Source organism: Streptomyces sp. NPDC055140, from assembly GCF_053607285.1.
On sequence record NZ_JBSGTG010000012.1, the window covers coordinates 86,731 to 141,638 of the forward strand.

Annotated in this window: 54 protein-coding genes, 2 tRNA genes, 1 pseudogene and 1 riboswitch (2 of these 58 only partly in view); of the genes and pseudogenes, 21 read left to right on the top strand and 36 right to left on the bottom strand. The window is 68.1% G+C overall.

The genetic code is table 11. From position 1 onward, the window contains the following. A protein-coding gene (locus ACWFR4_RS23180; RefSeq protein WP_453654279.1) for a transglycosylase domain-containing protein crosses the window boundary here: on the top strand, positions 1–274 show its final stretch. It extends 2,003 nt beyond the left edge of the window; the window shows 274 of its 2,277 coding nt (coding positions 2,004–2,277); its start codon lies off the left edge, out of view; the stop codon is at positions 272–274. An 18-nt stretch (positions 275–292) separates the two neighbouring features. Here the strand turns inward: ACWFR4_RS23180 and ACWFR4_RS23185 are convergent, their stop codons facing one another. The 3 genes from ACWFR4_RS23185 to ACWFR4_RS23195 all read right to left on the bottom strand — a co-directional run bounded on the left by ACWFR4_RS23185 (position 293) and on the right by ACWFR4_RS23195 (position 1,515). Further along, on the bottom strand, positions 293–613 hold the full coding sequence (locus ACWFR4_RS23185; RefSeq protein ID WP_227294972.1) for a DMT family transporter: 321 nt from the start codon (positions 611–613) through the stop codon (positions 293–295). A gap of 31 nt (positions 614–644) precedes the next feature. Further along, positions 645–705, bottom strand: a riboswitch (guanidine-III (ykkC-III) riboswitch). A 70-nt stretch (positions 706–775) separates the two neighbouring features. Continuing rightward, positions 776–1,078, bottom strand: a complete 303-nt coding sequence (locus ACWFR4_RS23190; protein WP_199841797.1) for a GroES family chaperonin — start codon at positions 1,076–1,078, stop codon at positions 776–778. A gap of 98 nt (positions 1,079–1,176) precedes the next feature. Continuing rightward, positions 1,177–1,515 (bottom strand): DUF3618 domain-containing protein, encoded by a 339-nt coding sequence (locus tag ACWFR4_RS23195; protein ID WP_453457203.1) that lies wholly within the window; start codon positions 1,513–1,515, stop codon positions 1,177–1,179. 129 nt (positions 1,516–1,644) lie between these two features. On the opposite strand from ACWFR4_RS23195, the gene bcp reads away from it, so the two are divergent. The 3 genes from bcp (at position 1,645) to ACWFR4_RS23210 (ending at position 4,038) form a co-directional block, all read left to right on the top strand. After that, positions 1,645–2,112, top strand: a complete 468-nt coding sequence (gene bcp, locus ACWFR4_RS23200; protein WP_266563771.1) for a thioredoxin-dependent thiol peroxidase — start codon at positions 1,645–1,647, stop codon at positions 2,110–2,112. 143 nt (positions 2,113–2,255) lie between these two features. Then, positions 2,256–3,767 (top strand): glycine betaine/L-proline transporter ProP, encoded by a 1,512-nt coding sequence (gene proP, locus ACWFR4_RS23205; RefSeq protein WP_453457206.1) that lies wholly within the window; start codon positions 2,256–2,258, stop codon positions 3,765–3,767. A 188-nt stretch (positions 3,768–3,955) separates the two neighbouring features. Then, positions 3,956–4,038 (top strand) — tRNA-Leu (locus tag ACWFR4_RS23210). Positions 4,039–4,083: 45 nt separating this feature from the next. Here ACWFR4_RS23210 and rdgB read toward each other — a convergent pair. From rdgB to ACWFR4_RS23230, 4 genes are all read right to left on the bottom strand, one after another. Continuing rightward, on the bottom strand, positions 4,084–4,689 hold the full coding sequence (gene rdgB, locus ACWFR4_RS23215; RefSeq protein WP_453654281.1) for an RdgB/HAM1 family non-canonical purine NTP pyrophosphatase: 606 nt from the start codon (positions 4,687–4,689) through the stop codon (positions 4,084–4,086). A 34-nt stretch (positions 4,690–4,723) separates the two neighbouring features. Then, positions 4,724–5,122, bottom strand: coding sequence for a hypothetical protein (locus tag ACWFR4_RS23220; RefSeq protein ID WP_453457211.1), 399 nt, complete (start codon positions 5,120–5,122; stop codon positions 4,724–4,726). Positions 5,123–5,232: 110 nt separating this feature from the next. After that, complete coding sequence (gene rph, locus ACWFR4_RS23225; RefSeq protein ID WP_453457213.1) at positions 5,233–5,970, bottom strand: ribonuclease PH; 738 nt, start codon at positions 5,968–5,970, stop codon at positions 5,233–5,235. Between the two features lie 92 nt (positions 5,971–6,062). Beyond that, positions 6,063–6,383, bottom strand: coding sequence for a PTS glucose/sucrose transporter subunit IIB (locus ACWFR4_RS23230; RefSeq protein WP_276314680.1), 321 nt, complete (start codon positions 6,381–6,383; stop codon positions 6,063–6,065). A 141-nt stretch (positions 6,384–6,524) separates the two neighbouring features. Between ACWFR4_RS23230 and ACWFR4_RS23235 the strand changes: the two genes are divergently transcribed. Together ACWFR4_RS23235 and ACWFR4_RS23240 are read left to right on the top strand one after the other, a co-directional pair. Continuing rightward, positions 6,525–7,814 carry a PTS transporter subunit EIIC gene (locus ACWFR4_RS23235; RefSeq protein WP_453457216.1) on the top strand — a complete coding sequence of 430 codons (1,290 nt, stop codon included), beginning with the start codon at positions 6,525–6,527 and terminating at the stop codon, positions 7,812–7,814. A 241-nt stretch (positions 7,815–8,055) separates the two neighbouring features. Beyond that, positions 8,056–9,321 (top strand): PTS transporter subunit EIIC, encoded by a 1,266-nt coding sequence (locus ACWFR4_RS23240; protein ID WP_453457219.1) that lies wholly within the window; start codon positions 8,056–8,058, stop codon positions 9,319–9,321. A gap of 71 nt (positions 9,322–9,392) precedes the next feature. On the opposite strand, the gene ACWFR4_RS23245 is transcribed toward ACWFR4_RS23240, so the two are convergent. Next, positions 9,393–10,145 (bottom strand): MBL fold metallo-hydrolase, encoded by a 753-nt coding sequence (locus ACWFR4_RS23245; RefSeq protein WP_453457222.1) that lies wholly within the window; start codon positions 10,143–10,145, stop codon positions 9,393–9,395. 208 nt (positions 10,146–10,353) lie between these two features. Between ACWFR4_RS23245 and ACWFR4_RS23250 the strand changes: the two genes are divergently transcribed. Beyond that, complete coding sequence (locus ACWFR4_RS23250; protein ID WP_453457225.1) at positions 10,354–10,803, top strand: type II toxin-antitoxin system PemK/MazF family toxin; 450 nt, start codon at positions 10,354–10,356, stop codon at positions 10,801–10,803. 217 nt (positions 10,804–11,020) lie between these two features. Here ACWFR4_RS23250 and ACWFR4_RS23255 read toward each other — a convergent pair whose 3' ends face one another. The 7 genes from ACWFR4_RS23255 to clpS all read right to left on the bottom strand — a co-directional run bounded on the left by ACWFR4_RS23255 (position 11,021) and on the right by clpS (position 15,922). After that, positions 11,021–11,971, bottom strand: coding sequence for a PLP-dependent cysteine synthase family protein (locus ACWFR4_RS23255; protein WP_453654283.1), 951 nt, complete (start codon positions 11,969–11,971; stop codon positions 11,021–11,023). Between the two features lie 5 nt (positions 11,972–11,976). After that, complete coding sequence (locus tag ACWFR4_RS23260) at positions 11,977–12,255, bottom strand: MoaD/ThiS family protein (RefSeq protein WP_389526984.1); 279 nt, start codon at positions 12,253–12,255, stop codon at positions 11,977–11,979. A 127-nt stretch (positions 12,256–12,382) separates the two neighbouring features. After that, positions 12,383–12,487, bottom strand: a complete 105-nt coding sequence (locus tag ACWFR4_RS23265) for a putative leader peptide (RefSeq protein ID WP_323136349.1) — start codon at positions 12,485–12,487, stop codon at positions 12,383–12,385. A gap of 102 nt (positions 12,488–12,589) precedes the next feature. Beyond that, on the bottom strand, positions 12,590–13,006 hold the full coding sequence (locus tag ACWFR4_RS23270; RefSeq protein WP_227294987.1) for a Mov34/MPN/PAD-1 family protein: 417 nt from the start codon (positions 13,004–13,006) through the stop codon (positions 12,590–12,592). Positions 13,007–13,121: 115 nt separating this feature from the next. Beyond that, positions 13,122–14,606 (bottom strand): amino acid permease, encoded by a 1,485-nt coding sequence (locus ACWFR4_RS23275; protein ID WP_453654285.1) that lies wholly within the window; start codon positions 14,604–14,606, stop codon positions 13,122–13,124. A 357-nt stretch (positions 14,607–14,963) separates the two neighbouring features. Next, the gene (locus ACWFR4_RS23280) at positions 14,964–15,569 is read right to left on the bottom strand and encodes a DUF2017 domain-containing protein (RefSeq protein WP_453654287.1); all 606 of its coding nucleotides are present in this window, start codon (positions 15,567–15,569) and stop codon (positions 14,964–14,966) included. Positions 15,570–15,604: 35 nt separating this feature from the next. Continuing rightward, positions 15,605–15,922, bottom strand: coding sequence for an ATP-dependent Clp protease adapter ClpS (gene clpS / locus ACWFR4_RS23285; RefSeq protein WP_453468098.1), 318 nt, complete (start codon positions 15,920–15,922; stop codon positions 15,605–15,607). 81 nt (positions 15,923–16,003) lie between these two features. Here clpS and ACWFR4_RS23290 point away from each other — a divergent pair, with 81 nt between their 5' ends. Continuing rightward, positions 16,004–17,347, top strand: a complete 1,344-nt coding sequence (locus ACWFR4_RS23290; RefSeq protein WP_453468099.1) for a nicotinate phosphoribosyltransferase — start codon at positions 16,004–16,006, stop codon at positions 17,345–17,347. A 73-nt stretch (positions 17,348–17,420) separates the two neighbouring features. Further along, positions 17,421–18,005 (top strand): isochorismatase family protein, encoded by a 585-nt coding sequence (locus tag ACWFR4_RS23295; RefSeq protein WP_453654289.1) that lies wholly within the window; start codon positions 17,421–17,423, stop codon positions 18,003–18,005. Between the two features lie 212 nt (positions 18,006–18,217). On the opposite strand, the pseudogene ACWFR4_RS23300 reads toward ACWFR4_RS23295, so the two are convergent. Beyond that, positions 18,218–18,517, bottom strand: a pseudogene (locus ACWFR4_RS23300) (hypothetical protein); the annotation flags it as partial. Between the two features lie 122 nt (positions 18,518–18,639). Beyond that, a complete protein-coding gene (locus tag ACWFR4_RS23305) occupies positions 18,640–21,036 on the bottom strand; it encodes an immune inhibitor A domain-containing protein (protein WP_453468101.1) in 2,397 nt (798 codons plus the stop codon). A gap of 396 nt (positions 21,037–21,432) precedes the next feature. On the opposite strand from ACWFR4_RS23305, the gene ACWFR4_RS23310 reads away from it, so the two are divergent. Next, complete coding sequence (locus ACWFR4_RS23310; protein WP_453654291.1) at positions 21,433–21,759, top strand: hypothetical protein; 327 nt, start codon at positions 21,433–21,435, stop codon at positions 21,757–21,759. Between the two features lie 36 nt (positions 21,760–21,795). Here ACWFR4_RS23310 and ACWFR4_RS23315 read toward each other — a convergent pair whose 3' ends face one another. Together ACWFR4_RS23315 and ACWFR4_RS23320 are read right to left on the bottom strand one after the other, a co-directional pair. Continuing rightward, positions 21,796–22,554 carry an RDD family protein gene (locus ACWFR4_RS23315; RefSeq protein WP_453654293.1) on the bottom strand — a complete coding sequence of 253 codons (759 nt, stop codon included), beginning with the start codon at positions 22,552–22,554 and terminating at the stop codon, positions 21,796–21,798. A 99-nt stretch (positions 22,555–22,653) separates the two neighbouring features. Next, the gene (locus tag ACWFR4_RS23320; protein WP_453654295.1) at positions 22,654–24,342 is read right to left on the bottom strand and encodes an RDD family protein; all 1,689 of its coding nucleotides are present in this window, start codon (positions 24,340–24,342) and stop codon (positions 22,654–22,656) included. Positions 24,343–24,560: 218 nt separating this feature from the next. On the opposite strand from ACWFR4_RS23320, the gene ACWFR4_RS23325 reads away from it, so the two are divergent. Beyond that, entirely contained in the window at positions 24,561–25,040 is a 480-nt protein-coding gene (locus ACWFR4_RS23325; protein WP_453464029.1) for an SsgA family sporulation/cell division regulator, read from the top strand. A 52-nt stretch (positions 25,041–25,092) separates the two neighbouring features. Here ACWFR4_RS23325 and ACWFR4_RS23330 read toward each other — a convergent pair whose 3' ends face one another. Next, positions 25,093–26,463, bottom strand: coding sequence for an FAD-binding oxidoreductase (locus ACWFR4_RS23330; protein ID WP_453464026.1), 1,371 nt, complete (start codon positions 26,461–26,463; stop codon positions 25,093–25,095). Positions 26,464–26,571: 108 nt separating this feature from the next. On the opposite strand from ACWFR4_RS23330, the gene ACWFR4_RS23335 reads away from it, so the two are divergent. Next, a complete protein-coding gene (locus ACWFR4_RS23335) occupies positions 26,572–28,239 on the top strand; it encodes a tetratricopeptide repeat protein (RefSeq protein ID WP_453654297.1) in 1,668 nt (555 codons plus the stop codon). A gap of 26 nt (positions 28,240–28,265) precedes the next feature. Here the strand turns inward: ACWFR4_RS23335 and nthA are convergent, their stop codons facing one another. From nthA to hppD, 4 genes are read right to left on the bottom strand one after another with little or no spacing between them, the layout of a single operon-like run. Then, positions 28,266–28,853, bottom strand: coding sequence for a nitrile hydratase subunit alpha (gene nthA / locus ACWFR4_RS23340; protein WP_453464020.1), 588 nt, complete (start codon positions 28,851–28,853; stop codon positions 28,266–28,268). Then, positions 28,853–29,128 carry an SH3-like domain-containing protein gene (locus tag ACWFR4_RS23345; RefSeq protein WP_100593959.1) on the bottom strand — a complete coding sequence of 92 codons (276 nt, stop codon included), beginning with the start codon at positions 29,126–29,128 and terminating at the stop codon, positions 28,853–28,855. The genes nthA and ACWFR4_RS23345 overlap by 1 nt, the downstream gene beginning before the upstream one ends. Continuing rightward, on the bottom strand, positions 29,121–29,405 hold the full coding sequence (locus tag ACWFR4_RS23350; protein ID WP_116512741.1) for an SH3-like domain-containing protein: 285 nt from the start codon (positions 29,403–29,405) through the stop codon (positions 29,121–29,123). Before ACWFR4_RS23350 ends, ACWFR4_RS23345 begins: the two co-directional genes overlap by 8 nt. A gap of 22 nt (positions 29,406–29,427) precedes the next feature. Beyond that, positions 29,428–30,582 (bottom strand): 4-hydroxyphenylpyruvate dioxygenase, encoded by a 1,155-nt coding sequence (hppD, locus tag ACWFR4_RS23355; protein WP_453464018.1) that lies wholly within the window; start codon positions 30,580–30,582, stop codon positions 29,428–29,430. A 122-nt stretch (positions 30,583–30,704) separates the two neighbouring features. Here hppD and ACWFR4_RS23360 point away from each other — a divergent pair, with 122 nt between their 5' ends. The 5 genes from ACWFR4_RS23360 to ACWFR4_RS23380 all read left to right on the top strand — a co-directional run bounded on the left by ACWFR4_RS23360 (position 30,705) and on the right by ACWFR4_RS23380 (position 35,076). Continuing rightward, positions 30,705–31,175, top strand: coding sequence for an Lrp/AsnC family transcriptional regulator (locus ACWFR4_RS23360; protein ID WP_453464015.1), 471 nt, complete (start codon positions 30,705–30,707; stop codon positions 31,173–31,175). A gap of 131 nt (positions 31,176–31,306) precedes the next feature. Beyond that, a complete protein-coding gene (locus ACWFR4_RS23365) occupies positions 31,307–31,954 on the top strand; it encodes an ABC transporter permease (RefSeq protein ID WP_453464012.1) in 648 nt (215 codons plus the stop codon). Between the two features lie 79 nt (positions 31,955–32,033). Beyond that, positions 32,034–33,251, top strand: coding sequence for a betaine/proline/choline family ABC transporter ATP-binding protein (locus ACWFR4_RS23370; RefSeq protein ID WP_453464038.1), 1,218 nt, complete (start codon positions 32,034–32,036; stop codon positions 33,249–33,251). After that, on the top strand, positions 33,248–34,111 hold the full coding sequence (locus ACWFR4_RS23375; RefSeq protein ID WP_453464009.1) for an ABC transporter permease: 864 nt from the start codon (positions 33,248–33,250) through the stop codon (positions 34,109–34,111). The genes ACWFR4_RS23370 and ACWFR4_RS23375 overlap by 4 nt, the downstream gene beginning before the upstream one ends. Continuing rightward, positions 34,108–35,076, top strand: coding sequence for a glycine betaine ABC transporter substrate-binding protein (locus ACWFR4_RS23380; protein ID WP_453654299.1), 969 nt, complete (start codon positions 34,108–34,110; stop codon positions 35,074–35,076). Before ACWFR4_RS23375 ends, ACWFR4_RS23380 begins: the two co-directional genes overlap by 4 nt. Before the next feature lie 13 nt (positions 35,077–35,089). Here ACWFR4_RS23380 and ACWFR4_RS23385 read toward each other — a convergent pair whose 3' ends face one another. From ACWFR4_RS23385 to ACWFR4_RS23400, 4 genes are all read right to left on the bottom strand, one after another. Then, positions 35,090–35,887, bottom strand: a complete 798-nt coding sequence (locus tag ACWFR4_RS23385) for a S16 family serine protease (protein ID WP_453464003.1) — start codon at positions 35,885–35,887, stop codon at positions 35,090–35,092. Between the two features lie 219 nt (positions 35,888–36,106). After that, positions 36,107–36,748 (bottom strand): IclR family transcriptional regulator, encoded by a 642-nt coding sequence (locus ACWFR4_RS23390; RefSeq protein WP_266671017.1) that lies wholly within the window; start codon positions 36,746–36,748, stop codon positions 36,107–36,109. 363 nt (positions 36,749–37,111) lie between these two features. Then, a complete protein-coding gene (locus ACWFR4_RS23395) occupies positions 37,112–38,917 on the bottom strand; it encodes a DEAD/DEAH box helicase (RefSeq protein ID WP_453464000.1) in 1,806 nt (601 codons plus the stop codon). Positions 38,918–39,224: 307 nt separating this feature from the next. Next, positions 39,225–40,742: an MFS transporter gene (locus ACWFR4_RS23400; RefSeq protein ID WP_453463997.1), complete on the bottom strand. Its 1,518-nt coding sequence runs from the start codon at positions 40,740–40,742 to the stop codon at positions 39,225–39,227. Between the two features lie 192 nt (positions 40,743–40,934). On the opposite strand from ACWFR4_RS23400, the gene ACWFR4_RS23405 reads away from it, so the two are divergent. Then, a tRNA-Cys gene (locus ACWFR4_RS23405) sits at positions 40,935–41,006 on the top strand. Positions 41,007–41,153: 147 nt separating this feature from the next. Here the strand turns inward: ACWFR4_RS23405 and ACWFR4_RS23410 are convergent. From ACWFR4_RS23410 to ACWFR4_RS23420, 3 genes are read right to left on the bottom strand one after another with little or no spacing between them, the layout of a single operon-like run. Next, positions 41,154–41,795: a hypothetical protein gene (locus ACWFR4_RS23410; protein ID WP_453463994.1), complete on the bottom strand. Its 642-nt coding sequence runs from the start codon at positions 41,793–41,795 to the stop codon at positions 41,154–41,156. A 17-nt stretch (positions 41,796–41,812) separates the two neighbouring features. Then, positions 41,813–43,972, bottom strand: coding sequence for a hypothetical protein (locus ACWFR4_RS23415; RefSeq protein WP_453654301.1), 2,160 nt, complete (start codon positions 43,970–43,972; stop codon positions 41,813–41,815). A gap of 46 nt (positions 43,973–44,018) precedes the next feature. After that, the gene (locus tag ACWFR4_RS23420; RefSeq protein WP_453464035.1) at positions 44,019–44,474 is read right to left on the bottom strand and encodes a hypothetical protein; all 456 of its coding nucleotides are present in this window, start codon (positions 44,472–44,474) and stop codon (positions 44,019–44,021) included. A gap of 476 nt (positions 44,475–44,950) precedes the next feature. Between ACWFR4_RS23420 and ACWFR4_RS23425 the strand changes: the two genes are divergently transcribed. The 3 genes from ACWFR4_RS23425 to ACWFR4_RS23435 all read left to right on the top strand — a co-directional run bounded on the left by ACWFR4_RS23425 (position 44,951) and on the right by ACWFR4_RS23435 (position 47,977). Continuing rightward, entirely contained in the window at positions 44,951–45,307 is a 357-nt protein-coding gene (locus ACWFR4_RS23425) for a hypothetical protein (RefSeq protein WP_453463989.1), read from the top strand. A gap of 64 nt (positions 45,308–45,371) precedes the next feature. Continuing rightward, on the top strand, positions 45,372–47,444 hold the full coding sequence (locus ACWFR4_RS23430; RefSeq protein WP_453654303.1) for a hypothetical protein: 2,073 nt from the start codon (positions 45,372–45,374) through the stop codon (positions 47,442–47,444). Beyond that, positions 47,441–47,977 (top strand): hypothetical protein, encoded by a 537-nt coding sequence (locus ACWFR4_RS23435; protein ID WP_453654305.1) that lies wholly within the window; start codon positions 47,441–47,443, stop codon positions 47,975–47,977. Before ACWFR4_RS23430 ends, ACWFR4_RS23435 begins: the two co-directional genes overlap by 4 nt. Before the next feature lie 813 nt (positions 47,978–48,790). On the opposite strand, the gene ACWFR4_RS23440 is transcribed toward ACWFR4_RS23435, so the two are convergent. The 5 genes from ACWFR4_RS23440 to ACWFR4_RS23460 form a co-directional block, all read right to left on the bottom strand. Beyond that, positions 48,791–50,248 carry an FG-GAP-like repeat-containing protein gene (locus ACWFR4_RS23440; RefSeq protein ID WP_453654307.1) on the bottom strand — a complete coding sequence of 486 codons (1,458 nt, stop codon included), beginning with the start codon at positions 50,246–50,248 and terminating at the stop codon, positions 48,791–48,793. 416 nt (positions 50,249–50,664) lie between these two features. After that, positions 50,665–51,312: a TetR/AcrR family transcriptional regulator C-terminal ligand-binding domain-containing protein gene (locus tag ACWFR4_RS23445; protein ID WP_453464778.1), complete on the bottom strand. Its 648-nt coding sequence runs from the start codon at positions 51,310–51,312 to the stop codon at positions 50,665–50,667. Between the two features lie 615 nt (positions 51,313–51,927). Next, on the bottom strand, positions 51,928–52,554 hold the full coding sequence (locus ACWFR4_RS23450) for a hypothetical protein (protein WP_453654309.1): 627 nt from the start codon (positions 52,552–52,554) through the stop codon (positions 51,928–51,930). Positions 52,555–52,577: 23 nt separating this feature from the next. Continuing rightward, positions 52,578–54,794, bottom strand: a complete 2,217-nt coding sequence (locus tag ACWFR4_RS23455) for a hypothetical protein (RefSeq protein WP_453654311.1) — start codon at positions 54,792–54,794, stop codon at positions 52,578–52,580. After that, positions 54,794–54,908, bottom strand: partial view of a hypothetical protein gene (locus ACWFR4_RS23460; protein WP_453464786.1) — the 3' portion only. The gene runs 338 nt beyond the window's last position; the window shows 115 of its 453 coding nt (coding positions 339–453); its start codon lies beyond the right edge, outside the window — the gene reads right to left on this strand; it ends in the stop codon at positions 54,794–54,796. The genes ACWFR4_RS23455 and ACWFR4_RS23460 overlap by 1 nt, the downstream gene beginning before the upstream one ends.

Below are 54,908 nucleotides of genomic sequence, written 5' to 3' on the forward strand. Positions count from 1 at the left end.
CGAACAGCCCGAGATCCCCTCGGCCCTACCCGACGAACCGTCCATCGAACCGACCACCGGCGAGCCCTCCGGCGAGCCCCCGTCCGAACCGGCGTCGTCCGGCCCCCCGACCGCACCGTCCACCACGGCGGAGCCCACCCTCGCGAGTCCGTCGGAGGAATCGAACCCACCGTCAGGACCGGTGAACGAACTGTTCGGCGACTCGGACTCCACCCGCGACTCCGACTCCCACTCCTACCCCGACTCCTACCCCGACTCCGACTCCGACGAGTGACAGCGCCGCTCAGAGGCCCTAGTGACCCGATGTCGCCTTGAGACCCACGATCGCGACGATCAGCAGCACGATGAAGAAGATCCGCGCGGCCGTCGCCGGCTCCCCGAGCGCCAGCATGCCGACGACGGCCGCACCGGCCGCGCCGATGCCCACCCATACGCCGTAGGCCGTACCGATCGGCAGGGTCTTGGCGGCGTAGGAGAGCATCACCATGCTGGCGACGATGCCCGCGCCGGTGAACACGCTCGGCCACAACCGGGTGAACCCGTCCGTGAACTTCATGCCGATCGACCAGCCGACCTCGAGAAATCCGGCGATCACGATAAGAACCCAGGCCATGACAGGCACCTCCGTCATTTGGATCAACAGGGGTGCGTCGTCTTTGCGATACCCGGTACGGCGCGTCTCGTCGGGGTCCCCCAAAGGTAGCAAAGAACGCGCAAAAGGGCTGGTGACAACGGTCACCAGCCCTTTCGCGAAGCAACTACGAGCCGTACTGCTCTACAGGTACAGGCCCGTCGAATCCTGGGAGCCCTCGAACCGGTCGGCGGCCACCGCGTGCAGATCGCGCTCACGCATCAGCACGTACGCGACACCCCGCACCTCGACCTCGGCCAGGTCCTCCGGGTCGTACAGCACCCGGTCCCCCGGCTCCACCGTCCGCACGTTCTGCCCGACGGCCACCACGACGGCCCAGGCCAGACGCCGCCCGACCGCCGCCGTCGCCGGAATCAGGATCCCGCCGCCACTGCGCCGCTCGCCCTCGGCGGTGTCCTGCCGCACGAGCACACGGTCGTGCAGCATACGGATGGGCAACTTGTCGTGCTGGGTGCTGTGCTTCTCGCTGTTGGCGCTCACGCCCCGAACCTACCTGCCGCGGCCACGCCCGTACGCAGGAAGGGTCAGCGCTTGCGGCGCCGCGCGGTCACCGTGAGCAGCCCCACGAGACCGACCACGGCGAGAGCCACGGGCACGATGCGCTCCACACGCGGCGCACCCTCCTCGGAGACGAACTGCGCCTTCACGTCCGACACCAGCCGGTTCGCGCTCACATAGGCCCGCCCGACGGAGTGGTCGACACTCGAGACGAACTTGGCCTTCGCGTCACCGACGATCGTCTTCGGGTGCACCCGCACCCCGATCTCGTCGAGAGTCTCGGCCAGCGCCTCGCGACGGCGCTTTATGTCCGCCTCGATCTGCGCCGGGGTCCGCGCATCCGACGCTTTCGACGTGTCCGACACCGCGCTGCCTCCGTGGTCGCTGTTATGGCACTGGTCGTGGACAGTCTGTCAGCTCGGCGGCCGCCGCACCCCACGGCACCCCCATTACGCTCGGGTCCCGTACCCGTATCCCGTACGAGGAGTCCCACCATGAGCGAGCGACTGACGACCGGCGACACCGCCCCCGCCTTCACGCTGCCCGACGCGGACGGCAACGAGGTCTCCCTCGCCGACCACAAGGGCCGCAAGACGATCGTCTACTTCTACCCGGCCGCCCTCACCCCCGGCTGCACCAAGCAGGCCTGCGACTTCACGGACAACCTCGACGTCCTCGCGGGCGCGGGCTACGACGTGATCGGCATTTCCCCGGACAAGCCGGAGAAGCTCGCGAAGTTCCGCGAGAAGGAAAACCTCAAGGTCACGCTCCTCGGCGACCCCTCGAAGGAAACCCTCGAGGCCTACGGCGCGTACGGCGAGAAGAAGCTCTACGGCAAAACGGTGACGGGCGTGATCCGCTCCACGATCGTCGTGGACGAGGACGGCAAGGTCGAGCGAGCCCTCTACAACGTGAAGGCCACGGGCCACGTAGCGAAGATCATCAAGGATCTCGGAATCTGACCCGCCGGGCCGCGGATCACCGCCGGCCTTCCGGGTACGCGCAGATGTGACGGAAGTCCCCTTCACAGGGGACTTCCGTTTGCGATCGCCACCTTCGAGCAAGCGATCCCCTGGAACTTCGTGTCCAGAGAAGGGATCACTCCATGTCGGGCGTACTCGACCCAGAGCAGACCGGGGCCGCCGCCGACCCAGCGGCGGTCAAACGCCACCGCACCCTCTTCCGCGCGGTGAAGCGCAGGAAGAATCCGCCTCTCCGCCGCACGGACATCACCGTCACGGACGAGGCCGCGGTGAAGCGGGCCGTCAAGGCCGCCTCGCTCGGCAATGCCATGGAGTGGTTCGACTTCGGCATCTACAGCTACCTCGCCGTCACCATCGGCCACGTCTTCTTCCCCTCCGGGAACGCCACGGTCCAGCTGATCTCCTCCTTCGCGACCTTCGCCGTCTCGTTCCTGGTCCGCCCCGTCGGCGGCATGGTGTTCGGCCCCATGGGTGACAAGATCGGCCGCAAAAAGGTCCTCGCGATGACGATGATCCTGATGGCGATCGGCACCTTCGCCATCGGACTGATCCCGTCGTACGCCGTCATCGGCTTCTGGGCACCCGTCCTGCTGATCTTCTTCCGCCTCGTCCAGGGCTTCTCCACGGGCGGCGAATACGGCGGCGCCTCGACGTTCATCGCCGAATACGCGCCCGACAAGCGCCGCGGCTTCTTCGGCAGCTTCCTCGAGTTCGGCACCCTCGCCGGCTACGTCGGCGCGGCAGGCCTGGTCACCGTCCTGACCACCCTCCTCGACACCGGGAGCATGGAGTCCTGGGGCTGGCGCGTCCCGTTCCTCGTCGCGGGCCCCATCGGCCTCGTCGGCCTCTACCTGCGGCTGCGCCTCGACGAGACACCCGCCTTCCAGAAACTGGAGGACGAGTCCTCGCACCGGGCGACGGACGCGGCGTCGAACATCGAGACCACCGCGAAGGGCGACCTGGCGAAGATCTTCCGCGGCTACTGGCCGACCCTGATCCTGTGCATCTGCCTGGTCGGTGCCTACAACATCACCGACTACATGCTCCTGTCGTACATGCCGACGTATCTGTCCGACGAAATGGGCTACAAGGAGTCCCACGGGCTGCTCATCCTCATCGCCACGATGATCGTCCTCATGCTGGTCATCACCCAGGTCGGCAAACTCTCCGACCGCTTCGGCCGCAAGCCGCTCCTCATGGCAGGGATGCTGGGCTTCTTCTTCCTCTCCATCCCCTCGTTCCTGCTGGTCAAGAACGGCGCCCTGTGGGCGGTCTCGCTCGGCATGCTGCTGCTCGGCCTGTCCCTGGTCTGCATGCTCGGCACGATGTCGGCGGCGCTCCCGGCCCTCTTCCCCACCCAGGTCCGCTACGGCTCGCTCTCCGTGGGCTACAACCTCTCGGCGTCCCTCTTCGGCGGCACGACACCGCTGGTCGTCACCGCCCTGATCAGCATCACGGGCACGGACATGATGCCCGCGTACTACGCCATGGCGGCGGCCCTGGTCGGCGTCATCGCGGTGGCCTGCATGAAGGAAACGGCCCAACGGCCCCTGGCGGGCTCCCCGCCGTCGGTGGAGACACAGGAGGAGGCGGCGGAACTGGTGGAGTCCCAGGCGCGGTCACCGAAGTTCTGACCCTCCGACTTCCCGAACGGCCCGCCCCGCCGCCTTCCCGGCACGGAGCGGGCCGTTCTGCGCTGCCCGAACTGTCATGGGCCGACCAGAACTTGATGCCGTGGCAGTGGGCACGCCACCCTGCCGGACAGCGCCGCCGTACACTGACGAGGCGGAACGCGCCGGGAAGGCGCGATGTCCGCTTTTCCGCGGTCGTGATGGAATGGCAGACATGTCGGGTTTAGGTCCCGGTGGGAGAAATCCCGTGAGGGTTCGAATCCCTCCGACCGCACGCACGAGGGGCCGTCCGACTGGACGGCCCCTCGGCATTTTCGCGTCAGCCCAACAACTCCCGCACCACCGGCACCAGCGCCCGAAATGCCTTGCCCCGGTGGGAGATTGCGTTCTTCTCGTCCGGGGTCAGCTCGGCGCAGGTCCGGATGTCGCCCTCCACCTGGAGGATCGGGTCGTAGCCGAAGCCGTTCGAGCCAGACGGAGCGTGCCGCAGCACCCCCCGCAGCTGGCCCTCGACCACCCGCTCCGTGCCGTCCGGCAGGGCGAGCGCGGCAGCACACGCGAAGTGGGCCCCCCGGTGGACGTCGTCGTCGATGTCGCCGAGCTGGGCGAGGAGCAGGTCGAGGTTGGCCTTGTCGTCGCCGTGGCGGCCGGCCCAGCGGGCGGAGAAGATGCCGGGCGCTCCGCCGAGTACGTCGACGCACAGGCCCGAGTCGTCGGCGACGGCGGGCAGGCCGGTGGCCTGGGCGAGGGCGTGGGCCTTGAGGAGGGCGTTCTCGGCGAAGGTGACGCCGGTTTCCCTGACGTCGGGGATGTCGGGGTAGGCGTCCGCGCCGACGAGGTCGTGGGGCAGGCCTGCGTCGGCGAGGATCGCCCTGAGCTCGGTGATCTTGCCGGCGTTGCGGGTGGCGAGGATGAGGCGGGTCATGGAGACCAGTATCGCGCCGGCGTTCGTGCCGGTGTTACGGCGTGCAGACCTTGGTCAGTTCGCCGGCGGCGTCGGTGACGGGGGTGATGTCGGGGGTTCCGTCGCCGTTCTTGATGGCCGTACGGACGTTGCCCACGGCCGTGTTGAGGTCGTCGACGGCCTTGGAGACGTCGGCGTTGTCGGTCTTGTCGCCTATCTTGTCGAGGTTCTTGTCGATGGAGTCGAGCGCCTTGTCGGCCTGCGCGGGGTCGTTCGTCGCGTTCTCGACGGCCTGCTTGAGGTCGCTGACGCTGTCGGCGATGGAGTCGGCGGTCTGGACGCAGTCGAGCGCCTTGTCGACCGCGCTGCAGCCGGCGGCGGCCGGTACGGCGATGAGTGCCGCGGTGGCGGCTATGACGGCGATGCGGCGACGGTTGCGTGGGCGCGCGGCCATGGAACGGTCCTCCCCTGTGTGCGGAAACGGGCGTACGGCGAGATGCCGTACGCCCGTCCGTAGTGACGCGGTTGGCGTCTTTCGGGTTGCCACCCTACTTGGTGTGCTCTTTACCTTTGGAGGGTGGCCTCGAGTGCCGCGCGCTGGGCGATGGCGAGGTCGGCGCAGCCCGAAACGGCAAGGTCGAGAAGGGAGTTGAGTTCGTCGCGGGCGAACGGCTCGGCCTCGGCGGTGCCCTGGACCTCGACGAAGCGGCCGTCGCCGGTGCAGACGACGTTCATGTCGGTGTCGGCGCGTACGTCTTCCTCGTAGCAGAGGTCGAGGAGGGGGATGCCGCCGACGATGCCGACGGAGACGGCGGAGACGGTGCCGGTGAGGGGCTGGCGGCCGGCCTTGATGAGCTTCTTGCCCTGGGCCCAGGTGATGGCGTCGGCGAGGGCGACGTAGGCGCCGGTGATGGCGGCGGTGCGGGTGCCGCCGTCGGCCTGGAGGACGTCGCAGTCGAGGACGATGGTGTTCTCGCCGAGGGCCTTGTAGTCGATGACGGCGCGCAGCGAGCGGCCGATGAGGCGGCTGATTTCGTGGGTGCGGCCGCCGATCTTGCCGCGGACGGATTCGCGGTCGCCGCGGGTGTTGGTGGCGCGGGGGAGCATCGAGTACTCGGCGGTGACCCAGCCTTCGCCGCTGCCCTTGCGCCAGCGGGGGACGCCTTCGGTGACGGAGGCGGTGCAGAAGACCTTGGTGTCGCCGAAGGAGACGAGGACGGAGCCTTCTGCGTGCTTGCTCCACCCTCGTTCGATGGTGATGGGGCGGAGCTGTTCGGGGGTGCGGCCGTCGATGCGAGACATGAGAGGGAGCCTAGCGAAAACGTCGAAGGCCCCGTTCCGGGTGTCCGGTGAGGGGCCTTCTTCGTGTGGCGCCTAGGCGGGTTGCCGGGTGCTCACATCATGTCTTCGATGTCGGCGGCGATGGGGTCGGCGTCGGTGCCGATGACGACCTGGATGGCGGTGCCCATCTTGACGACACCGTGGGCGCCGGCGGCCTTCAGGGCGACCTCGTCGACCTTGCTGGGGTCGATGACCTCGGTGCGCAGGCGGGTGATGCAGCCCTCGACCTCTTCGATGTTGTCGAGCCCGCCGAGCCCGGCGACGATCTTCTCAGCCTTGGTGGCCATGTGGTTCTCCCTGACTTCTCTCTTGGCCCGCCATGGGCCCGCTTTGTCACGGTAACCCACGGTTGGCCCATCTTCACGAGCGGTCATGCAACCCGTGACGAATGATGACGATCACGGCGTCACGCCCTCACAGGCCGGCGCCGACCGACCCGTCCCTCAACTGGTCTACACCAGTTTCCCACGACCGCCAAACGTACCGCCCCAGCGCCTTGTTCCGGGAGGACGCCCATGAGCGCCGACAGCGCGGCCGTCTACAGACCCAGCCCTTGGAACAACCTCTTCCAGGGCCTGCAGAAGATGGGTCGCAGTCTCCAACTCCCCATCGCCGTACTGCCGGCGGCCGGCATCCTCAACCGTCTCGGTCAGCCGGACGTCTTCGGCGACCAGGGCCTGGGCTGGACCGATGTCTCCAGGGTGATGGTCGGCGCCGGTGGCGCCCTGCTCGACGGCGCGCTCGGCCTTCCGCTGCTGTTCTGCATCGGTGTGGCGATCGGCATGGCCAAGAAGTCGGACGGTTCGACGGCGCTCGCGGCGGTCGTCGGCTTCCTCGTCTACTACAACGTCCTGCGCCAGTTTCCCGAGGGCTGCCCGGGCGGCTCCAAGGCGGTCGCCACCGGGTGCCAGGTGACGGTGGATCACACGGTGGCGGCGTTCACCTACCAGAACCCGGGCGTCTTCGGCGGCATCGTCATGGGCCTGCTCGCCGCGTTCTTCTGGCAGCGCTTCCACCGCACGAAGCTGGTCGACTGGCTCGGCTTCTTCAACGGCCGCCGTCTCGTCCCGATCATCATGGCCTTCGTCGCCATCGCCGTCGCCGCGGTCTGTCTGTGGATCTGGCCGCCGATCGGTGACGCCCTGGAGAGCTTCAGCGACTGGCTCGTGGGCCTGGACTGGCTCGGCTCCGGCATCTTCGGTGTCGCCAACCGCGCGCTGCTGGTGATCGGCCTGCACCAGTTCCTGAACGTGCCCATCTGGTTCCAGTTCGGCACGTACACGAAGCCGGACGGCACCGAGGTGCACGGTGACATCAACATGTTCCTGGCGGGCGACCCGAACGCGGGCCAGTTCACCTCGGGCTTCTTCCCGATCATGATGTTCGCGCTGCCGGCCGCGTGCCTGGCGATGACGCACTGCGCCCGCCCGGAGCGCCGCAAGGTGGTCGGCGGCCTGATGCTGTCGGTGGCCCTGACCTCGTTCGTCACGGGCATCACCGAGCCGATCGAGTACTCGTTCCTCTTCGTGGCGCCGGTGCTCTACGCGATCCACGCGGTCCTCACCGGCGTATCGATGGCAGTGACGTGGGCGCTCGGTGTGCACGACGGCTTCAGTTTCTCGGCGGGTCTGATCGACTACGTCATCAACTGGAGCCTGGCGACCAAGCCTTGGCTGATCATCCCGATCGGGCTGGCCTTCGCGGCGGTCTACTACGCGATCTTCAGATTCGCGATCACCAAGTTCGATCTGAAGACACCCGGGCGTGAGCCCGAGGACCAGGTCGAGGACGTCACGAAGGCCTGACGCCCACTCCCGAGCCGCAAGCCCCCGGACCCTCTGGTCCGGGGGCTTTGTTCCGCGCTGTCGCATATGACTGAGCGCACAAGGATCCCGGGAAGGAGCGGGTTCCTTATACGACCTTCACCGTGCTACAACAGGTCTACACCACTGAGTGGTGTAGACCACGCGGCCGCAGAGCCGGGTTTCCGAGACGCCGCCGTCCCCACCTGTCCCCCGGGCGGCGCCTTGCCTACTGGAGGAAGTTGTGACCACGGCCAGTGCCGCCCCCGCGGCCGCCAAGAAGAAGGGCGCGGGCGCGATGGCTGTCATGCAGCGCATCGGCCGCAGCCTCATGCTGCCGGTCGCGGTGCTGCCCGCCGCCGCGCTCCTGGTCCGGTTCGGGCAGCCCGACATGCTCGGCAGGGACTCGTTCCCCACCTTCATCACCAAGCTGGCGTCGTACATGTCGGCGGGCGGCGGTGCGCTGCTCGACAACATGCCGCTGCTGTTCTGCGTCGGTATCGCCATCGGCTTCGCCAAGAAGTCCGACGGCTCCACCGCGCTCGCGGCCGTCGTCGGCTACCTGGTCTTCCAGAAGGTGCTCGCCACCTTCACGGACAGCAGCCTGCCGAAGGTCGCCGCCGTCGCCGACGGCAAGATCGTCATGAACGCGGCGCCGGTCAACGCCGGTGTGCTCGGCGGTGTCGTCATGGGCGTCGTCGTGGCCCTGCTCTACCAGAAGTTCTACCGGACCAAGCTGCCCGACTGGGCGGGCTTCTTCGGCGGCCGCCGCCTCGTCCCGATCCTCTCCGCCTTCGCGGGCCTGGTCATCGGCATCGTCTTCGGTCTCATCTGGCCCGTGCTCGGCACCGGCCTGCACAACTTCGGTGAGTGGCTGGTCGGCTCGGGCGCGGTCGGCGCCGGCATCTTCGGTGTCGCCAACCGTGCGCTGATCCCGATCGGCATGCACCACCTGCTCAACTCGTTCCCGTGGTTCCAGGCCGGTTCGTACGAGGGCAAGAGCGGCGACATCGCGCGCTTCCTCCAGGGCGACCCGAGCGCCGGCCAGTTCATGACCGGCTTCTTCCCGATCATGATGTTCGCCCTCCCGGCGGCCTGCCTCGCGATCGTCCACTGCGCCCGTCCCGAGCGCCGCAAGGTCGTCGGCGGCATGATGTTCTCGCTCGCGGCCACCGCGTTCGTCACCGGCGTGACCGAGCCGATCGAGTTCACGTTCATGTTCATCGCCCCGGCCCTGTACGCGATCCACGCGGTGCTCACCGGTGTCTCGATGGCGCTGACCTGGGCGCTCGGCATGAAGGACGGCTTCGGCTTCTCCGCCGGCGCGGTCGACTACTTCCTCAACCTCGGTATCGCGACCAACCCGTGGGGTCTCGCGCTGGTCGGCCTCTGCTTCGCGGTGGTCTACTACGTGATCTTCCGGTTCGCGATCACCAAGTTCAACATTCCTACGCCGGGCCGTGAGTCCGACGAGGAACTGGCTGAACTCCTCAAGGCCGAGAGCAAGTAGGCCCCGGCCCCCGCACGACGACGAAGGCCCCCGGAACCGATGCGGTTCCGGGGGCCTTCGTCATGCCGGGCTCAGATCTCGTACACCCGCCCGGGCGTGGCCAGTTCGGCCGGTCCGGCGTACACGGCGCGGGCGTCCGCGAGGTTGACCTGGGGGTCCGTCCACGGCGGGATGTGGGTGAGGACGAGGCGGCGGGCACCGGCCCGGGTCGCGGTCGCGCCCGCCTCGCGGCCGTTGAGGTGGAGGTCGGGGATGTTCTCCTTGCCGTGCGTGAACGCCGCCTCGCACAGGAACAGGTCGCTGTCCGCGGCGAGTTCGTCGAGCGCGGCACACGCGCCCGTGTCCCCGGAGTACGTGAGTGACCTGCCGCCGTGCTCGACGCGGATGCCGTATGCCTCGACGGGGTGGCACACCTTCTCCGTGCGCACGGAGAACGGGCCGATCTCGTGCCAGCCCGGCTTCACGGTGTGGAAGTCGAAGACCTCGCTCATCGAGGAGGCGGAGGGCGTGTCCGCGTACGCCGTGGTGAGGCGCTGTTCCGTGCCCTCGGGGCCGTAGACCGGGATCGGGGCGCAGCGGCCGCCGTCGTGGCGGTAGTAGCGCGCCACGAAGTAGCCGCACATGTCGATGCAGTGGTCGGCGTGCAGATGGCTGAGGAAGATCGCGTCGAGGTCGTAGAGACCGCAGTGGCGCTGCAGCTCGCCCAGGGCGCCGTTGCCCATGTCGAGTAGCAGCCGGAAGCCGTCGGCCTCGACGAGGTAGCTCGAGCAGGCCGAATCCGCGGACGGGAACGACCCCGAGCAGCCGACGACGGTGAGCTTCATAAGAGCCGGAACCTCCGCGCTGGCAGTCAGAGAGCGGGATGGGAGCAGAAGAAAAAGGGGGCGAGCGGTCCGTCGAGCGTAAGGCGCAAAAGGGCCCGTCGCTCCTCCGTCGTGGACCGTTGTGGGAGAACTCACCTGTGCTGTCACCGGTTCGGGGGGCGTGCGTCCGGTGCGGCGTCGCGCCGGTGCCACCGGTACCGTCTCCCGTATGGACACGTCATGGTGGCTCGCGCTCGCCGCGGTGCTGCTGCTCGCGCTCGTCGCGACGCTCGTCGACGGGTGGGGGCGCGGGCACCGTCGGCCCGGCGGCCGGACCCGCCCGCCGCGGGGGCCGCGCGGACCGGGTGCGCGGCCGCAGCCGGGCGAGATCTGGTGGGCGCTGGTGCCCTACGAGGACGGGCCGGGCGGCAAGGACCGGCCGTGCCTCGTGCTGACGGTGCGCCGGCGGCGGGCGCGCGTTGCGAAGATCACCAGCAAGTACCACGACGAGCGGGCCGGGGTGATCGCGCTGCCGCCCGGCTCCGTGGGCAACGCGCAGGGCAGGCCGAGCTTCCTGGAGACGGATGAGCTCCGCGAGGTTCCCGTGGGTGACTTCCGGCGCAGGGCCGGGGTGCTGGACCCGGTGGTGTGGGACCAGGTCCGGCATCTGTCGGGGTGACGTGGGAGCCGGCTTACGTGACAGCGGCTTACGCAGGAGCGGGCCTACGTGACAGCGGCTTACGCAGGAGCGGGCCTACGTGACAGCGGCTTACGCAGGAGCGGGCCTACGTGACAGCGGCTTACGTAGAAGCGGGCCTACGGAGAAACGGGCTTACGTGAGAGCGGGGGCCGGGCCGTACTGCTGCCGGCCCGGCCCCCGCTTCGACGATTCGTGCTCACGCCCAGAGCTGGCCGTGCAGCGTCTCGATCGCTTCTTCCGTCGTGGCCGCCGTGTAGACGCCGGTCGACAGGTACTTCCAGCCGCCGTCGGCGACCACGAAGACGATGTCGGCGGGCTCCCCGGCCGCGACCGCCTTGCGGCCGACGCCGATCGCCGCGTGGAGGGCCGCTCCGGTGGAGACGCCCGCGAAGATGCCCTCCTGCTGGAGGAGTTCACGTGTGCGGGTCACCGCGTCGGCGGAGCCGACCGAGAAACGGGTGGTCAGGACGGAGGCGTCGTACAGCTCGGGGACGAAGCCCTCGTCGAGGTTGCGCAGGCCGTAGACCAGGTCGTCGTAGCGCGGCTCCGCGGCGACGATCTTGACATCCGGCTTCTGTTCGCGCAGGTAGCGGCCGACGCCCATGAGGGTGCCGGTCGTGCCGAGGCCCGCCACGAAGTGGGTGACGGACGGCAGGTCGGCGAGGATCTCGGGGCCGGTCGTCGCGTAGTGGGCGCCCGCGTTGTCCGGGTTGCCGTACTGGTAGAGCATCACCCAGGCCGGGTGTTGCGCGCTCAGTTCCTTGGCCATGCGGACGGCGGTGTTGGAGCCGCCCGCCGCGGGCGACGGGATGATCTCGGCGCCCCACATCGCGAGCAGGTCCCTGCGCTCCTGCGAGGTGTTCTCCGGCATGACGCACACCATGCGGTAGCCCTTGAGGCGGGCCGCCATGGCGAGCGAGATGCCGGTGTTGCCCGAGGTCGGCTCGAGGATGGTGCAGCCGGGGGTGAGCCGGCCGTCCTTCTCGGCCTGCTCGATCATGTGGAGCGCGGGGCGGTCCTTGACCGAGCCCGTCGGGTTGCGGTCCTCGAGCTTCGCCCAGATCCGTACGTCCTCGGACGGCGAGAGCCGCGGCAGCCGCACCAGGGGCGTGTTGCCGACCGCGGCGAGCGGGGAGTCGTACCGCATCCCGATCAGGCCATACCGCCGGCCACGGCCGGCAGGATCGTGACGTTGTCGCCGTCGGCGAGCTTGGTGGTGATGCCGTCGAGGAAGCGGACGTCCTCGTCGTTCAGGTAGACGTTCACGAAGCGGCGCAGCTGCCCACCGTCCACGATGCGGGCCTGGATGCCCGTGTGGCGGGTCTCGAGGTCGGCGAAGAGCTCGGCGAGCGTGTCCCCGCTGCCCTCGACGGACTTCTGGCCGTCGGTGTAGGTGCGGAGGATGGTCGGGATGCGGACCTCGATGGCCATGGCTGGACTCCAGTAACAGGGGAGGGTACGGAAGGGCTTTGGCGTGCGCTGAAACAGCGGTGCCCACGACACGTCGGACCGGCGGACGGAGTCCGTCGCAGCGGCCCGAAGCCTTGCGCGGGACGCGTCAGGAATCGGGACAGATGGCGCTGGCGAGGCGGCACAGGTCGACGTGAAGGCGCGCCACGAGCAGCATGCCCGGCGTCTTGTCGCTCACGTCGTGAAGAACCATGGGGTCATCGTATCGATTCCCGCCCGGGATCCCGGAGTGTGATCTCACCATGTGGTCGATATCCGTCCGAAGAGTGGGACGCATCCGGGATTGCGGGCATGACTACGGGGTGACCTCGACCTCTTCCTCGGTCACGACACCCTCGACGATCCGGAAGGAGCGGAACTGGAAGGGGCCCGCGTCGTCGGTGTCCGCGGTGGAGACGAGGACGTAGTGGGCGCCCGGCTCGTTCGCGTAGGTGATGTCGGTGCGGGAGGGGTGGGCCTCGGTCGCGGTGTGCGAGTGGTAGATGATCACGGGCTCCTCGTCCCGGTCGTCCATCTCGCGGTACAGCTTCAGCAGGTCACCCGAGTCGAACTCGTAGAACGTGGGCGAGCGGGCGGCGTTGAGCATCGGGATGAAGCGCTCGGGCCTGCCGGTGCCCACCGGTCCCGCGACGACGCCGCACGCCTCGTCGGGGTGGTCGGCGCGCGCGTGGGCCACGATCTGGTCGTAGAGGGCCTGGGTCAGGGTCAGCATGGGGCTCAGGATAAACAGACGGACCCTCCCGTACCGGAGTGCGGTACGGGAGGGCCCGGATGCTGAGACGCGGGGGGTCGCCCCGGAACTGCTTCGACTGCTTGGGCTGCTTGGACTACTTGGACTGCGTGGACTGCTCGGACTGCTCGGACTGCTTGCGCTTCGCGAACGCCGCGCTCTGCGGGTTGCGGCTGCGCAGGACGACGTACGAGATGCCGAGGATGACGGCCCACAGCGGCGCGCAGTAGAGCGAGACGCGGGCGTCCTTGTCGATGCCCATCAGCACGATCACCATGCCGATGAAGCCGAGCGCCAGGATGCTGGGGGTGATGCCGCCGGGGGCCTTGAAGGAGGACTGGGGCAGTTCGCCGCGGTCGGCCTTGATGCGGTAGCGGATCTGGCAGATCAGGATGACGATCCAGGCCCACATGCCGGAGATGGTGGCGAAGGAGACGACGTAGTTGAACGCCTCACCGGGCCACTGGTAGTTGATCCAGACGCCCACCAGCATCATCGCGGCGGAGACCGTCGTGCCGATGAGGGGCGTGCCGGACTTGGTGAGCTTGGTGAAGAACTTCGGGCCCTGGCCGTTGAGCGCGAGGTCGCGCAGCATGCGGCCGGTGGAGTACATGCCGGAGTTGCAGGACGACAGGGCCGCGGTCAGGACGACGAAGTTGACGATGGCGGCACCGACGCCGAGGCCCATCTTCTCGAAGGCGGCGACGAACGGGGAGACGCCCGGCTGGAAGTTCGTCCACGGCACGACCGAGAGGATCATGATCAGCGCGCCGACGTAGAAGACGGCGATGCGCCACGGCACGGTGTTGATGGCCTTGGGCAGGACGGTCTTCGGGTCCTTGGACTCGCCCGCGGTGACGCCGACGAGCTCGACGGCGAGGAAGGCGAACATGACCATCTGGAGGGTCATGAGGGTGGAGCCGATGCCGTTCGGGAAGAAGCCGCCGTCGGACCACAGGTGCGTGACGGAGGCGGTGTCGCCCGCGTCCGAGAAGCCGACCGTGAGGATGCCGGCGCAGATGAGGATCATGCCGACGATCGCGGTGACCTTCACCATCGAGAACCAGAACTCCAGCTCACCGAAGAGCTTCACGGAGATCAGGTTCACGGCGTAGAGGATGAGCGTGAAGACGAGGGCGGTGAGCCACTGCGGAACGCTGTCGTGGGTCCAGTACTTCATGTACTGGGCGGCCGCGGTGACCTCGGTGATGCCGGTGACGACCCAGAAGAGCCAGTACGTCCAGCCGGTCACGAAGCCCGCGAAGGGGCCGATGAACTCACGTGCGTACTCCGAGAAGGAGCCCGAGACGGGGCGGTACATGAGGAGCTCGCCGAGCGCCCGCATGATGAAGAAGATGACGAGGCCCGCGATGGCGTACGCGAGGATCAGGCTGGGGCCCGCCTTCGAGATGCCCTTGCCCGCACCGAGGAAGAGGCCGGTCCCGATGGCGCCGCCGATGGCGATCATCTGGATCTGCCGGGCACCGAGTCCGCGCTGGTAACCCTCGCCCTCACCGGACTCGCCGGGGGCCTGCACGGCCTCATTGCCGTCGTTTTTCTTGCCGACCTGCACTGAGGTCATGGTGTTGCGCCTTTCTCCATGCCGATCCGTGCCGCTGTGGCTCGGATCGACTGTGACGATCCTCGGGGTCTGGGCCCCTGGATGGATGGAGCTGTGCCTACCGGCGGTCTGCCGGTCGGGGCGCACCCGACGGGACAGGGGTGGCGTCCGTCGGGCGGTCGTGAAGATTTATCACGGTGGCAACACTGATCGAGAAAGGCACGTGTGGCACACGCCACTGGAAAAACCGGACAAAAAACCCCTCGTGCGGCATACAAGACCGCTCAAGTGACAGGATCGTTATCCGGAATTGAGCAACCGCTGAGCGAACGCGCTTACATACGGACGCTTGGAGTCCGCTCGATATGTCCCGGCAAGTCAGGGCATAAGGGTTTCGACCAGAGTCTCCTGGAGTCCGCCCAGCCACAGGTACGCCATCACCATCGGCTTGCGCGGGTCCTCGTCGGGGAGCCGGTAGAGGAGATCCGTGTCCTCCTCGTCGGTGATGTCGAGGCGGGTGCCGATCGCGAGGCGCAGATCGTTGAGCGCGCGCATCCAGCGCAGGGACTCCTCGGGCGAGAGCTTGAGGACCGCTCCCCCCTCACCGGCGGACGTCAGCGCGTCCAGCGAGCGGATCACCGCGAGCGCGTCCTCGCGCTTGCCGGCCCGCAGGTCGTTCTCGGTGAAGCGCCTGAACTCGGCGGAGTGCGCGCGCTGTTCGTCCTCCTTGCCCGCCGTCGCCTCCTCGCCGCCCGGCCCGCCGTAGGCGTCGGGGAAGAGGCGCTGGAGCACCGGGTCGGACGGCGGCTCGCTCGGGCCCTCCGCGAAGAGCTCGGCGAGCGGGTCGTCGGACGCGTCTCCGCCGGGCCCGGGGCCGATCAGCTCCAGGAGCTGGACCGCGAGGGAGCGGATGATCGAGATCTCGACCTCGTCGAGCGCGACGGCAGCACCGCCGCCGGGAATCGGTTCGAAGTGTCCTGGCATCAGGTGCGTCGCTACTCCGTCGCTGCTTGCGTGCGCTACTTGCGGTCCTGCTGAAGGGTGGCCCACAGACCGTAGCCGTGCATGGCCTGCACGTCGCGTTCCATCTCCTCACGGGACCCGGTGGAGACGACCGCACGGCCCTTCTGGTGCACGTCGAGCATCAGCTTGGTGGCCTTGTCCTTCGAGTACCCGAAGTACGCCTGGAAGACATACGTCACGTAACTCATGAGGTTGACCGGGTCGTTGTGTACGAGCGTGATCCAGGGAACGTCCGGCTCGGGCACGGCGAAGGTCTCCTCCGCCGACTCGGTGCGTTCGATCTCTAGGGGTGCAGGAGCCGTCACACAGCCCATGCTGCCACTAGGGGGCGGCGACCGCACAAATGGGCCACGGAAATCGTCACACTGACGCTAATTGGGGGTAGCATCCCGGATATGAACACAGCGGACCTTGGCCTGCCGGTGGATGTTCCGTCGACAGCGCTCTTCACCGATCACTACGAGCTCACGATGCTCCAGGCCGCGCTCAAGGCGGGCACGGCCGACCGGCGCTCGGTCTTCGAGGTCTTCACGCGCAGGCTGCCCGAGGGCCGCCGCTACGGCGTCGTGGCAGGCACCGGCCGGGTGCTGGACGCCGTCGAGAACTTCCGGTTCGACGCCGGCGAACTGGGCTTCCTGCGCGAGCGCGGCATCATCGACGAACGGACCCTCGAATGGCTGGCCACCTACCGCTTCAGCGGTGACATCTGGGGCTACCCCGAGGGCGAGGTGTACTTCCCCGGCTCCCCCATCCTGCGGGTCGAGGGCTCCTTCGCGGAGTGCGTCCTCCTGGAGACGGTGATCCTCTCCATCCTCAACCACGACTCGGCGATCGCCGCCGCCGCCTCCCGCATGGCCTCCGCCGCGGGCGACCGGCCGCTGATCGAGATGGGCGCGCGCCGCACGCACGAGCTGGCCGCCGTCGCCGCGTCCCGTGCCGCGTACGTGGGCGGCTTCGCCACCACGTCGGACCTCGCGGCCGGGTTCCGGTACGGGATCCCGACCGTCGGCACGTCCGCGCACGCCTTCACGCTGCTGCACGACACCGAGCGCGACGCGTTCCGCGCGCAGGTCGACTCCCTCGGCGAGGGCACGACCCTGCTCGTGGACACGTACGACGTCAGGGAGGCCGTGCGCCTCGCCGTGGAGATCGCCGGGCCCGGGCTCGGCGCCGTGCGCATCGACTCCGGAGACCTGCTGCTCGTCGCGCACCGTGTGCGCGGACAGCTCGACGAGCTCGGCGCCACCGAGACGAAGATCGTCGTCACCTCCGACCTCGACGAGTACGCCATCGCGTCGCTCGCGGCCGCGCCCGTGGACGCGTACGGAGTGGGAACGCAGCTGGTCACCGGCTCGGGGCACCCGACGTGCTCAATGGTCTACAAGCTCGTCGCGCGCGCCGAGTCCACCGATCCGAAGGCGCCGCTGCTGCCCGTGGCGAAGAAGTCCATGGGCGCGAAGACGTCCGTGGGCGGCCGCAAGTGGGCCGCGCGGCGACCCGACGAAGAGGGGGTCGCCGAGGCCGAGGTGCTCGGCACGGGTCCCGTCCCGGCCGACCTCGTCGACCGACAGCTCCTGGTCGAACTGGTCAAGGGCGGCACGGTCGTCTCGCGCGAGCCGCTGGACGCGGTGCGCGAGCGGCACATCGAGGCGCTCGACGGGCTGCCGCTCTCGGCCAAGCAGCTGTCACGCGGGGAAGCGGTGATCCCTACGGAGTATCTGGTGCACACGCCCGTTTAACGGTCGAATGCCCTCTCCCGCAACGCACCTCAAGTCTCTACGCTCGAAGTCTCCCAGCAGAAGGACACCTCCTATGCGCCGCGCCTTGATCGTCGTAGATGTGCAGAACGACTTCTGTGCGGGCGGCAGCCTCGCGGTGGCGGGCGGGGCCGATGTGGCCGCGGCCGTCACCGAGCTGATCGGGCAGGCGCCCGCGGGGTACCGGCACGTCGTGGCCACCCGCGATCACCACATCGCGCCCGGTGACCACTTCTCCGCGTCCCCGGACTACGTCGACTCCTGGCCCGCGCACTGCGTGGCGGGCACGGAGGGCGTCGGGTTCCACCCGAACTTCGCGCCCGTCGTCGCGTCCGGCGCGATCGACGCCGTCTTCGACAAGGGGGAGTACGCGGCCGCGTACAGCGGGTTCGAGGGGCTCGACGAGAACGGGGTGTCCTTGGCGGACTGGCTCCGCGCGCGGGGGATCACCGAGGTGGATGTGGTCGGGCTCGCCACGGATCACTGCGTGCGCGCCACCGCGCTGGATGCGGTGCGGGAGGGGTTCCGTGCCCAGGTGCTGCTCGATCTGACGGCCGGGGTGACCGCGGGGACCACTGCGGCGGCGCTCGAGGAGATGCGGGCGGCCGGGGTCGAGCTGAGCGGTAAGCCCGTCGTCTGAGCTTTCTCCCCCAGCCCGCCCCTTCCCGGCCGTATCGATGCGCGGCTCCGCCGCGTGGCCTGGGGCTCCGCCCCTCAAACGCCGGAGGGGCTGGAATGGCCGGAGTAGCCCGCCGGACTGGAGACCGAGCCGGAGAAGCCCCTGGAGGCCCAGCCGGAGGGGCTGGAACCGGCGGGCCGGCTGGAGTGGCCGGCCCGGTCGGGGTGTCTCGGTCTCATGAGCGCTCTGATCGGGTGCCACAGTTCGCCCGCCGTGCAGCGGGGGGCGGCTCGCCAGAGCAGGCCGTCCGGGTGGTGCAGGACCGCTGTGATCTCGTCGGGCGTGGGAGGCTCCGCGTTGCCCCTCAGGTAGATCGCCCGCAGGCCCAGGTTGCGCAGCCGGGTCAGGGCGCGGGCGCGGTTCGCCGCGTGCACCAGGACCCGTACCGCACCGTCGTCCGGCGACGGGCTGGGCACGGTCAGCGCCACCACCACGCTGCCGTTCGGCAGCTTGCAGAACCCTCCTGCGGACATGACTGTCACACCCCCGTGAGACGTAGTGTCAATAAGGAACTCACAGGACGCACCTAAACACGATCGGCCGCCGCCCGCTAGAGGGCGACGGCCGATCACGCTCTGACCTGCGGCGATGTGGATTACTTCGCCGAGGGGCCCACCTTCACCGTGATCGACGAGCCGTCGAGCGGCTGCCCGACGATCGAGATCCGGGTGTTGGTGTCAGTTGTCTGGACACTGCCGGTCCCGTTCTCCTTGTACCAGTACGTGCCCTTGTGGTCGTCGAAGACCGGAACGCCCAGCTGTGCCGGAATCTTGGTCTCGACGCCGAGCTTGTGCAGCGAGAAGCCCTGGTTCGGGAACCAGCTGAACGCGGCGTCGTACGGCTGGATCTTGTTGGTGATGTATTTGCCGTCGGCCCACTTGAGCGGCTTGGCGTGGGCGTCGACCGGCAGGATCAGGCCCTTGCCGGGGTGCTGGCCGACGTTGTTGTTGCGCTGCGAGGTGTCCCACTGCCAGATCATCAGGCCGGGACGGTACGAGTAGTGCTCGACCCAGTCGTTCTTCGCACCGCCGTCGCGCCAACCGAAGTTGTACGGACCGACCTTGAGGGTCTTGTCGTAGGAGACGTACTGGCGGTTCTCCGCGAGGTAGAACTGCGGGAAGTCGCCCGTCACGGAAGCGCCGACGCGCGAGAAGCCGCGCGCGGTCCAGCCGTTGTCGTCGCCCTCGGCGTTGTCGGTGAACAGCGCCTGACCGTCCGCCTTGACGGTGAGGTTGTCGGCGGTGAAGCCCATGCCGCCGGCGCCGCCGTCCGTCTTGTAGCGGAAGCGGACGCTGATCTTCTTGCCCGCGTAGGCGTCCAGCGGGAACACCAGGTGCTGGAACTTGCCGGAGACGCCGGTCAGGGCCGGCTTGTCGCCGCCGTCGCGCGGGATGGTGACGCCGTCGGCGGTGCCGTCGATCGTCTTCCAGCTGGCGCCGTCGTCCGTGGACACCTGCGTGTACAGGTAGTCGTAGTCCTTCTCGATGTCGTACCAGCCGTCGAGTTCGAGGGCCGCCTTCGACTTGCCGGTCAGATCGACCGGCCGCGTCAGGGTGTTGGAGAGGTCGTCACCGTAGTCCGACCACCACTGCTTCGCGCCCTCGGTGGGCTTCACGATCTCGGTGGTGACGTTCTTCTTCTCGGGCAGCTCGACCACGAGGGCCTGCTTGCGCTTGGTGTTGTACTCCGAAACACCCAGCGTGTGCGTCGACTTGGTCGCCGCCTTGGCCTTGTCGTAGTTGAGCCAGCCCAGCTGCAGCTTGTCCCAGGCGGTCATGTCGCCCGGCATGTCGCCGATGGAGTCCTTGCCGGTGCCGAGCCAGGAGCCGGCCGACATCAGGGACCAGAAGCCGACCGAGTTCTCGCCGCTGTACGTGGTGTCGTACAGGTCGGGCAGACCCAGGTCGTGGCCGTACTCGTGGGCGAAGACGCCGAGGCCGCCGTTCTCCGGCTGCATCGTGTAGTCGCCGACCCAGATGCCGGTGTCGCCGACCGGGGTGCCGCCCGCCTTGAAGCCGGTCGGGCCCGTGTCGCCGTCGTCGCGGCCGTAGGCGTAACCGCGGTGCGCCCACAGGGAGTCGCCGCCCTGCGCGCCGCCGCCGGCCGACCCGTCCTCGCCCGCGTGGACGATCTGGAAGTGGTCGATATAGCCGTCGGGCTCGTTGAAGTTGCCGTCGTTGTCGTGGTCGGTACGGTCCCACTGGTCGTACTGGGACAGGTCCGCCTTGATGTCGGCGTCGGACTTGCCGGCCGCCTTCTGCTGCTCGACCCACGCGGTCACGCCGTCGCGGACCAGGTCCTCGACGTTCGGGCAGTTGTCGGCGCCGCAGTAGTTGGAGCCGTAACGGGCCTCGTTGTAGGGGACCTTGACCCAGTCCGAGACCTCGCCGTCGACCGAGTAGCGGCCCGACGACGTCTTCTCGTAGTAGGTCTTCAGCGAGTCGACTCCCTTGCCCGTACCGAAGTACAGATCCTGGAAGTGCTTGCTGCTGTAGTCCTTCTGCCAGGCCGTGCTGTTGTTCTTGGCACGGTCCGGCTCGGCTATCCGGTTGTGCAGCGGGCCCGGCATACCGCCGTACTTGGGCTTCAGGTCAGGCGTGTCGTCGTCAGCGCGGTCGACCAGCGTCGTGTTGTCGACCTTGTCGCCGAACTCCGTCAGGATCGTGAAGATCTTGTCGGTCCGCTCCCGGCCCAGCTCGACGTACTTGTCCTTGCCGAGCTTCACGACCTGCGAGCCGTCGCGCTTGACGACCTTCGACTTCCCGGAGAGCACCTGCTCCAGCGCTGTCTTGCGCTGCTGCTCCATCTGCTGGCTGAAGGGGCCGCCGATGACGTGCCCCTTGCCCCCGTACGTCTTGCCGTGTGACGTGGAGCTTCCTACGGCCGGGGTGTCGGCCTGGGCGCCCGTCGCGAGGACCGATCCGGCAGCCGCGGTCGCGGCCAGCGTCACGAGCACGGCGGCGGATCTCAACGCCCGTCTCTTGGTGGTCACTTGATGGTTCCCCTCCTCCGTGGCGTTTCAGCCACGTATCACAAGTGACGCTATTTGACCGGAGGTGAAGGAGAAATAACAGACCTTGACTGGGACAATCGAAGTGCACTATGCAGTGGCGCGACACCGATATCCGGACGCGAACTTCCCCCCAACGGGCGCGCCGAACGTCCACTTCGTGGACTCGGTGACTCCGTGCGCCCCCCGTGCACCGGCACCGTGGGTTAGGTCACGCTTACCGCCCGTTCCTCTCGGGCATGCGTCGGATTAGAGTCATTTGACGGCGCGCTACGGCCAAGTCGACCCGGCTCCGCATCCCTTACATATGCAGTTGCCAATGGCTCCTGCTATACGCCAGTGAAGTAAGCATCCGCTGTCCCGAGGACGGATAACGCCATGCCGCGTCCGACTGCCGCACAGCTCGCCTACGGTTCCGCGACCGTGATCTTCTCGACACTCGCCATGCTGCTGTTGTCGCAGACGAGTTCGGGCCTCGGCGTCGCGGTCATCGCCCTGGCCGCACTCGGCCTCGGTCTCCTCGTGGCGCTGACGGTTCCCCTGCCGAAGTCCCGGCCCTCCGCCGCGCCGACGACTGCCCCTGCGGCGGAGGAGCGGGCGCCGGTGCAGCGAGCGATCGTGCCCTCGGCGGCCGGCCCGCAGGCCGCCCCCGAGTCCGTGTACGAGGTCGCGCCGTCCGGCACACGCGGACCGGCGGGCCCGTGACCCACGGACCCGCCGGAAGCACCGCCCCGCTCCTGCTCAGCCGGTGCTGACCACCACCGTCCTCGCGGCCTTGTCGTGCAGGCCCTGCTTGTAGGGCTTGTCGAAGAAGCTCCAGCCGCCGCAGATCGCGGTCCAGATGCAGGCGCAGCAGAACACCGCCGGCAGCCACAGGACCGCGGCGCGCACCAGGTTGGTCTGGACGCTGGGCGTGGCACCGTCGTTGAGGTTCGCCACACGCAGCTTGAGCAGCCGTTTGCCCAGAGTCTGGCCGGTCCGCGCGGTCAAGAAGGTGTCGTACCCGATGTAGAGGACCGCGGCCAGGACGGACTGGCCGAACTGCCTGCCGTACTGGATCTTGTCGGGGTTCGTCTGGTACTCGGCGACCCCGAACGCCCAGGACAACAGCCCCACGACGATGCTGACCAGGATGATGTCGATGATCCGCGCGAGCACGCGCTTGCCGCTGTCCGCCAACGGCGGCATCCCGGCCAGCGGGTCATCCCCATAGGGACCGCCGCCGTAGGGGTCACCCCCGTAGGGGCCACCTCCACCACCGCCGCCGGGCGGGGGCGGCGGGGTGCCGCCGGGCGGCGGCGGGGAGTCGTACGGGTTCCCCGAACCCGGGGGGTTCTGGGGGCCCTGAGGGTTCTGGGGGCCCTGAGGGTTCTGGGGGGTCCCGTACGGGTCCTGCGGGCCGTCGTACGGTGAGCCGCCGCCCTGGGACGGCGGCGGCTTTCTGAACGGGTCGTCTTCCGGGGGCTGGCCTGAGCCGGGGGGCGGCGGTTCGGTGCTCATGGCCCGAGTCGACCGCGAACCCCCGGATTCCGCATCCGGCGAGCCGCCGTCCGGAGTACGACGGCTCGCCGGTGCGGCGGCTGGGCGGAACGGCCGGGGTCAGCCCGCGACGAACGTACGGGCCGCCTTGTCGTGCCAGCACTGGCGCCACGGCCGGTCGAACAGGCACCACAGCACGCCGAGGACGCCGATGGCCAGCAGGCCGGTCACGCTGTACACCAGCCAGCGCCGCAGCGCCGCGCCGAACGTCGGCGCCTCGTGCTCCTCGATGTCCCGCACCTGGAGCCCGCACACCTTCTTGCCCAGGGTGCGGCCCCACTTGGCGGTCGGCAGGGCCTCGTAGAGGACGCCGGCGACGAGGAGGACGGCGAGGACGATGCCGAGGTAGGCGCCCGTCGTGCCGTCCAGCAGCCAGACCGTGGCCTCGCGGCCCGACGCCTTCGCCGCGTCGATCTTCCCGTCGATGTGGTCGATGGCCTTGGTGCCGAGCGGGACGGCCGCCACCGCGGTGACCGCGCCGAGCATCACCGAGTCGATGAGCCGCGCGGCAAGACGCTTGCCGAGCCCCGCGGGCCGCGCCGACGCCTGCGCCTGGGCTGCCGCCAGGAACGGGTCGTTGGCCACGGGCTTCCACGGCGTGACGGGGCCTTCCGGCTCCGCGGGTTCGCCTGCGGCGGGCTGAGCGAGCTGCGCGGACTGAGGCTGGGCGAGCTGGTGCACCTGCTGCGCCCAGGAGGGCGAACCGCCACCGGGGCCGGAGGTCATGGGGGTGCCGGAGGCGGCACCGGCAGCCTGCGGAGGGACCGCGCCGGGGCGGCCGGCCTGGGGCTGCTGCGCCGGGGTGGGGGCCTGGGGTGCGTGAGGCGCTTGCGGGTGGAGGGGGGCGGCTTGTGCGGCGTGCGCCTGGTGGGCCTGCACCTGCTGGGCCTGGGGCTGTTGAGCCGGCCCCTGCGGGGCGAAGCCCGCTTGAGGCTGAGGCTGCGGCTGGGAGCCGGACCGGGGCTGGGCTTCGGCCTGCTGGGGCGCGGACTGCTGGGCCGCCTGCGGGTGTTGGGCGATGGGCTGGTGGGGCTGAGCTTGCTGGGCCTGCGCTTGCTGACCCAGCTGACCCTGAACCTGCTGACCCTGAACCTGCCCCTGCTGACCCTGAACCGCAGGCCCCTGCTGCCCCTGAACCGCAGGCCCCTGCTGGCCCTGAACCGCAGGCCCCTGTTGGCCCTGTACCGCAGGCCCTTGCTGGCCCGGCACCTGCCGAGCGGACAGCGCTCGCATCGTCATCGTGCCCTCGGGGCGGTCCGTGGGCGGGGTGGGGCGGCGGAACGTGACGGTCCCGTCCGTGGGCGGCGTCACGGGCGCCGACGGTGCCGGGCGGTTCGCGACCGCACCGTCCGCGCGCTCCTCCTGCTGCTGCGGAGCAGGCACGCGTGGGTCGGTGCCCCAGGACACGCGGCGGTCCTGCTCGCCGCCGAAGCCGGTCTGGCGGGACGCGTCCGCCTGCCAGGCCGTGGCGGGTTCGGGTGCGGCCGGCTCGTCCGAGTACCGCTCCGGCTCCTCGTCGAGGAAGATCGGGCCGGTCTCCTCGACGGACGCGGGCGCGGGCGTGGGGGCGGGGGCCGGGGTCACCCCGGCGGGGGCTCCGAGGGGTTCGCCGTCGGACGGGGCCGGGCGGCTCGTGCCGGGTACCCACGCGACACCGTTCCAGTACCGGACATATCCGGGAATGGACGGGTCGGGGTAGTACCCGTCGCGGGGCCTGTCGTCGCCGGGTGCCGGAGTTGGGGCGCTCATGTCCGTCGTCCCGTATCTGCTCGGGGTTTTGTTGGGGGTCCACATCTATCAGACCACCGCCCGCCACCGGGCGGGTCCGCCCGTACGGACCACTTTCCGGGGACGCCGAAAAACTTTCCGGAACTCGCGTAATGCTCCGCGCCCTTCGCCCTCTCTCCTTGCACGGGCCCGCTCTCGCGGGCCCCGCACGACCCGTACGAGGAGAGGAAGCGCACGACATGCACACCGTGGTGGAACGCGAACTCGAGCTGAGGCTCGTCCTGTCGCCCGAACGCAGCATCCCTGTCCCTGCCCGGCTCACCTACCGCACCGACGATCCGTACGCCGTCCACATCGCCTTTCACATCGGCTCCGAGCACCCGGTCAACTGGACGTTCGCGCGCGAGCTGCTCGTGGAGGGGGTGTTCCGGCCGTGCGGGCACGGGGACGTGCGCGTGTGGCCGACGAAGGTCGACCGCCGCAGCGTCGTCCTCATGGCGCTGAGTTCACCGGACGGCGACGCGCTCCTGGAGGCGCCCACCGCCGCCGTGTCCGCCTGGCTGGAGCGGACACTGCGGGTGGTCCCTCCGGGCTCTGAGTCCGAGCGGCTCGGCATCGACGACGGCCTCGCCGAGCTGCTCGCTCCCACCCCGGGCCGCGTCGACGACCTGTGGCTGCGCGACCCGTGGCCCTCGGACGAGTCCCAGGACGGTGAGTGAGCGCGCGTCCCACGGGGGTGGATGCGGGCCGACCGACCAGGAGCGGCGGGCGTCAGAAGAGTTTGCCCGGGTTGAGCAGGCCGAGCGGGTCGAAGGCCGCCTTGACGGCGCGCTGCATCTCGATGCCGACCGGGCCGAGCTCGCGCGCCAGCCACTCCTTCTTGAGTACGCCGACGCCGTGTTCGCCGGTGATGGTCCCGCCGAGTTCGAGACCGAGCGCCATGATCTCGTCGAAGGACTCGCGGGCTCGCCGGCCCTCGTCGGCGTCCTGGGCGTCGAAGCAGACGGTGGGGTGCGTGTTGCCGTCCCCCGCGTGGCAGCAGACGCCGATCGTGAGGCCGTACTTCTCGGCGATACGGTCGACGCCGGTGAGCATCTCGGCGAGCCTCGAGCGCGGCACGCACACGTCGTCGATCATCGTCGTGCCCTTGACCGCTTCGAGCGCGGTGAGCGAGAGGCGCCGGGCCTGGAGCAGGAGTTCGGACTCGGCGGCGTCCTCGGCGGGGACGACCTGGGTCGCGCCCGCGGCCTCGCACAGGGCGCCGACGGCGGCGAGGTCGGCGGCCGGATCGAGGGTGTCGAAGGCCGCGAGGAGCAGCGCCTCGGTGGTCTCGGGGAGCCCCATGTTCGCCATCGCGTTGACGGCCTTCACGGTCGTACGGTCCATGAGTTCGAGCAGCGACGGGACGTGACCGCCCTCCATGATCTTGCAGACCGCGTCGCAGGCGGCGTCCGTGGAGGCGAATTCGGCGGCCAGGACCAGCTGCTGCGGCGGCTCGGGCTTGAGCGCGAGTGTGGCCCGTACGACGATGCCGAGGCTGCCCTCGGAGCCGACGAACAGGCGCGTGAGGTCGTAGCCCGCGACGCCCTTGGCCGTGCGGCGACCCGTGGACAGGAGCCGGCCGTCGGCGAGGACGACGTCGAGCCCGAGGACGTACTCCGCCGTCACCCCGTACTTCACGCAGCACAGGCCGCCCGATGCCGTGCCGATGTTCCCGCCGATGGTGCACATTTCCCAACTGGACGGGTCCGGCGGGTAGTAGAGGCCCTTCTCGTTGACGGCGCGGGAGAGCGTGGCGTTGATGACGCCCGGCTCGACGACCGCGATCCTGTCGACGGTGTTGATCTCCAGGATGCGGTCCATCTTGACCAGGGACAGCACGATGCAGCCCTCGGACGCGTTCGCCGCGCCCGAGAGGCCCGTGCGGGCACCCTGCGGGACGACGGGGACGCGTAGCTCCGTGGCCGTGCGCATCACGTGCTGGACCTGTTCGACGGTGCGGGGCAGCACCACGACGGCCGGCGCTCCCGCGTCGCAGAAGCTGGCCATGTCATGGGCGTACGAGGCCGTGACGTCGGGGTCGGTGAGGACCGCCCCGGCCGGCAGGCCTTCCTGAAGTCGTTCGACGAGTGTGCGGCTCATGATCACAGCCTCGCACTCGGGGCCATCGGTGTGAACCCGTCTGCGGCGGCCTTCACCTGCCGGGATGTTGCCGTGATGTGGTCTTCGTATTGACGCACAGTGTGCGTCATGAAGACCGAGGAGATCGAAGTGGAACAGCAGGCTCCGGCCACTGTTCCCGAGCCGGGGCGCCGGCTGTCCCCGCTGGCGAAGGGCGTGATGGTCAGCACCCTCGCGGGGCTCGTGGTGCTCGGCGGCGTCCTGCCGGTGCTGCCCTCCTCGTCGGAGCGCGCCGCGCCGCCCGCGCAGGGGTCCGCCGGCCGCGCGATGGTCGCGGCGGCCGCGGGGGCCGCCGCGTCACTGCCCGATCTGACCGCCCTCATCAGGGAGCGCGAGGCGCATCTGCGGGTCCATCCGCGTGACGACCGGTCGTGGGCGGTGCTCGGGGCCGCCTACGTGGAGCGCGGGCTGCGGACGGCGGACCCGACGTACTACCCGAAGGCGGAGCGCGCCCTGCGGGCCTCTCTCAAGACGCGGCCCGCCGGGAACGTGGACGCCCTGAACGGGCTCGCCGCGCTCGCCAACGCGCGGCACGACTACCGCACCGCGAAGAAATGGGGCGAGGCGTCGCTGAAGCTGGCGCCGAAGCGCTGGACGACGTATCCGCTGCTGATCGAGACGTACGGGCGGCTCGGGGACTACAAGGCCGTGGACAGGGCCCTGGACGCGCTGACAGAGCTGCGCACGGGGGCGGCCGTGATGGCGCGGGAGGGTCAGGTCTACCGCGACCGCGGCTGGCGCGAGGACGCGGCCGTGGCACTCACCGAAGCGGTGGAGCTCGCCTCGACGCCGTCCGAGCAGGCCGCGAGCCTGCACCGGTTGGGCGAGCTGGCGTGGGAGCGGGGCGAGCCCGCGAAGGCGCTGAACTACTTCACCCAGGCCCTCGCGGCCGACCCCGACCACTACGCGTCGCTCGCCGGGAAGGGCCGTGCCCTGACCTCGCTCGGCCGTACGCCGGAGGCGCTCCAGGCCTACCGGAGCGCGCTCACCGAGCAACCGCAGCCCGAATACGCCCTGGAACTGGGCGAGTTGTACGAGTCGATCGGGCTCGGCGGCGCGGCGAAGGTGCAGTACGAACTGCTGCGGAAGCGGGTCGATGCGGACGTGGCGAACGGGGTCGACGACACGCTCGTCCTCGGCCGGTTCGAGGCGGACCACGGCGACCCGCGGGCGGCCGTGACCCGGCTGCGGGCCGAATGGAAGCAGGCGCCGAGCGTGCAGACCGCGGACGCGCTGGGCTGGGCGCTGCACAAGGCGGGCGACGACAAGGAGGCGCTGAAGTACGCGAAGCGCGCGACGGACCCGGAGCACGGAGGCGGTCTGCGCAGCGCACTGGTCGCCTACCACCGGGGCGAAGTGGAACGGAGGTTGCGGCTGGACGGGCCCGCCCGCCGGCACATCGGCGAGGCCCTGCGCATCAACCCGGCGTTCTCGCCGCTCCTGTCCCCGCTCGCGAAGGAGGCGCTGGCCACGCTGGGCGAGCCGTCGGCCGGCAAGCTCGACAAGGTGCGGGGGACGGAGGCGAACTCGGCACCGGCGTCGGGGCCCCACACGGCGCCCCCGTACTCGGCCCCCGCGCGCCCCGAATCCCGGCGCCCGGCGAACGAAAGCCCCGCGGCCCACCCGACCCCACCCGTCGCGCCGCCCAAGTCCGCGGCCCCGCCGGCCGCGCCTCCGGCCCCGGCCAAGCCGTCGCCCCGGCAGGCCCCTCAGACGCCCAGGTCCCCCGTCGCGTAGCCCCCGGAACCCGGGACCCCGGCCCCCTAGAGCACACCCGTCCCGATGAGCCCGTTGCGCGTGATCAGGGATGCCAGTTCTTCCTCGCTCAGGCGGTCCGTTCCCGCGGGGCGCCTGGGCAGGACCATGTACCGCGTCTCCGCGCTGGAGTCCCAGACCGTGATGTCCACGGACTCCGGGAGCGTCACGCCGAACTCGGCGAGGACGCCGCGCGGGTCCCGCACGACGCGGGAGCGGTACGCCTCGCTCTTGTACCAGCCGGGCGAGGGCCCGAGCAGGCGCAGTGGATAGCAGGAGCACAGCGTGCAGACGATGACGTTGTGCGTGCCGGCGGTGTTCTCGACGACGCGCAGCCGCTGCTTCTGAACTCCCCCGGCGGCGAAGCCCAGTTCACCCACCGCCGAGGTGCCGTCGGCGAGGAGCCGCTCGCGGTAGGCCGGGTCGGTCCACGCGCGGGCCACGACCTTCGCGCCGTTCACGGGCGAGGCGCCCGCCAGGAACCCGTCGATGACCTCGTCGACGGTGTCACCCCCGACGATGCCCTGTTCCTCCAACAGGCTTTCCAGGCGCCGAACTTGACGGGAGATCACCGCGTCCTCATGCGTACCGGACATCACTCGGCCTCCCTCAGATAGCTCTCCGACAGGTCGAGTACGACGTGGTGGTCGCCCTCACCCCACAGCTCGCGTGCCGCGAACCGGACCGCGTAGATCATCTCGACGGGGGCGTCGTCCCGACCCTGCGCGCGCACGTCGGCGAGCGGTGCCCGCCCCTCCGGCTCGACCACGACGCCGCGCTTGCCGCGGGCGTACCGCGGCAGGCGCGTGTGGTGCGGCGGGTCGTGCGGGTACGTGCGGACGTGGGCGCCGGCCGCGAACCGGTCAGTCATCGCGCAGCGCCCCTTCCTCGATGACGCCCTTGCGTTCGAGGAGCGTGCGGATCGCGTGGAACCAGCGCTCGTAGTACGAGGCCGCGAGGTACTCGCCCGGCGGCATCGTCTCGATGGCGTCCCTGAACTCGTCGAGGTTGAAGACCCCTTTGACGAGGAGCGCGCGCTGGAGGGCGAAGACGCGCGCCTCCCAGTCCGCGTGAAAGGGCTCGGCGTCGTCGGTGGTGTCGATGGCGCCGAACCCTGTCATGCCGCCCACGTCGTTGATCCTGGCCATAAGACCAGCCTAGACGCGGTCCCTACAGATTGCCGCGCTTCTCCTGTTCGCGCTCGATCGCCTCGAAGAGCGCCTTGAAGTTGCCCTTTCCGAAGCCCATCGAGCCGTGCCGCTCGATCATCTCGAAGAAGACGGTCGGCCGGTCCTGGACCGGCTTGGTGAAGATCTGCAGCAGGTAGCCGTCCTCGTCCCGGTCGACGAGGATCTTCAGCTCGCGCAGCGTCTCTACGGGCACGCGCGTCTCGCCGGCCCACTCGCCGAGGGTGTCGTAGTACGAGTCGGGGGTGTCCAGGAACTGGACGCCCGCGGCCCGCATGGTCCGTACGGACGCGACGATGTCGTTCGTGGCGAGCGCGATGTGCTGGACGCCGGCGCCGCCGTAGAACTCCAGGTACTCGTCGATCTGGGACTTCTTCTTGGCGATGGCCGGCTCGTTGATCGGGAACTTGACCTTGAGCGTGCCGTCCGCGACGACCTTCGACATCAGCGCGCTGTACTCGGTCGCGATGTCGTCGCCCACGAACTCCTTCATGTTCGTGAAGCCCATGACCTTGTTGTAGAAGCCGACCCACTCGTTCATCTTGCCGAGCTCGACGTTGCCGACGCAGTGGTCGACGGCCTGGAAGGTGCGCTTGGCCGGCGGCTCGACGATCGGGTCGGCCGCGGCGAAGCCGGGCAGGTACGGGCCGTCGTACCCGGTGCGCTCGACGAGCGTGTGTCGGGTCTTGCCGTACGTGGCGATCGCGGCCCGCACGACGATGCCGAACTCGTCCTTGGACTCGTACGGCTCGGTGATGCCGCGGGCGCCGTGCTCGACGGCGTACGCGTACGCGGCGCGGGCGTCCGGGACCTCGATGGCGAGGTCGACGACGCCGTCGCCGTGCTCGGCCACATGGTCGGCGAGGAAGTGGCCCCAGTCGGTGGAGACCTTGATGACGGAGGTGAACACGAAGCGGGCGGAGCCGTTCGTGAGCACGTAGGAGGCCGTCTCGCGGCTGCCGTTCTCCGGGCCCGAGTAGGCCACGAGCTTCATGCCGAAGGCGGTCGAGTAGTAGTGGGCGGCCTGTTTGGCGTTGCCCACGGCGAAGACGACCGCGTCCATTCCCTTCACCGGGAAGGGGTCGGCCTCGCGCGCGGTGTCGGGAGTGGGCTGGGTGTGCGCAGAAGTAGCTGCCATGGCCCGAGACTCTCTCCGAACCACAAGGTGCGCAATAGTTTGTGATCCTGGTGGTCAATCTGCTCAGTGGATCGCCAATATGGGCGAGCGATCTGTACAGGATGACCACCACGGAGGCCCGTATGGCGATCGATCATCTGGACGGGCAGCTGATCCTGCTGCTCGCGCGCGAGCCCCGGATCGGGGTCCTTGAGGCGTCCCGGCGCCTGGGGGTCGCGCGCGGCACCGTGCAGGCGCGCCTCGACCGGCTTCAGTCGAACGGAGTCATCCGCGGCTTCGGGCCTCAGGTCGACCCGGCGGCCCTCGGCTATCCGGTCACGGCGTTCGCCACGCTCCAGATCCGGCAGGGCCAAGGCCCCGACGTCAGGGCTCACTTGACGACCGTCCCCGAGGTCCTCGAACTCCACACGACGACCGGCAGCGGCGACATGCTGTGCCGCCTCGTGGCCCGCTCGAACGCCGATCTCCAGCGGGTGATCGACCGGGTCGTGGGTTTTGATGGCATCGTCCGGGCTTCCACCGCGATCGTCATGGAGAACCCCGTTCCGCTGCGGATCATCCCGCTCGTGGAGCAGGCCTCGTCAGATTCCTGACGCGCCCGTCCTCGACGCTCGCGGAGTCCGCCCGGACGAGGTGAGTGCCGGCGCTGTGTCTTCCCGGGGACAACCCCGGACCACCGGCTGAAGCCGGCCGGACGTCAGCCCGGCGCGAGGAGGTGAGGCCCGTGAACTTCTGGGAGTACATCAGCACCCGCCATCAGCAGCTGCTGGCGGATGCCTATCAGCAGGCCAGCCTCGTCTTCCAATGCATGGTCGTCGCGACCCTCGCCGGCGTCCTCATCGGCGTCCTCACCTACCGCAGCGAGTGGGCGGGCAACTTCGCCACCTTGGCGACCTCGACCATCCTGACGATCCCCTCGCTCGCCATGATCGGTCTGCTGATCCCGATCGTCGGCCTCGGCGTCCCGCCGACCGTCATCTCGCTGACCCTGTACGGGCTGCTGCCGATCGTGCGGAACTCGATCGTGGGCCTGCGGGGCGTGGACCCCTCCCTCATCGACGCGGCGCAGGGCATCGGCATGTCCCGCATCGCCCGGCTCGCCAAGGTGGAGCTGCCGCTGGCCTGGCCGCCGATCCTCACCGGGATCCGGGTCTCCACCCAGATGCTGATGGGCATCGCCGCCATCGCCGCCTACGCGTCCGGCCCCGGCCTCGGTAACGAGATCTTCCGCGGCATCGCGTCCCTGGGCAGCAAGAACGCGCTCAACCAGGTCCTCGCGGGCACGATCGGCATCATCATCCTCGCGCTCCTCTTCGACGCCGCGTACGTCCTCATCGGCCGCATGACCATCCCGAGGGGGATCCGTGTCTGATTCCGTGCCCGCGACCCCCGCGTCCGCCGCCACGGCGACCGCCACCGCCGACGCCGGCGCGGGGCAGCCCGCCTCCACGATGGGGGCGACGATCGAGCTGGAGAACCTCACCAAGCGCTACCCGGGGTCCGCCGCCCCGGCCGTCGACAACGTCAGCCTGGAGATCAAGGCGGGCGAGACCGTCATCTTCGTAGGACCCTCGGGCGGCGGCAAGACCACCCTCCTCAAGATGATCAACCGGCTCATCGAGCCGACCAGCGGCCGTATCAAGATCGGTGGCGAGGACGTCACGGACATGGACCCGGTGAAGCTCCGCCGCAAGGTCGGCTACGCGATCCAGTCCTCGGGCCTCTTCCCGCACATGACGGTCGCCCAGAACATCGCCCTCGTGCCGAAGATGGTCGGCTGGCCCAAGTCGAAGATCAAGTCCCGCGTCGAGGAGATGCTGGACCTGGTCGGCCTCGATCCGGGCGAGTTCCGCGGCCGCTATCCACGCCAGCTCTCCGGAGGTCAGCAGCAACGCGTGGGTGTGGCACGGGCGTTGGCGGCCGACCCGCCCGTACTCCTGATGGACGAGCCGTTCGGCGCCGTCGACCCGATCACCCGCGACCACCTCCAGGACGAGCTGATCCGGCTCCAGCGCGAGCTGCACAAGACGATCGTGTTCGTCACCCACGACTTCGACGAGGCGATCAAGATCGGCGACCGCATCGTGGTCCTGCGCGAGCGCTCGCACATCGCCCAGTTCGACACCCCCGAGGCCATCCTCACCAACCCCGTCGACGACTTCGTGTCCGGCTTCGTCGGCGCGGGCGCCGCCCTCAAGCGCCTCAACCTCACCCGCGTACGGGACGTGGAGGTCACCGACTACCCGACGGTGCAGGTCGACGACCCCCTCCAGACCATCTTCGACAAGCTGCGCGACGCGGGCACCAACGAACTGCTCCTGCTCGACAAGAAGCGCCGCCCCTACAAGTGGCTGCGGCGCGGCGACCTGATGCGCGCCAAGGGGTCACTGGCCCGCGCGGGCACCCTCGTGCACGACACGGTGACCCGGGACGCCACCCTGCGCGACGCGCTCGAAGCGGTCCTGATCGACAACGCGGGACGCGTCGCGGTCACCGGGCGGCGCGGCGAGTACGAGGGCGTCGTCGACATGGAGACGCTGATGAACTCCGTGCACGAACTCCTGGACGCCGACCGGCTCGAGGCCGTGGAACACCAGCACGAGCTGGAGGAGCTGCGGGCCCAGCAGACCCACCAGGAGCAGGAAGGCGAGGGGGGACCGAAGGCGTGAACACCCCCAAGTCACCCGCGGACAAACGGCCCGAGGGCGAGCACGAGGTAAAGGGCGTCGCCTTCCGCGACGAAGGCGAGGCCGAGCAGGAGGCGCCGCCCCCGCCGCCGGCCCGCGAGAAGCGCCGGATCTCCTGGCAGAAGCTCACGTTCCTGCCGGCCGTGGTCGCGGCCGTGCTCCTCGCCACCTGGCTCTGGTTCCAGCAGGCCTCCCTGGACACGATCTCCGAGAACGCCATCGTGGGCGGTCAGGTGTGGAAGCTGCTCAAGCAGCACATCTACCTGACGGTGGTCTCCACGTTCTTCGTGCTGATCATCGCGATCCCCCTGGGCATCCTGCTGACCCGCAAGATGTTCCGCAAGGCGACCCCGGTCGCCCTCGCCTTCGCCAACATGGGCCAGGCCACCCCCGCGATCGGCCTGCTCGCCCTGCTGGTGATCTGGCTGGGCATCGGCCGTCGGTCGGCCCTGATCGGCATCATCATCTACGCGATCCTGCCCGTGCTCTCCAACACCATCGCGGGCCTGAAGGCGAACGACCCGACACTCCTCGAATCGGCGCGCGGCATCGGCATGTCACCGGTCGGCGTCCTCACCAAGGTCGAACTGCCGCTGGCCGTACCCCTGATCCTCGCGGGCGTGCGCACGGCACTCGTCCTGAACGTCGGCACGGCGACCCTCGCCACGTTCGGCGGCGGTGGCGGACTCGGCGTCCTCATCACCACCGGCATCACCACCCAGCGCATGCCCATCCTGGTGCTCGGCTCTGTCCTGACGGTCTCGCTGGCCCTGCTCGTGGACTGGCTGGCGTCACTGGTCGAACTCCTGTTGCGGCCCCGCGGGTTGGAGGTCCGGACATGAGGCGTACCTACCGCGCGGCGGCAGCAGCGGGCCTCACGGCGTCCTTGCTCGCAGGCTGCGGACTGACCAGCGGCAGCCCGATGGTCGACGACGTGAAGCCGGGCTCGGTCGGCCAGGGCGAACCGCTCAAGGGCGCCAACATCACCGTCACATCGAAGGAGTTCACCGAACAGCTGATCCTCGGCGCCATGATGGGCATCGCCTTCAAGGCGGCCGGCGCCGAGGTCCTCGACCGCACCGGCATCCAGGGCTCCATCGGCGCCCGCGAGGCCATCAAGAACGGTGACGCGGACGGGATGTACGAGTACACGGGCACGGCCTGGATCACTTACCTGGGCAACTCCCACCCCATCCCCGACCCACAGAAGCAGTGGCAGGCCGTCCACGACGCCGACCTCAAGAACGGCATCACCTGGCTGCCGCCGTCCGCGCTCAACAACACGTACGCGCTGGCCATGAACGAGGCCAACTTCAAGAAGTACGGCACGAAGACCCTCTCGGACGTGGCCGCGCTCGCCAAGAAGAACCCCAAGGCCGTAACGCTGTGCGTGGAGAGCGAGTTCGCCAACCGCGCGGACGGGCTGCCGGGCATGGAGAAGGCGTACGGCATGAACATCCCGACCGCGAACATCACGCAGATGGACACCGGGATCATCTACACGCAGGCCGCGAAGGGCACGTGCACGTTCGGCGAGGTCTTCACGACCGACGGCCGCATCAGGGCGATGAATCTCAGGGTGATGGCGGACGACAAGCACTTCTTCCCGAACTACAACGCGGCCCCGGCGATGAACACCAAGTCCCTGGAGAAGTATCCGGCGATGGCGAAGGTCATCGAGCCGATCACGAAGAAGCTCAACAACACGGTCGCGCAGGAGCTGAACGCGAAGGTCGACGTCGACGGCCAGGACCCGCACGACGTGGCGAAGGACTGGCTGGTGAAGGAGGGGTTCGTCACGGAGTGAGCCAGCCCTGGGTCTAACAGCCGGGGACCTTGCTCGCGTCGCCCTTGTCCAGGGCCGTCAGCGCGGAGACCGCGCCCCGCAGCGTCGTCACGGGGATCAGCCGCATGCCCTTGGGCAACTCGGCCTTGGCGTCGCCGCACTCCGCCCTCGGCACCAGGAACACCTTCGCTCCGTCCCGCCAGGCCGCCTGCGTCTTGAGCGAGACCCCGCCGACCGCGCCGACCTTCCCGCCGGGGGTGATGGTGCCCGTACCGGCGATGGAACGGCCGCCCGTGAGGTCGCCGCCGCTGCCGTTGCCGTCCAGCTTGTCGACGATGCCGAGGGAGAAGAAGAGCCCCGCGCTCGGCCCGCCGACGTCAGCGAGCTGCAGGTTCACGTGCACGTCCTTCGGGTCCTTGCCCAGATAGCCGAGCGCGGCCCCGGTCGCGGAGTCCTGCGACTTCTTCATCTCACCGAGGTTGTGCTGCTCGATCTCCTTGGTGGAGTCGCCCGCCGGGTATACGGAGTCGCGGGGCATGACCGCACGGTCCGTACGGAACCAGCTGTCGACGACATCGCCCAGACTCACCTCCGCGTCGGGCCCCGTAGCCACGATCGTCACCATGCGCAGCTTCCCCGAGGTGTCGCGGGTGGGCGCCCCGGAGATCTCGATGACGGGGTTCCCCTTCGAATCCCCGAGCACGTCGGTGGTCGGCCCGGGCTGCGCGATGGCGAACGGCAGCGGCGCAAACCCCGCCACGGCAAGCAGAGCCACCACAGGCAGAGCACAAACGGCAAGGGCCCTGGGCCGAGAAATCCGAGAGAGAAGCACGAGCCCAATCTAACGCGAGGAACAGGCGCGACCACTGTGGCGGGGGCACCCCACCGGTTACTCAAGGGGTGCGGGGAACTGCGCAACCAACCCACACGAACCCGCAGACGAAAACGGACCCCTCAAGGGGCGCGGGGAACTGCGCAGAACGCCCGCCACTGATACCCCGCACAAACACCAGCGCTGATGCCCCGCACAAATAACCGGTCAGGCAGCGCGCTAGCGCAACGCGTCGGCCACTTCCCGCGCCGCATCAAGAACCCGCGGCCCCACCCGCTCAGGCACAGAATCGGAAAGCATCACAACCCCCACACTCCCCTCGAGCCCGGTCACCCCCACCAACGGCGCCGCAGCGCCACAGGCACCGGCCTCGAGCTCCCCATGGGTCAGCGTGTAACCGGGCTCGGGCACAAGCCCCTGCCGCGCGGCGAGTATCGCCCGCCCCGCGGCCCCCCGGTCGAGCGGATGCCGGAACCCGGCCCGGTACGCGACGTGATAGTCCGTCCAGGTCGGCTCGACGACGGCCACGGCGAGCGCTTCCGAGCCGTCGACCAACGTCAGATGGGCGGTGGCCCCGATGTCCTCGGCAAGAGATCGCAGCGCCGGCAGCGCAGCCTCCCGTACCAGCGGATGCACCTGGCGGCCCAGGCGCAGCACGCCGAGCCCCACCCGCGCCCGGCCTCCGAGGTCGCGTCGGACCAGGGCGTGCTGTTCGAGCGTGGCGAGCAGGCGGTACACGACGGTGCGGTTCACGCCGAGCTTGTTGGACAGCTCGGTGACCGTCAGTCCGTGGTCGGTGTCGGCGAGCAGCTTGAGGACACGCAGTCCTCGGTCGAGCGTCTGGGAGGTCTCCGCGGTCACGACGCCCACTCCTTAGTGGTGAAGGCGGCGGCCCCCTCCGCGGCGGTTGCGACGCCGGTCCCGTGGGCGACGCGCGTCAGAGGCCGCCGGTCGGCAATCGACCCGGTTCGGATGGTCCCGGGCGGAGGCGCATGGCGCACCGGCTGCGCTCCGCGGCGGCTCTGCCACGGGGCGTGTGCGTTGCCGGGAATGTAGCGAGGTCGTCCCGCTCAGCGGAAGACTCCGTCCAGAATCCGGGCAGTAACTATCCTGACCTGTACCGATTGCCCCGTTACGGGGAGCGCGATCAACGGAGCGTGCACCACCTCTGCACGTAGCGCACACGATTCCCGGCGCGCCGGTCCGGCGCGGCGCGAGGGGATGTCACTTCATCCGGGTGGCCCACTCCTGGACCTTCGCGATGCGCTGCCGCAACTGCCCGGCCGTGGCCTCCGCGCTCGGCGGCCCCCCGCACACCCGACGCAGCTCGGTGTGGATGACGCCGTGCGGCTTGCCGCTCTGATGTACGTACGCCCCGACCATTGTGTTCAGCGACTTACGGAGTTCGAGGAGCTCCTTGTGCGAGACGACGGGCCGCCGCTCGGCCGGCATCTCAAGGAGATCCGCCTCGCTGTCGGGCTTCTTCTTGCTGTGCGCGATCTGCCGGGCCTGCCGCTTCTGGAGCAGCATCTGCACCTGGTCGGGTTCGAGGAGCCCGGGAATGCCGAGGTAGTCCTGCTCCTCCTCGCTCCCCGGGTGGGCCTGCATGCCGAACTCGGCGCCGTCGTAGAGGACCCGGTCGAACGTGGCCTCGGACTCGAGCGCCTCGAAGGAGAACTGCTCCTGCTCCCCCGTGTCCTCGTCCTCCTGCTTGTTCGCCTCGTCCATCTCCGCCTCGGACTCGGCGTAGGGGTCCTCCTCCCCGTCCTTCTTCGGCTTGTCGAGCACGTGGTCGCGCTCGACCTCCATCTCGTTGGCGAAGCCGAGGAGGTCGGGGACGGTGGGCAGGAAGACGGACGCGGTCTCGCCGCGCCGCCGTGAACGTACGAAACGGCCCACGGCCTGCGCGAAGAAGAGCGGGGTCGAGATCGTCGTCGCGTAGACGCCCACGGCGAGCCGGGGCACGTCGACGCCCTCGGACACCATGCGGACGGCGACCATCCAGCGGTCGTTGCTCGCCGAGAAGTCGTCGATCCGCTTCGACGCGCCGGTGTCGTCGGAGAGGACGGTGGTGGGCTTCGTGCCGGTGATCTCCCGGATCAGCTTGGCGTAGGCGCGGGCGGAGTCCTGGTCGGCGGCGATGACCAGACCGCCGGCGTCCGGGATGCCCTTGCGGACCTCGGTGAGCCGCTGGTCGGCGGCGCGCAGCACGCTCGGCATCCACTCGCCGCGCGCGTCGAGGGCCGTGCGCCAGGCCTGGCTGATGGCGTCCTTGGTCATGGGTTCGCCGAGCCGGGCGGCGATCTCGTCACCGGCCTTCGTGCGCCACCGCATGTTGCCGCTGTAGGAGAGGAAGATGACGGGCCGCACGACGCCGTCGCCGAGCGCGCTGCCGTAGCCGTACGTGTAGTCGGCGGAGGAGCGCCGGATGCCGTCCTTGCCCTCTTCGTACTGGACGAAGGGGATGGGGTTGGTGTCGGAGCGGAACGGCGTACCGGTGAGGGCGAGCCGGCGGGTGGCCGGCTCGAAGGCCTCCAGGCACGCCTCGCCCCACGACTTGCTGTCACCGGCGTGGTGGATCTCGTCGAGGATGACGAGGGTCTTGCGCTGCTCGCTGCGGTTGCGGTGCAGCATCGGCCGCACGCCCACACCCGCGTACGTGACGGCGACGCCCTGGTACTCCTTGTTGAGCGGCCCCGCGCTGTACTCCGGGTCCAGCTTGATCCCTATGCGCGCGGCGGCCTCGGCCCACTGCTTCTTCAGGTGCTCGGTCGGCGCGACCACGGTCACCTGCTGCACGACATGGTGGTGCAGCAGCCAGGACGCGAGGGTCAGCGCGAACGTCGTCTTGCCGGCGCCCGGGGTGGCGACGGCGAGAAAGTCGCGCGGCTGCTCCTGCAGGTACCTCTCCATGGCCCCTTGCTGCCAGGCACGCAGCTTGCCCGCGGTGCCCCAGGGGGCGCGGCCGGGGAAGGCGGGTGAGAGGTGGTGGGAGGAGGCGGAAGAGGCGGTGGCGGCGGTGGTAGTCACGGTCTCCGGTTTTGACGCAGGTACGGGCGCGGGCTGCGGAGTACTGACGCAGGCTTCTGACGCTGGGGGTACGCACTTTGACGCTGGAGGTACGTACGACAACCGGGCCACCCTACCGGTGGGGCGGTCGGGTCAGCGGGGGAACAGCACCGGGGCGCCGCGCGATGCGACCCGTTTCACAGTCCGTTTCACAGTCCGTCTCACGCAGCGCGTTCGGGTGCCGCACGGAGCGCGTCCGGGTTCCGTACGGGGCGCGTCCGGACGGGTGTCCGCCCGGCTTCAGGCGCCCGGTTTCAGGCCCCCGGCTTCAGTGGGCCGGAGGCCGGGGCGCCGACCTCACGCGCGTAGCCACCCAGGTCCCCACCAGGGCGACCGCCGCCATCGGCAGGAACACCGCGACGAAGGCGGCCGGATGGGATCCGCCGCCGCCCGAGGCCACCTCGTGGGCGGAGCCCACCGCACCGCCCCCGAGCGCGGCGAAGGCCGCCCCTCCGATGGCCAGCAGCACGACATTGGACAGTCCGTCCGAGATCTGGAGGGCGGCCGAGTTGGCCCCCGCCTCCTCGGGCGCCGACAGCTCCAGCAGCAGCACGCTCGTCGACGAGATGACCAGCCCCATCCCCAGGCACCCGAAGCCCCACGCCACGGCGACGATCCACACCGGTACGGCCTGGATCAGCACGCTCGGCGCCGTCGCGACGGCCGCCGTCACCAGCACCATCCCGCCCGCCATCAGCCGCTCCCGATACGGCTCGAAGCGCGGCCGCGACTGCAGGAACGACCCGAACGCCCAGGTGGCCCCGCCCACCGCGAGCGAGAGCCCGGCCATCATCGGCGAGAGCCCGCGCTGCGTGACCAGCATCAGCGGCACGAACGACTCGGCCGCGATGAAGGACCCGGCCGCGATACCCCGCAGCAACACCACCGACGGCAGCCCGCGCGCCGCCCGGTACGTCCCGCGGGGCAACAGCCCGAGCACGGCCGGCACGAGCAGGGCCACGCCCACCGCACCGGGCAGGAGCGAGATCCACCGCAGGTCCTGGGCGGCGTACTGGAGCAGTCCGGCCCCGAGCGAGATCCCTAGGGCGAGCCGGATGCGACGGCCGTCGGCGGCTCCGCGCGCCGCGCCCTCAGCGGGCCCCGACGCGCGCCGCCGGATCTGCGGCAGCGCGAGCGCCAGCGGGAACACGACGAGCACCGGGATCCCGATGAACACCCACCGCCACCCGAGATGCTCGGTCACGGCCCCCGACGCGAGCGGCCCGACCACGGACGGGACGACCCAGCTCGCCGCGAAAGCCGCCATGATCGCGGGCCGCAACCGCTCCGGGTAGGCGCGGCTGACGACGACGTACAACGCCACGATGACGAGCCCGCCCCCGAGCCCCTGCACGGCCCGCCCGGCGATGAACATCCACATCGACCCGGCGGTCCCGGCGAGCAGCAGCCCCACCGCGAACGCCGCGATCCCCGCGCCCAAGGGCCCGAGCGGACCGCGCCGGTCCGCCCACTGTCCCGAGAACACCATCCCGAACAGACTCGTCGTGAAGTATCCGGAGAACGCGAACGCGTACAGCGACACCCCGTCCAGCTCACGCGCGGCGACGGGCATCGCCGTCCCGACGGCGGTGGCCTCGAAGGCGATCAACAGGACGACGGAGACGATGCCGACGCTGAGGGCTCGATAGCCCCGCCCGAGCACTCCTTCACCGGTCCTGACGTCGGCAGCGCTATCGGCAGCGCTGTCAGCAGCGAGTTCGGCGGGGGTATCGGAGGCGATACCGCGGGCGACATCGGCGTCACCGGACGGTTCCAAGGCGGTCATGAGCTTCAGAGTAAGGGGCACGACACCACTTGACCCCTGTCGGTGGTCCCCGTTCCCCTGGTCCCTTGGTCGTACGACCATGAACGCCGTATGGCAGTCACATTGCGACCCACGCGCCCCTCTTGGCGCGGCGACCCAGGGGCCATACCGTCGAGACATCGAGTTCAACGGAACTTGTTCCGAACTCAGTTCGGCCGTGTGCCCGAGTGGTTTAGGGATTCGCCTGCAAAGCGAAGCACACCGGTTCGATTCCGGTCACGGCCTCGACCAGCACGCTCATGAAGGGGCGCCCCACTTCGGCGGGGCGCCCCTTCAGCGTTGAACCACAGCCTTAGGGGTGGCCCACGATTGGTGGGCCACCCCTAAGGCATTCCGGCGAGGCCCGGGCGACGGCCCGCCCGCCACACTGCGTCAGCCGATGCTCGGCACCCCATCGGGGAGGCGAGTCGCGCTGTCACAGCCCTCCACCCGCTGCCCCAGGGCTCGCGCGCTGTCCGCTGCCAGTGCCGCGACTCTCGCCATGGTGGGCCGATCCTTCAACTTCCCGCTCTCGCCGCCCAGACTGGCGGTTACCTGAAGCAGGCCGTCATGCCCGTTGACGCTGGGGCAGTCCACAAAGAGCTTGACGGCGCGGCCCTCCACATACCCCTTGGCCTTCCCGAGAGTGACGGGAAGATTCCCCGGCTTCTTGGCGTCCCGGTCAACATCTTCTTTCCTGTAACCGTCGGGCCAAAAGACCATGTAGTAGCCAATGTGAACCGACTTTCCGCCACCCGAGAGAACACATTTACCGGGCGCTGACAGCGCTCCGCGCAGCGAGAAGTCGAACGCGTACTCCTCGAAGGCTTTCCCTCGCTCCGGCAGCAGCGGCCGGAGCGAATCACCGGGCAGAGACCGCGAACACACGCGGTCGGGCACCGCAACGAGCGGGTCGTCGGACAGCCAGAACTTCCAGACGCCGAACCCAGCCAGGAGTGCCACGATCAACGCAACAGAAACAACAACACCCTTGCGCCAGCTTCTACGCCCCGGCTCTGAAGCAATGTCTTGCATGAGACCTTCCCTGCCGCCTACTGCTGGCCCTGACCGTAGCTGTCCTTCACCTTCTCGGACGCAGTGGTGGCCATGCTCTTTGCCTGAATATCGCTGACACCTGCCTCCGTGGCCGCCGTATATGTCGCGTCATAGACGGCGGATGCCGAGCCGGAACGCTGAGTCGCCAGGAATTTGTCCCGTTCCACCTGAGCCTCCCCACTCGAGTCGCGGGTGTAGTGCTCAACAACCGACTCGCGGATATCCCCGATCACCCACCCTGCGGCATCCCCGGCAACGGGGAACCGCGCGAGCCCGGTGTCGATGGCACGCCCAGCCCACTTGTCCGCGGTCACCACGCCCTTGTTGAACTCGGCGTCTTCGGCGATCTTTTGGTCGTACACCGCTTGCGTTCGAGAGTCGGCCATGATCCCAGCGATCTCTGCACCTGGAGACACCCGATTGTTCACCTCGAACATCAGTTGATCCCCCAACATATCTCGGTCATGGAAGGCGCCATTGATGAGTTCCGTGCTGACCGCCTGCTGGGAATTGATGATCGCACCGTACGCATCCGGGTCCTTGCCTACCTCCCCCAAGAAGCGCTTCAGGGTGCCGTCGTCTGCAAGGGCCTCGAGATTCGCATTGCTCCCATATGTCGCAATTTCACCTTCGCCGTTCAATCCATCCTGAACGTCGCGCATGTACTCCGCTGTGATGTTGCCGAAGCTGTCGCTCATGGGCGAATCATCGAGCTGTTCAGGGTTGGTCCCGAATTCCTGAACAATCCTGTTGACCAGTTCCGCGCTCTCCGCCGAGTGCTTGGGCGGCGTCGCATCAGATCCGTACGGCACCCCGATCGTCGCCGATTCCAGCGCATGCCCGAGCGCATCGTGCCCGATCGGCTTGCCGTCGTCGCCCAGCGGCCACTCGCGGGCGCCGTCGCCCTTGGCCACCAGGTAGTCCCAGTTGTCGAGCTTCTTCCCGTCAGCCGTCGTCGAGTCGTCGAAGAACTTCAGGGATGCCTCGGGGTTGTGGCCAAGCCCTTCCATGAAGCCGGCGACAGGGTCGTTCGGCTCGTCGGTCGGCGGGTAATTGAGGTTCGTGGAGTCCCGCCAGGCCACCTTGGGGTCGCCCGGGTACTCGCGCTCGTACTTGAGCATCGCGTTGCCGTAGTCGTGCATGAAGTCGCCGTCGAACTTCCCTTTGCCCATCAGGCTGCTCATGACCTGGAAGCCGTTCGGCCCCATGGGCAGGCCCTGGATCGGGAACGGCTTGTCACCGGCAGCGATGACCTCCCGCTTCCAGGTTTCCATGGCGGGACTGTCACTCTGGGTGGCGTTGGCGAGCGACATGCTGAGGTTGTCCTGCACGTCGGCGAGGATCTTCGCCCGGTCGCCGTCGACGGCCCCACCGGGCGGCGCGGCCAGGTCGCGCCAGAACTGCAACGTGCCATCCGCACCGAGCGTGGTCGCGAACGTCTCGGTGAACCCGGGATTGTCGCGCTGATTCTTGAGGGTTTCGTTGTAGCGCCGCAGATCCGCGTCGCTCCAATCCTTGACGTCCCCCTCCTTGATGCGCTTCGCCCAGTACTCGGCGTCCTCTTTGCCCTGCCGGGCGTCGGCTTCCTTGAGGCCCTGAGGGCCGTCGCCTGTGAAGTCGTACTTACTCTTGGCGAGTTTGCGCAGTGCGCGCGCCGCGATCCGATCGGTCTCGGATGCCTCCCACAGGATGCGAGTGATCCGGTGCTGCGCGACCTCGATCTCCTCGTCGGTGGCGTGGATGCCACCGACACCGGCCGCTCCGGAAGCCTCCTGCCGAACGACGCCACCCTTGGCGTCGACGTGGAGGTTCCGTTTGGCGAGGTCGCTCTCCGCCGTCCGCAGATCCGTCTTGTGCTGTTTGAACGCGGCGCCGGCGTCCTTCAGAATCCCGAGGACACTTGCCGCTTCCCCTGCCACGTCCTGGAACTCGACGGCCGTTTTGGTGACGAACTCCCGCGACACCGTCGCGTTGACACCCTTCCAATCCGCTTCGTTCGCCTTCGTCTCCAGGTCCTTGGCGCTCACTTCGCCGTGACCACCGGTGGAGAGAGTGTCCAGTCGTTTGGACATGGTCTCCCAGTCCGAAACCGCGGTGTCCAGCGTGCCGAGGCGCAGGTTGCTGAGTTCCTGCGCGGTCATCGTCTTCTCCGCCATGCCATGCCCCCGTGGACTCTCGCCGCGAAATGCCGCGCAGCGTCGGTCACTTTATGTAGTCGTTGATTCTCGACACCGTCATCAGGTGACCGGCCGCATCCTTCATTCCGGTCTGGATGTGGACCTCGTCCTTCGCGTGCTGGGCGCGCGTGAAGTCCAGGTGGTTCGAGATGTGGGCGCACGCCTCCTTCAATGTCTGCGTCTGCGTGTTCCACGCGTCGTGGAGCTCAAGCAGCGCCGAACCCATGTCGAGCCCGTCGTTGAAGAGGTCGACCGACGCCGTGAATGTGCTCGGTCTTGCGAAGTCACTGTCCACACGAAACTTCTCGCGCAGGTCGTACGCCATGTTTCCCAGCTTGCCCAACTGATCGTCATGGACGACAAGATCAGCGTCGGACGATCCGCCCCCACCGCCTTCGGCGGGAAGCTGGTTGAGCTGCATCTTCGCGGACTGCCGGTCCGCAGATTGAGCCTTGAGTTGTTCCCACTCGTCCCATGCCATGGGCTGAGCCCTTCCCCGTACGTTGGTCGATCCAAGGAACGCCTTCGCTTCATGCACGTTAGCAACCCGTATGGGGCTGAAGTGAACAGGATGAAGATGGGTGCAACTTGCTCACACGCGCGAGCCGGATTGCGGGCCACGCGAGCCGCGAAATGCCCTACTAAATGCGGGCTTTACGGCCATCGAATTCCGTTGCCGGCGTTGCATTTGCGCAGCTTCATCCACCGCCCGACTGGCAAGCCGTCCCTCGCAAGGTGACCGCGCCCACCATCGCCTCGCCGCCCCGTCAAGCCGCACGGACAGCGTCACCCGAGACGGACGGCCCTCCACCCCTCCCACTACTGGCCTGCGGCATTGATCACCCGCACGTGGGGTGACCAGTGCGTCCGGTCCTCGTTGCCCAGAATCCCGCCTCGACTCAAGGGAGTTGGGTTGCGCGGGGATGTGAGTACACACACGGGGAGGACATCAGCATCATGGTCATCGGACCTGCCCAGGGGCAGCAGAACCTCGCTTCGTCGCCCGCGCGGAAGCGCGCCGCGGCACGGGAGATCGAGAACCACATCGAGCCCGACACGCGCCGCTCGGGCGAGTGGGCGGACGAGGACACGGGCGCCGCCGTCCGGGCGTTCGACGCGAAGGACGGGCACGGCTGGGTCACGTCGTCATCCCTGAAGAAGGCGCACAAGGCCTGGGGGGATCAGGTGAAGTCCCTTATGAACAGGCTGAGTTCGGAGAAGGTCTCACTGCGCGCCACCACCGCGCTCCTCCAGGGCACGGACTTCGGCGTAGGGGCGCAGGTCCGGACGACGTCATCGCTCGACCGTTACTGACCGCCGTACGGCCCAACCCCGACCGACGCACGAGGACCGACCCATGCCCACGTACCACGAGATCATGACCACTGACCTCGCCACGCTCACCACCGCGGCCGATCGCTGGGACGGGATGGCGAAGGAATTCGGAAAGCGGGAGACGGACTACAAGCGGGACGTGCACGGCATCACGCCCGGCCCGCCGTCCCCCTCGACCTGGACCGGTCTGAGCGCCGACGCGGCCGGCAAGCGCTTCGACGTCACGCTCCACGAATTCCAGAGCGCCCAGACGGAAGCTACAGCGATCGCCTCGCTTCTCCGGGACGCTCACGCGCAGTTCACCACGTTGCGCGGCCATCTCAAATCCGAACGCCAGGAAGCCGTCGAGGCCGGCATAAAGGTCTCGGACCGGGGAGTGGTGGCGTACGACGAGGAGCGCGCGGCGGCGAGCGAGTCGGGCTCCGCGATGCACGACCCCGCAAGCCGGGCCGAAATTCACCGGGCGATCGAATCCTGGCAGGCGCGTATCGACAAGGCAGTGCGTGCGGTGGGGGACGCCGACACGGGCGTCGAGATCGCGCTCGGCGCCGCCGTCTTCGATTCCAACCTCACCGACGGTACGGGAAACGGCTTCAACGCCCGCGCCAAGGGCGACATCGAACAATACGAGGCGGACGTGGCAAAGGAATCCGCCCGCAAACTCGCCACCGGCGAACGGCTCACGCCTCACCAACTCGCCGAACTCCAACGCTCGTTCCGCGACAACAGCCGCGATCCGGGATTCAGCCGCACCGTCCTGGACAGCCTGGGCCCGAGCGGCACGATCCGCCTGACCAACAACCTCGGCGACCTCGCCCACGTGACCGACCCCCGGCACGCGGCCGACTACAGCTCCATCGAAACCGGCCTCGCCAACTCCCTCGCGACGGCCACCAGGAACCCCCACTCCAAGTGGTACAAGAACTGGCGGACGGAAATGCGGAAGGCGGGAGTCGCGCGCTACGAGACCGATTTCCAGGAAACCAGGCTGGACAAGGTCCACGGGTACCAGTCGCTGGTCACGCTCATGCAGCACGGTGACGGGTACGGAAGCGACTTCCTCGAGGACCTCGGCGACGACATGATCAAGGCGGAGAAGAAGAACCCGGAAATCTGGGACCTCAAGGGCGAATACAGCGGAAAACGGAACGGCTGGTTCGCCAACGACCCGGTCGACGGCGTGCTCGGAATCATGAGCCACGAGCCGGCCACGGCGGCGCATTACCTCAATGACGACGACCGCATGAAGTACCTGACGCACGACCGCGACTGGAAGAACACGCTGCACACGGACGAGGCGGCAAAGGCGACGGTCTACACCCCGTCGCTGGACAAGGACACCCACGCAGGCTTCGCGGCGGCACTCCAGGCGGGGGCAACGGGCCTGGACCCATCGGACCCGAACGCGAAGTACGTCGACCACTCCACCGACAACAACAAGGTATTCAAGTCCTCCCTGAAGTACCTGGCAGAGGAAGGCGACAAGTTCCCACCGTCACTCCGGGAGCCCATGGCAAAGATTCTGGTGAATCACGGGGATACGGTGCATGCGGCGGCCGGCGCAATCGACATGAATGAGGCACCGCTGGAGCAGGACCAGCTCTACGAGGTCGTGAAACAGGTATCCAAGGACCAGGATTCGTATGCGGCGCTCAACAGTGGGGTAAACCACTTCATGGTCGCGGACATTCACGACCCAAACCAGAAGCACCCAGAGGATTCGCTTACTCACGCCGGACGGACAGCGGGTTTTCTCGAGCAGGCGCGCGCCAACGCCGCGGGAGATCCCAAAGTGGCGGAATTCGAGCACAAGTGGGTCGTCGATCAAGCTATCGGCTACCTCCCCGTGGCCGGTGACGAGGTTCAATCAGGAGTGGATTACGTGACCGAGCGATGGCTCGCCGACGAGCAGAAGAAGCTCGATGACAAGGCAGCCGAAGAAAACGTCGCCGACTACACCAAGCGGAACAGGCAACTCATGGCCCTCGCAAATGAGTGGCAAAAGGTCCACGGGCCCCACGGTGGATCCGCCATCGCGGCACAGGAGGCTATCGATGAAGCCGCATATGCCGGCTTCGAACGGGGCCGGGGTGCTTCTGGGGAGAAGGAAAAATGATCAACCGAACGCCGATCGGACTGCTGACACTTGCTGTGCTCTCAGGTCTTGCACTGCCCGCTTGCAGCCCTCAGAATCCCGAAATCCCCGAATCCATCTGCGGCACGCGTGTGGACCAGAACCTCACCGAACCACTGCTGAGGGCTACCGGCAAAGTCAGCGAATGGCACACCGCAGGCTGGGGCGATAGAGAGACCAACTGGTGCATTGTTCGAGTCGGGAAAAAAGAATCTCTGCGCTTAAAATTTGCGTGGCACTCGGACACCGTGGACCCGATGAAGTCGGCCTCTCCCAACGAAAACGTCACGGGCCTGCAGGATCCGGTCCAGATGCAACTGGCGGACAACGCCGCACTCGGCGATGACGGCGCGATCGCAACCACTCGCTGCCAGACGAAGCCGAACAATCACTTCACGCTGGCCCTCAAACTGAACCACCGAGACGGTGTGCCACGCCTCAGAAGGGACATCGAGCAATTCATGCGCGCCTACATGCCCGCCACCATGAAAGCCGTGGGCTGCACTCACCCCTGACGAGCGAGCGCACGCGACGCGTCACCCCCCAGCCGTAAGAATCACGCCCCCACCCACCACAATCACCGCAAACGCAACAAACACCGCCACGAAGAGCATCAGCTTCCCGGCGGAGGGTCCTGGCTCGTAAGAGCGCGGCTCAGGGCCGTCCGCCGGTTCCTGGCGACCAGAAGTCTCACCTGTCGTCACCACTGCCGTCCTCTCCGAGCTCACCGCGACGTTCGCGTTCCCAACGTACGGCCCCGCCGGAACCCACACTCAGTCGCCCTGGCCAAATGCGGTAAAAAACGGACCACGTCGACAACGACCCTGGACCCGACGGGTCGTACAGGGCCCCGTGTCGGATACGGGGCCCCACCGACCGCTCCTGCCACCCCCGTGACGCGGCAGTGCCGCCTCACGATAGGCCTGGACCATTGCAACTCCACCAAGCGGCCGCCGGATGACCACGGGCCTTACGCAAACGGAATGAGAGCCGCCAAGTCACGGATGAGGGCCGCCCAGCTACGGGGGAAGCCGGACGGCCCTCGTACTCAACAGTAAGTACACAGGAGCGGACGCGGGCCCTCAGATGGCCGACGTTTGCTCGATCTGCACGCCCGGCGCGCGACCGTCACACACACGTCTGCGCTGGTCATCGCCATGAACGAGTCGTGCGAGCGGCGCCGCGAGGGCACGCTGATTCGGCCGGAGTCGATCGCTCCCTCGACACCGCATCTACTTACGCACAACGGAAGGATCTACTTGCGCACAACGGAAGGGGCGGCGCCGGAATCCTCCGGTGCCGCCCCTTCCGGCTGTCTGTCTACGTGTTCAGGAGCCCGACATGACGTCTCCGAACATGGGGTCGTCCCCCGATTTCCCGATGCCCACGGACGACGCACCGAAGCTCACCGAGCCGGTGGCCGTGACGCCTCCGGTGGAGCCGCGCAGGACCCATACGGCGCCGTCGTCGCTGTTCTCGCCGCCCGCGCCCACCGACAGATCGGCGCGGCCGTCCTTGTTGTGGTCGGCAAGGTGGATGGCGTCGCCGAACAAGTCCGAAGACTCGTTGGCGCCCGGTACACCCGAGGTGCCCTGGTTGAAGGACTGGGCGCCGGTCCCCGTCAGGCCAGAGGCACTACCGCGCAACACCCAGACGTTGCCTGTCTGGGCCGCGGAGCCGATGGTCTCGAAGTTCGCGCCGACGGCGAGATCCGGGTAGCCGTCACCGTTGACGTCGCCCGCGGCAAGTGCGCCACCGAAGGAGTCGTTCGACTCGTCCGTTCCCGGCACACCCGTCGTGTCCTGGCTGAGGACGGCGCTGCGGCTGGTGTCGACGCCCGCCGCACCGCCGTAGAACACGGTGACGTAGCCGCCCTTCGCCTTCTGGTCCAGGATGTCGACGAAGTCGGTGCCGACGACGAGGTCGTCGTGCCCGTCGCGGTCGAAGTCGGCCACGGTGAGCGCGCCCGCGTACCCCTCGCCCACCTCGGTCTGCAGCGTGGGTCCGGACGAGGCGCCCCGGTAGACGAAGTTGCCCGCGGCGGACCCCACCACCACGTCGTCCGTCCTGTCGTTGTCAAAGTCCCCGGCGGCCAGCTGGACGGCACCGTCGGGGTACGCGCCGGCCTCGATCTGCGCGTCGAAGCGCAGCTTCCCGGCCGCGCCGCCGGACTTGGTGAAGCCGCCCTTGAAGATCCACACGTCCTTGCCGGTGGAACCGACCGCCAGATCGGCCTTCCCGTCACCGGTGAAGTCGCCGACCGCGAGGGACTGGCCGAACCGGTCGTGGCCCGACGCGTTCGGGTCGCTGATCGTCGTGCCGCCCGACAGGCCGGACGAGCCGCCCCACAGGATCGTGACCGAACCGCCGTCGACGTCGCCGCTGACGTCCTCCCGCGGTGTGCCCACGACCAGATCGCCGTAGCCGTCGTTGTTGAGGTCGCCGTGCGCGAGTTCGGTGCCGAAGCGGTCCGAGGTCTCCGAGGCGCCCGGCACGCCGGAGGAACTCTGCGATGTGGTCTTGTGGCGCGCGGCGCTGATACCGCTCGACGAGCCGTAGTTGACGACCACGGCGCCCGCCTTCGCCTTCCCGCCCGCGACAGCACCCGGGGCGCCGGTCGCCAGATCGCGGTAGCCGTCACCGTTGAAGTCGTCGGCGAGGCCCGACGCGGCGGCACTCGCGCCGCCGGGCAGGGTGATGAGAAGGCCACCGGCCAGGGCAGCCGCGACGGCGGTGGCGCCCAGGACGACGGGACGCCGGGATCGCTTGTGCTGGGACCGGGACATGGGTTCCTCTCCTCCAGGCCATACGTGCGGCTCGGAGATGACCTCTGGTGAGCCTGAAGGGTTGTACGGGACAGGCGAGGTTTTGGTGCCAACGACGTGGCGCACGGGGACGATCGGGGCACTTCCGGGGCATGAAGTGAGCCGTGCGGCTCCGGTGTTGTCGTGACGCCATGCCTGGGCCGCACGGCCTTGTCCGAGCGCGTCTTCCCTGGCCTCGCCCCGAGGCGCCTTGGGAAACCAGCCGCAGGGCCGGCCGACTCCTGGTCGGCCGCGGAGGAGGGCCGGCTGCGTGAACGTCGAGGTCACGACCGTCGGCGCGCGCCAGGGGCCGACCCGGGACATGACCGCGTGGGGAGCCCGCGCGGCCGAAACATGATCACCCACCAGCCAGCCCGTCAGGCCGGCCCGCCCCGACCTCAATCGCGCACCACGCCGCCACCCGAGCGCCCGCCGGCCCCCTCCCCACAGAACACCCCGTCCAACGCCGCCCGATAAGCCGCCTCGGCGCTCGCAACAACGAGCCGCTCATCAATGTCCGCCCGCATGATGAGCAACCGGTAGTAGAAGGGCGCGCCCAGCGCCGCGATGACTTCGTACGCATCCGTGTCCGGAGGAACCTCCCCCCGATCGACGGCGCGACGCACCAACTGCGTCACGACCTCCGTGCGCGCGACGAAAGCGCCGCGGACAAGATCCGCGATGTGCGGGTCGTACGCGGCGGCCGCCACCATCGCCTCGACGAGGTTGCGACTGCGCGGCTGGGCGTGGAACCCGGCGATGGCCTCGGCCAGCTCGTACAGGTCCTGACGGAACTCACCGGAGTCCGGCGTGGCGATCGTCTTGCTGTGCTGGGCCATCAGATCGACGACGACGCCCTCGACGCTGCGCCAGCGGCGCCTGATCGTCGAGACATGCACACCCGAACGGGCCGCGAGCTTGTCAAGGGTGAGCCCGCTGAAACCGGTCTCTTCAAGCTCGTGCAGCGCGGCCGCGAGGACGGCCGCGCGGGTGCGGGCCGTCCGTCCGCCGGGGCGGGCGGAGCCGTGCTGTGGTCGCTCAGTCATCGACGCCAATGTAGACGCCGCGACACCAAGGCAAACGCCGAGCCGCCGGGCAGGCCGCAGCCGGACGCCAACCGGGCACGGATCCGGTGGGCACCAGATCTTCACGTGCGGTCAGGACGATTCCTGCCGGTTTCGCTTTGCGCGCCCGACCGGCTTGCGGATAGCGTGGCCACACCCTAATGCGTGGCAAGGAGCATTAGCGCGTCGCGCATGGGCGTACGGGGGACGTGAGCCCGGGTCGAACCGGCTCACACAACGGGGGATAACGGGGGATATCGTCACTGCTGCCGCGCCGGCCAACGTCGCGCGGCAGTGGTGGCGCCACGCCGCATCTGGACGCCCCACCCAACCGTGGCTGCCGATCCAGCGCCACGGAGGATGCCGACGGCGCCGGCGCAGCAGGCATTGACGGACGCCTGGGATAGCCGCACCCACCGTGCTCCCCGAACCGGCGCCCCTCGATGCGCTGTTGCGTCCTGCCCACCAGCATCAAAGGACCTGTGACCACCAGGCGGCACAAGCGCTTCAGACGGTGGCGGGAACTTGGGACGATCCGAACAAGGGCTCCCCGCGCCTCCGACTCTCACTTCTAGTGGAGTCTTATCCCCTTACTCCCTATGGGTAGTCGGGAAGTTTTTTGGGGAATGTCAAGGCCTTCTGGCACTTGCCAACCTTGTAGGCATGCTTTGTGAGCTGGTATGCGAAGTCTGTTAGGCCCTGCCGGAGCGCCGCCCCGTTGGCTCGGCTCTCCCCAACTACCCTTACCTCGGCTATCAAGGCATAGGACTGCCTCGCATTGGATGCCTTGACGCCGGATGGGACGCAAGGCACATACACAGACGCGATTCGGGTTTTCGAGAGCGCCCGCACTTCATTGGCAGCGACATGCAACGCCTTGCCTTCTTCTGAGCCACCGTAGCCCTGGTAGAAGTCGCTCCAGCTCTTCGCAGAGGCGTCCTGGACCTTAACCTCCCCGGAAACGACCTCGTCGCCAGTTGTGTCCACGCGGCAACCGAAGAGGAAGTTCTCGCCAGTTCCCGTCATGCCGCCATCTTCACTCGCCGAACGGGCGTCGGGCAGTACGTGGGCCGCAGTCTCCCGATCGACAGCTCCATCGCACACCTTTTCCGGAAGCCGGTCTAGCCCCTTGGTGAAAATTTGCTGGTACCCGAACAGGCCGCCAATTATCAGCCCACAGACAATCACCGCGCCGATCCCGAAATCTCTCAGACTCTTTCTCACGACGAATAAATTCCTGACCTTATTTATGCGGTAGGGCGCTTCTCTGAATCTTCCATGATCCTGTCGCTTTCGCTCCAGCCATGGTTGACCGCGTTCCGAACGAGATCGCTAGTGCTATCTTTCGGCAAGTCCACGTGGTGTCGCTTCAGCGCATCTTCAACCGACCATTGAGTCTGCTGATTAACGGAGTCCTGCGTCCTGTTGAGTTCCTGACCCGTTCGGTAAAGGGCTTCATCTGTGGCTGTATCCAATTCTCGACCGTCAAAGATGCGGTCGACAGCCATGCCGGAAACTCCGCCGAAGAAGCCACCCGCCACAGCTCCCGCCAGCGCGCCCGGAATGGTTTCAGGGACCAGCGCCACCGCCCCGACTCCAACGCCTGTCGACAGGACGGTCTTAAAGAACTCCCCCTGCCGCTTCGTGGCCTCGTTCTCAGCCTTCTCCACTTCTTGGGCACTGCCGATGTCCACATCCGCCACGGAATGACCGACGATTCCCTCGATGATTCCCGCATTCTGGCCGATATCAGTGATGACCTGATTTCGAGTCCCGTCAAACAACGACGGATCGGCCATGTGCGCGTCCAGAAGGCTTCCCGTGTAAATGGTCTCGCCGTATCGAATAGCGGCCCTACCATTAGCGTCGTGAGCCACCTCTGTCAGGAAACGCGTCACATCCGTCCGCTCCAAACCAGTGGGATCCGCACTCGTCGAGAGGAAGACGTTCTCAGCACTTGGGCCACCCAGCGCCCTGCTGATTTCTGGCATGTACGACGCCGCCATGTGTCCGAAACTCTCCCCGATTGCCTCGTCAACGAGGCTCCCACCCCCTGGATCGGAACCAATGAGGCCCCCAGCCCCGGGATCAGCAACCGCGTGCATGATGTTCCTCATGATTGCGACCTGCGTCTTACTGTGCGGAAGGGCAGCATGCGCCTCATCCCCTGCGGCAACTCCGGTCACTCCAGCCTCCAGGGCGTGCCCTAGCGACGCCCCTCGGTCTGTGTACTTGCTGGTGCCCAGCATGTGATTGAGATCCGACTTGGACTCGAACGCATTGACTGCCGCCTCGGGGTTATGAGAGAGGGCACCGAACAGGCCATTCAGGGGATCCCGGCCGTCCTCTTTACCGAAGACGAGATCCACGTTTTGGTTCCCGGTCGCCCAGAGGTCCTTGGTGTTCGACTGACCAGCCCCCATGTCGGCCTTGAATAGCTTGGCACGGTATTCATCCAGGAATTCAGTGTCGAACTGCCCTTGCTGCATCAAGCTACTCATCACTTGAGCACCCAGAGCCCCAACCGGACTCCTATTCGGATCCGTGGGGTCGACCAACAATCTAGTATTGCTCTCCTTGACGATGTTCTTCTTCCACTCCTGCATGCCAGCCGAGTCCGAGAAAGATGCAGTAGCCAGAGTCATGCTCATATTCTTCTGCAGACTCTTCATCTGGTCTAGATTTACACCTCTAGCTCCCGCGAATTTATCCGATACGTCGGTCCAGAACTGAAGCGTTCCCTTGGCCCCGAGACGAGTCGCGAAGCGTTCCGAGAACAGAGGATCGTCGTGGTACTTCTTCAAGTACCCGTTAAACTCGGCGACGTCGTCGAGCGACATGCCCTCCGGATGCTTTGCCATCTTGGCCATCTTCTCGGCGTCCTTGAGCGCCTGCGCGGCATGATCCCTGTCGGGATAACTGGCATCAGAGAAGCCGTATTTGACCGCATCTACGATTGCCTTGAGGACATCCTTCGCCGACTTGTCGGACTGGGTGGCATCGCCGAGGATGCCAGCGATCTCGTCCCTGAAGTCGTTCACGTCCTGATGGCTATGGTGAGGCACATCTGTGCCCATGGCAGCGCGGTCGGGGTGGATGTTCATCTCAACACGGAAGGTGCCGCTGCCTGTATCTATCACCGTGAGGTTCTTGTTCACTCCGCGATGAATAGCATCATTGAGCTGCTCAGAGTAGCGCTTCAATTCGTCGAGAGTATCCTTGAGAATCTTCGCGATAGTGTCTGCTTGCGTGTGGGCATCCGCGAACTCCGCTGCCGTCTTCGCAATGAACTCGCGAGTCACTCCAGCATTTACGCCGGCCCAACGAGCCTTGATGGCCTTCTTCTTGAGGTCCTGCTCGGCGTCCCCCTTGAGGTCCTTGAGCTTTTTGACCATCTCCTCCCAATCGGTGACGGCCTCGCCGAACTTAGAAAAGTTAGCGAATCGAAGAGCGTCAAGATCCATCAGTGCTTCGCCCTGTCGTCGAATCCCTTGCCCAACTGGGAGATACTGCTGATCGTGCCCCCGATGTACACCTCATCCTTGGCGTGCGCGCCCTTGGTGTAGTCGAGATGATTA

Excerpts from the sequence above, each read along its gene's own strand:
- ACWFR4_RS23185 (WP_227294972.1), bottom strand. The coding sequence starts at position 613 with ATGGCCTGGGTTCTTATCGTGATCGCCGGATTTCTCGAGGTCGGCTGG.
- ACWFR4_RS23190 (WP_199841797.1), bottom strand. The coding sequence starts at position 1,078 with ATGCTGCACGACCGTGTGCTCGTGCGGCAGGACACCGCCGAGGGCGAG.
- bcp (WP_266563771.1), top strand. The coding sequence starts at position 1,645 with ATGAGCGAGCGACTGACGACCGGCGACACCGCCCCCGCCTTCACGCTG.
- proP (WP_453457206.1), top strand. The coding sequence starts at position 2,256 with ATGTCGGGCGTACTCGACCCAGAGCAGACCGGGGCCGCCGCCGACCCA.
- rdgB (WP_453654281.1), bottom strand. The coding sequence starts at position 4,689 with ATGACCCGCCTCATCCTCGCCACCCGCAACGCCGGCAAGATCACCGAG.
- ACWFR4_RS23220 (WP_453457211.1), bottom strand. The coding sequence starts at position 5,122 with ATGGCCGCGCGCCCACGCAACCGTCGCCGCATCGCCGTCATAGCCGCC.
- rph (WP_453457213.1), bottom strand. The coding sequence starts at position 5,970 with ATGTCTCGCATCGACGGCCGCACCCCCGAACAGCTCCGCCCCATCACC.
- ACWFR4_RS23230 (WP_276314680.1), bottom strand. The coding sequence starts at position 6,383 with ATGACCGCTCGTGAAGATGGGCCAACCGTGGGTTACCGTGACAAAGCG.
- ACWFR4_RS23235 (WP_453457216.1), top strand. The coding sequence starts at position 6,525 with ATGAGCGCCGACAGCGCGGCCGTCTACAGACCCAGCCCTTGGAACAAC.
- ACWFR4_RS23245 (WP_453457222.1), bottom strand. The coding sequence starts at position 10,145 with ATGAAGCTCACCGTCGTCGGCTGCTCGGGGTCGTTCCCGTCCGCGGAT.
- ACWFR4_RS23250 (WP_453457225.1), top strand. The coding sequence starts at position 10,354 with ATGGACACGTCATGGTGGCTCGCGCTCGCCGCGGTGCTGCTGCTCGCG.
- ACWFR4_RS23255 (WP_453654283.1), bottom strand. The coding sequence starts at position 11,971 with ATGCGGTACGACTCCCCGCTCGCCGCGGTCGGCAACACGCCCCTGGTG.
- ACWFR4_RS23260 (WP_389526984.1), bottom strand. The coding sequence starts at position 12,255 with ATGGCCATCGAGGTCCGCATCCCGACCATCCTCCGCACCTACACCGAC.
- ACWFR4_RS23265 (WP_323136349.1), bottom strand. The coding sequence starts at position 12,487 with ATGGTTCTTCACGACGTGAGCGACAAGACGCCGGGCATGCTGCTCGTG.
- ACWFR4_RS23270 (WP_227294987.1), bottom strand. The coding sequence starts at position 13,006 with ATGCTGACCCTGACCCAGGCCCTCTACGACCAGATCGTGGCCCACGCG.
- ACWFR4_RS23275 (WP_453654285.1), bottom strand. The coding sequence starts at position 14,606 with ATGACCTCAGTGCAGGTCGGCAAGAAAAACGACGGCAATGAGGCCGTG.
- ACWFR4_RS23280 (WP_453654287.1), bottom strand. The coding sequence starts at position 15,569 with ATGCCAGGACACTTCGAACCGATTCCCGGCGGCGGTGCTGCCGTCGCG.
- clpS (WP_453468098.1), bottom strand. The coding sequence starts at position 15,922 with ATGGGCTGTGTGACGGCTCCTGCACCCCTAGAGATCGAACGCACCGAG.
- ACWFR4_RS23290 (WP_453468099.1), top strand. The coding sequence starts at position 16,004 with ATGAACACAGCGGACCTTGGCCTGCCGGTGGATGTTCCGTCGACAGCG.
- ACWFR4_RS23295 (WP_453654289.1), top strand. The coding sequence starts at position 17,421 with ATGCGCCGCGCCTTGATCGTCGTAGATGTGCAGAACGACTTCTGTGCG.
- ACWFR4_RS23310 (WP_453654291.1), top strand. The coding sequence starts at position 21,433 with ATGCCGCGTCCGACTGCCGCACAGCTCGCCTACGGTTCCGCGACCGTG.
- ACWFR4_RS23315 (WP_453654293.1), bottom strand. The coding sequence starts at position 22,554 with ATGAGCACCGAACCGCCGCCCCCCGGCTCAGGCCAGCCCCCGGAAGAC.
- ACWFR4_RS23320 (WP_453654295.1), bottom strand. The coding sequence starts at position 24,342 with ATGAGCGCCCCAACTCCGGCACCCGGCGACGACAGGCCCCGCGACGGG.
- ACWFR4_RS23325 (WP_453464029.1), top strand. The coding sequence starts at position 24,561 with ATGCACACCGTGGTGGAACGCGAACTCGAGCTGAGGCTCGTCCTGTCG.
- ACWFR4_RS23330 (WP_453464026.1), bottom strand. The coding sequence starts at position 26,463 with ATGAGCCGCACACTCGTCGAACGACTTCAGGAAGGCCTGCCGGCCGGG.
- ACWFR4_RS23335 (WP_453654297.1), top strand. The coding sequence starts at position 26,572 with ATGAAGACCGAGGAGATCGAAGTGGAACAGCAGGCTCCGGCCACTGTT.
- nthA (WP_453464020.1), bottom strand. The coding sequence starts at position 28,853 with ATGTCCGGTACGCATGAGGACGCGGTGATCTCCCGTCAAGTTCGGCGC.
- ACWFR4_RS23345 (WP_100593959.1), bottom strand. The coding sequence starts at position 29,128 with ATGACTGACCGGTTCGCGGCCGGCGCCCACGTCCGCACGTACCCGCAC.
- ACWFR4_RS23350 (WP_116512741.1), bottom strand. The coding sequence starts at position 29,405 with ATGGCCAGGATCAACGACGTGGGCGGCATGACAGGGTTCGGCGCCATC.
- hppD (WP_453464018.1), bottom strand. The coding sequence starts at position 30,582 with ATGGCAGCTACTTCTGCGCACACCCAGCCCACTCCCGACACCGCGCGC.
- ACWFR4_RS23360 (WP_453464015.1), top strand. The coding sequence starts at position 30,705 with ATGGCGATCGATCATCTGGACGGGCAGCTGATCCTGCTGCTCGCGCGC.
- ACWFR4_RS23370 (WP_453464038.1), top strand. The coding sequence starts at position 32,034 with ATGGGGGCGACGATCGAGCTGGAGAACCTCACCAAGCGCTACCCGGGG.
- ACWFR4_RS23380 (WP_453654299.1), top strand. The coding sequence starts at position 34,108 with ATGAGGCGTACCTACCGCGCGGCGGCAGCAGCGGGCCTCACGGCGTCC.
- ACWFR4_RS23400 (WP_453463997.1), bottom strand. The coding sequence starts at position 40,742 with ATGACCGCCTTGGAACCGTCCGGTGACGCCGATGTCGCCCGCGGTATC.
- ACWFR4_RS23410 (WP_453463994.1), bottom strand. The coding sequence starts at position 41,795 with ATGCAAGACATTGCTTCAGAGCCGGGGCGTAGAAGCTGGCGCAAGGGT.
- ACWFR4_RS23415 (WP_453654301.1), bottom strand. The coding sequence starts at position 43,972 with ATGGCGGAGAAGACGATGACCGCGCAGGAACTCAGCAACCTGCGCCTC.
- ACWFR4_RS23420 (WP_453464035.1), bottom strand. The coding sequence starts at position 44,474 with ATGGCATGGGACGAGTGGGAACAACTCAAGGCTCAATCTGCGGACCGG.
- ACWFR4_RS23425 (WP_453463989.1), top strand. The coding sequence starts at position 44,951 with ATGGTCATCGGACCTGCCCAGGGGCAGCAGAACCTCGCTTCGTCGCCC.
- ACWFR4_RS23430 (WP_453654303.1), top strand. The coding sequence starts at position 45,372 with ATGACCACTGACCTCGCCACGCTCACCACCGCGGCCGATCGCTGGGAC.
- ACWFR4_RS23435 (WP_453654305.1), top strand. The coding sequence starts at position 47,441 with ATGATCAACCGAACGCCGATCGGACTGCTGACACTTGCTGTGCTCTCA.
- ACWFR4_RS23440 (WP_453654307.1), bottom strand. The coding sequence starts at position 50,248 with ATGTCCCGGTCCCAGCACAAGCGATCCCGGCGTCCCGTCGTCCTGGGC.
- ACWFR4_RS23445 (WP_453464778.1), bottom strand. The coding sequence starts at position 51,312 with ATGACTGAGCGACCACAGCACGGCTCCGCCCGCCCCGGCGGACGGACG.
- ACWFR4_RS23455 (WP_453654311.1), bottom strand. The coding sequence starts at position 54,794 with ATGGATCTTGACGCTCTTCGATTCGCTAACTTTTCTAAGTTCGGCGAG.